The sequence below is a fragment of the Paenibacillus sp. FSL M8-0212 genome (genome assembly GCF_038004645.1).
GTDB lineage: Bacteria > Bacillota > Bacilli > Paenibacillales > Paenibacillaceae > Paenibacillus.
Genome location: NZ_JBBORP010000001.1, coordinates 6,458,821 through 6,516,491, shown reverse-complemented (window position 1 = coordinate 6,516,491; position 57,671 = coordinate 6,458,821). Strand labels below are relative to the sequence as shown.

Below are 57,671 nucleotides of genomic sequence, written 5' to 3'. Positions count from 1 at the left end.
ATTGTATCAGATGATTCAGCAAAACCAGATTACAGAACTGATGCAGAACGAAGGCATTGGTGCCGTTCAAGTCCTGCCTGAGAGTCTGAAAGCAGCCAGCGTTATTTTCTCAACCTTACCGATCTTGCTTGTGTATCCGTGGTTGCAGAGGTACTTTATCAGTGGCGTAATGGTAGGTGCTGTAAAAGGTTAATAGAGGTTGTTCAAAAAGTTCACTTTTGATTACGAATGATGCCTAGTGGCATCATCAGCTTCTTGGTACTGAAAACTGATCTTTTTGAACACGCACCTATAGTCTCGGGAGGGCGCATGACATGACACAACGAATGGTAGAAAAGATGTCGAAAGAGCAGCAGTATCTTGTAAACCAGTCCATGACGATGATGGATAGCTTCTATGATAAGGAACTGGATCTGCTTCGGAGTTTTGAAGAAGAGGATTCATCGCAGCACAGCACACGAGCCAGTGCACATTATGCGCTTGGGTTGTTGATTCGAAATGAGCCTGGTGATGTGGAACGCGCGATACAAGTGTTCCACAAGGTGCTCGATGTTCAATATGACGCTCCGGATGAGATCTATCACGGAACCTTCGCGACCCGGCCAACTGATGTGCATCCACCAGCGGGTCACTATGCTTGGAAATCTTTTGCGCCAGGCACGGCCTATTTCCTGGAACGCACCTTTGAGAAGGTGTCTGCGCAGTTTATCCATAAACTACAGGAAGATGGATCTCTGCTCACAGAGGCGGCAGATTCCAAACAACTGAAACGCCTTTTTCATTCGGCAGTGAATCAGATTCTGCCACCGGTCTGGATCAGCTATGATCCCAACTGGCGCGAGTTTATCGCTTGTGTCTGTGTGGTCGTAACTGCTGAATTCGCTGAACTTATACCGGAGACACTCATGAAACGGATGGACCATGCCATGGCATTGGCTGTTCAAGGGTCAATAGAACGCAGGTTATCTGACGTAATCCCCATGAACACCAATATTGAGTTAATGCATATTTTCATTACCCACTACTACGGCCATCGCTTGAACCGAACAGAATGGATTCAGCATTCGGATGAACAGGCGGAGGGATTGATGAAGGAGTTTGAACAGTACGACGGGACATTCGCTGAATTCAATACAACAACGTATTACGGGGTGGATCTCTCCGTGCTTGGTATGTATCGAAAGTACGGAGTCACCAAACGTTTACTTGAAATTGGACACCGAATTGAACATGGGCTGTGGAATAACATTGCGCTATATTATAATGCCAACCTCGAAAATCTCTCCGGCCCATTCTCTCGGGCGTACGACATGGAGATGCGAGAGCATAGTTCAATCGGTGTATTTATCTATCTCTTGCTTGGAGAAGGGTATGAATATCTGGCAGGAATCAACTGTGAGTCAGGCCATGATCCACTGATTGCGCTCCTTGGGGTAGATGTGCCCGCGGAAGCCGTGCCGTATTTCAAGGCTCATCAAGAGGATCGGCTTGTGCAGAAACAGTTCATGGAACTGTGTGAGCGCAATGATCCAACGTCCAATCGGAATCTATGTACGGCCAAAGCCTGGATTGGTGAGGACCGGATGATTGGTGCCATGTCGGGAAGTGTGAATACCAACGGCCAGATGCATCCAGCCACGATCCACTGGCAGACAGAGATGGGGGAGCGTTATTATCTTCGCTTGATCCGCCGTGAGGTAGGCGAGGGGTGGAACAGTCATCTGCGCGGAGTGACGTTTGACGTGGATCTCACGCCAGATTCGTTAACCATTGATGTGGAGCTGGATACGGCGGAAGAGATCGATGTTTATTTTGAAATCAGAGGGCCATCCCTTCGTCAGCAGGACATTACACCAGCGTTATGGCAGTTCCCTGGACTTACGTGTATCGTGAAGGCTGAAGCGCCTGAACCATCCGTATTAATGTACGTGAATCATGCGGAGATCATCTATCGTTATGTGCCTGGGAAAACTGCGAACAAGATGAGATTTGAATTGACTCTCCGTGAAGACAACGGTATGAGGAATAAATAGGTATATAAGATGAACTGAACATTTACACGAGAACGAAGAGTGCAGAACGGATCTGAAGAAGCGGAGCGTTCGCCTGAAAGCTTTCTGCAAGAAAGCTGCATCGGAAGCATAAGCTATCACCGGATTTTTCCCTTTGGAGAAGGGGATCAAAAAAATCTGGGGATAACAGCGATCGGAAGATGGTACTGCAATTGGAGTGATCTAGTGTAAAGTTTATTCGTTCAACTTATATAGATAGAGATAAATGGAATATGAATGGGCGATAGAATGATAGACAGGAGGACCAATCATGTATACGGACAAACAGGAATATTCGTTTTCAACATGTTGGAATATCAAACGTCATACGACCGGACAAGGCATGATTGAAGAAATCAAGTCTCTTGGGTTCAGACAGGTGGAATTGAATTACAACGTTACGGAAGAGATGCTGCAGACGATAGAACCGATGATTGAACGGGGAGAGATCGGTGTATCCAGTGTGCATAATACATTCCCGCATGTGGCTGATCCAGATTACGGGACGGATTCCGTCCTGCTCGGATTCGATGATGAACCGCGCCGCAAGCGGGCGATTGAACTGTTACTTCGCTCAGCCGAGTACGCACATCGTTATGGGGCCAAGGCTGTTGTTGTACATCCGGGTGAGGTTCCGTTTGAATACAATATAGATGAAGCGTTGAAAAAGATATACCACGATCAAGGACCGGATTCATCGGCATATCAATCTTTATGGCAAGAGATGTTGGAGAAGCGGGAAGATGGCAGCGCACATTACCTGAGCCGGATTCAGGAGAGTCTGGAAAAGGTATGTGACTTGTCTGAGCAGCGAGGATACGGGGTGAATTTCGGTATTGAGACCCGTTCACGCTGTTATCAGATGCCGACTTTGCACGAAGCAGGAACGATTATTGGACAAATGAAGGGCGCGCCGCTTGGTCTTTGGTACGATATTGGTCACGGTATGATGATGGATCGAATGGGGCTGTACGATAATGTACGTGAGGCTAACGCGTTGATTGATCACGTGGTTGGCGTGCATATTCATGAAACCGTAGGGTTGGCAGATCATTGGTGTCCATACATCCATAGTAAAGACATGACCTTTTTTGATTCATTTTTGGATATTATCGACCGTTCTCCGGTGAAAGTATATGAGTTAAAAGCCGCGTGTACACCGGACGAGATCGATGAGAGTCACGGAATAATCACGGCCCGTATTGCTGAACGTCATGCTGCGCGTCAGCGCGGATAGGCAGATTGGTCTATTTTATGCTAAGTGCATGGATAGGTGAATGGTAGGGTGACGGAGGAATGTGAAGTATTCTTCTCGGCAGATATCTGACGTCTAATTGGAGTAGAAGGTATCGTCTATTCTCTGTGTTGTGCGGGGATGTTTAATGGAAAAAGGGATCGGTTTCATCGGCCTGCTAGGCTTGGTGAGACGGATCCCTTTTTTGATTTTGTTAGATATGTGTATATGTGATCGGTGTACAGCTTTCATTCAGATCACATTTGAATAGCATTCAAAAGCATTTTGGCGCACAATTGGCTTCATCGCTAGGCACTCTTTGGAAAACTAACGAACCTGACGCACCTTATTCCAAGCATATGGGTCTGATTGAAATCGTAAGGAATCTGAGACACCTTATCACTTCGTGTATAGCCCATTTTTGCCCATTTTCACTTGTCTGCTCCAGTTTAACATTACTGAGGTTCGTTAGAATTTTCATGTTAGTCTAAACCAATTAATAAGGTGCCTAAGATTCGTTAGAGTGTTCGAAGTGAGTCAGAATTTGGAGAGAGAAGCGTTTATTCTACCTATCACCAAGGTAAGATTGGGCCTGTGATTCTTTTTACTCGTACATCCGTCGTTCAAGTTCAGCATAGGCAATCGCAGGATCATCACTGGAATTATCAATATAAGCGACGGATGAAGCAGGGAGGGGCCAGGCTATTTCTTTACGGACGAGAGAAGCTGTGAAGGCATTCCAGTTGGCTAACTTCCATTCATCTAGTGGGGATTGTCTCGCTGTGATCCGTTTGTGATACAATGCTTCATTCTCAAGATAAATATAGGCAACCCGCACATCCGTATCTTTCAGAGAACGTCCAATCCGTGCGAGTTCCTGCTCGATCCAGTCAGAGGTACCGATTTCCTTGGTAAATGGCCCCACAACGATTGTATCGATACCCAACTGAACGTTATCCAGAGCAGCATCCATCGTAATGCGGTACCCAAGATCACGGCACAACCTTTTGTATTCAGGCGAATCTCGGTCAGATGGGTCAAGTCCCTGAAGGGTCATGATTGCCTCAGCCGCAGGACGAAGCAGAATATCCATATCGAAGAAAGCAGCTTTATGTTTACGGGAAAGGGTTTTGGCAAGTGTGGTCTTGCCACTTCCGGCCCCGCCGAGAAAGAAAATTAGTTTGCTCATGAATGTAATGCCTCCTTAATTGTATTGAAAAAATAGTATCTGTAATTAAAAAATACACGAATATATAGATTCATCATTAGAGTTCATGAATGAAAGGACTTGTTTATTTTAACATAAATAAAGAAGCTTGTTGGCTAGACAGAAAAGGAAGGATAAGGTAATATCATACCTAGTTGTTCTATGCATAGGTTTCCGATGTATATGAAAAGGAAGGAGTGAGCGCGTTGCAGGTTAACAAACAAATGATTAAAGGCAGTACCGAGACATTGATTCTGACCTTGCTTCAGGAACGACCGTTGTACGGTTATGAATTAATTAAGGAACTACATCGTCAATCTGAGGGTGTGTTTAATCTGAAAGAGGGCACGTTATATCCTATTTTGCATGCTATGGAGATTGAAGGTTGGGTAGAGTCGTACTGGATGGAGGTTGAAGGCCGTAAACGTAAATATTATTCGATTCGAGACAAGGGGATGGAGGCCTTAGAAAGTAAAAAAGCAGAGTGGAATTTGTTCCGTAGAGCTGTGGATCGGGTGCTTGGGGAAGGAGGCCTGACATGACAAATCGACATGAGCGAATTCAGCAGTACCTTGATCACATGTGTGTTCAGGTTAAAGCTCGCGAAGTACATAACGACCTGCGTGATGAGTTGGGAAACCACATGGAAGAGATGATTTTGGACAAAGAACAAGAAGGTTATACAGAGGAAGAAGCAATTACATATGCCATTGAACAGATGGGTGATCCTTCAGTAGTGGGCAAAAGCATGCACCGCTTGCATCACCATCGCATGCATTGGGGGTTGCTAACGGGACTTGCCTGTTTGCTAATCATGAGCCTGCTGCTGACATGGATTTATACGACAAATATCTCAGTTGAAAAGTTTCAGTTTTTGTATAAAAGTCATTTGCTCTACACTATTATTGGTTTAGTGCTGATGGTGTTTTTGATGTATTTTGATTATCAAAAATGGAAAAAATCTGCCTGGTGGATCTATATTTTGTTAAGTGGTATGTTGTGGATTAATCCGCTGGTATCACCGGTTGATTATGGTGTACAACGGTTCTGGAGCATATTTGGGTTAACAATTGATCTTACGACGATATCCATGTGGGTATTGCCCCTTGCCATAGGTGCGATTATGATGGATAAGCTGCGTACTAAGTGCGATGTACAATCTGTCTCAACGTATATTCTTCTTGTGGCTTTGCCGTCTTTTAGCCTGTTTCAGGCTTCAGATTGGGTACGATTGTTTCCATTCGGAACGGCAACTATTATCTTGTTTGCCTGGATTACACGAAAATGGTTTTATACGTTTGTGGGTGCTGCAATTACGGGGAGTGTCACTATGATACAGTTGTTTTTGAGTGGTGAACACAGGCGGTTTGAGAGACTCTCTGTTGTGTTGGATCTCCAGAATGATCCGCTAGGAAACGGTTACTATAACCAAACGATTATGAATATTCTTCATTCTGCCGGATGGTGGGGAAACGGTTCTGACACGTCTTTGGACCACTTTACAGGATATTATATGGACTATCCCGGTGTAATGCTTATTGATGTATTTGGTTGGTTAGCAGGCATATTGCTGTTGCTTGGAATCGTATGGTTTCTTACTAGTATGTTGAAAATGCTACCTCGTGTACTCGATGAATTTGGTCGTATGATCGTGTTCAGTATTACAATCATGTTTGCATTGCAAATGCTTTACTCGTTGGCGATGACTACCGGAAAGGTTCCGATTGTCAGCGTTACTTTCCCTTTTATTGGATTTGGTTCTCATGTGATCTTAGAATACGCCATGGTGGGTTTACTGCTTGGAGTATATCGACGTAAAGATACTATTTCATTGAGAAGCAAACAGGGAGAGCCGATCACGACCATGTCAAAATAAAAAAGATACGTGATCGGATGGTATAAGTCATATAATACGATGTTTAATCAGACTGATGTGCTCGTGCGTCAGAAGGAAACCAGATATGACGCAGGTTCACCCAGCCCTGGCTGTTGAAAGATAGACCACGTACCGAAGGCAGATAAGCCGTCTCTACCGGTTTTTCAGATAAATGGAACAGTAGGTTCTGGCTGACCAAAAATTGCTCAATGCGGTCTAATTCACGAGTTCGATCCGCAGCGATGGGAGAGGCGACGATGGTTTGCAAAATCTTATGAATCGCTATGCGAGCAGAATCTTCCAAATGCTCAGACAACGTGGAGTAGAGATCATACCTGCGCAGTTCTTCGTCCCTGTCCCGAATGAGCGAGAAGAGAATCAGATCAGATTCCAGCCGCAGATTTCCTTTGAACTGCTCCATTGTAGCGGTACGGACGGTACAAGAGAAACCGCACTGCTCCAGTATGGACGCCAGATGTTGGGCATCCCTGCGATATTGTGGAATGGTTGCAATGTGCAGGGAGATGGGACTAGGCGAAGTGAGTCGTTTAGTAATATCTCTAAATCCCTCATGCTCAACCATCCCGATATTCACGGCAACAGAGTCAAGAGCGACGACCTCAGAGTCATCTACATGTCCGTCATCTCTATACATTCCAGCAAGGCATAACTGAAGGTGTGCTCTTACTGCCGGATCGTTTAACGGTCCGGTTTTTTGTGTATTACACGTGAGTAATTTATGAACCATCACACCTGCACTAATCTGTGTCCAGTCTGCACCCGCAGACAAAGACGGATTATGAACTAGATGAAAGAACGGAGTTTCGATATCTTGGCTATCGTCCATTTTTGCCGAGGCACTCCACGGAATTTGCAGGATATCTACCCGGTCCATATGTGCTCTACCCTGAAAATACGAGGAAAAGGCTTCAAGTCTGCACAAGTGATCATCCCAGGCAGTGACCTTGAACGGCCCCGTCCCAACAGGTTTTTGCATCCCAGGCAGATCACCCGAATGCTTTATCTTATGTTCGTTTGTTCCTGGTGAGGGTACAATCGCCGCACGACTTGTTGTCAGGAAGGACAAAAACAATTCATGAGGACCTTTCAACTGGAAACACACGGTTAAGGAATCGACCGTTTCAATAGAGAGAATCTGTTTACTTACATCACGGTACAGTGTCCGGCGATCTGTAGATTGCAGCCGTTCAAACGTATGTACAATATCATGGGACGTCAACAACTGACCATCGTGAAAAGTAATACCTTTCCGCAAATAAAAGATCCATGTCTTTCGGTCTGCACTGACATCCCAGGTATGAGCGAGACATGGGAGAATCTCTCCCTGTTCACCCCGCTGAACCAACCCGTCAAAGACATGGCTAGTAACAAAGGATTCAGCTAATAGATTAATGTAAAGCGGATCAAGCGCATGAAGCTGTTGGCGGAGGGGCAACCGAAGTGTATCAATCTGCTCATTATTGGTGCCGGCTTCCGTATGATGTCCTGAATATCCAAGCAACCACTGGTTTAGATGATCCTGCATGATTGTTGAACTGGAGAATGCGCTCACCTGCTCGGCAGCTTGCTGCAACTCCCGGCGATTCATGGCCTGCATCATATATTCTGCGGCGATTTGATCAGCCGGAACAAGCAAAGTCAGTGAAGAACGCCGACCACGGCCACGCTGGGAAACCCAACGAATCCAATCAAGGGCAACCATCTTTTTGACAATCGTTAACGTATTGCGGTGTGTACAATTTAGCAACTCAGCGAGATCGGCGAGTGTAAGTTCATGTTCTGTATGGTGACCGTAATGACGATGCAACAGCAGATATTGCTGATGTAATTTCAAGTGTTGATTCCCTCCTGGAGGTGAACTCTGACGTATTCCTCTAAAATAAGAAGTTTTGTCGATTATAATTTCTATTTATATTCCTATTTTATCATCTAGAATATAGCATAGAAAGGTTAATGGAGGTTTTTCCCATGATTGATAAAATAATGGCTTCACCGCAACGCGCTCTAATCACGCTACTGTCTGCATGGATGCTGGCGATCATTCACCAGTATTTATTCTATGGTAATGAGATTGGCGTATCGTATCCTATCTTTGTAATTCTCTTTTATGTGTTCATGTATCTGTTTGCACGGGACCGCATGAGGTCTTTCAAGTTCATTGATGCTTTTGTGGCGGCTGTAGTGCTATTGTTGTCGCTAACGTTCCTGTTATACGACAATGAACTGCTGTATGTTCTTAATTTTCTGGTTGTACCCGGCGTAGTTATCTTACATATGACGTATCTGATGGGCAGAAAACAGAAGCAGTGGTGGGAGATTGGTTTGATTGGTACGGCTATTGACCACTTGCTGCCTCAAGCCATACGTCATTGGGGGACGGTTGCTGCCATTGCTGTGAGAGCAGGAGGGCGTGGCATCGGCAAATCACAGAAAACAGTTGTTTTTAAAGTACTCATTGGTCTTGTGGCGTCCTTGCCTATCCTCATTGTAGTCGTTGCATTACTGTCCTCTGCTGACGGGGTCTTTGATCAGTATTTAGCCGGTTTTCCGGAGTGGCTGAATCAGCTGGCTTTTACTCCAGGGATACCGAGAATCATCTGGATTGTCATCGCAGGTGTATTGCTGTTCGGTTATGTATGGGGATTCGTCCAGCCAATGCAATATGAGGCAGAGAAGAGAGAGAACGCACATTGGAAAAATGGAGCTGCATCCACGGTTGATAAGCGTGACCACACCTATATATTCTCTCCTGTGGACTCGGCCACTGAAGGTAAGGTTACAAATAAGATTACACCCGAGCCCGAACGCACTCCAGTTCAGCGGGAACCATTCAGATTGGACCCCATCATTGTAGGGACGATGCTGGTTGTCATTAACTGTGTGTACGTTTTGTTTGTACTTGTACAGTTTTCGTATCTGTTTGGTGCAGGAGAGGGGCATCTTCCGGTAGATCTGTCTTACGCAGACTATGCGAGAAGTGGATTCGCAGAGTTAATTCTCGTCACAGGTATTAACTTCTTTATTCTTATTGTTGCTTTGCAGTATACCCGTTCGAGTCGCAAAGCGGGTTCCATCGTGCATCAGGTATTGCTCCTGATTCTGGTCAGTTGTTCAGCAATTATGTTGTATTCCGCGTTTATGCGCCTAAATCTTTATGAGCAGGCATATGGATATACGTACATCCGCTTCCTGGTACACGCATTTATGATCTTCCTTGCACTCCTGTTGCTGATTGCTGGCCTTCGTATACGGTACACGTCAATACCGCTGATTCGCTGGTATATTGTGCTGGCGCTCACAGCTTATGTTGCAGTCAACTATGTGGGCATGGATAAACGGATTGCCGAGCTGAATATTGAACGTTATCATCAGACTGGCAATATTGATGGAACCTATCTGGCGAGTCTATCGGCAGATGCAGTTCCGTTACTTCGAGAGTTTGCTCATGAGGAGTATCCGGATCTCAAGAGGGAAATGCTGGAACGTCAAGCATATCTGGATATGGATACATCAGATCGCTCATGGCCTTCTTATAACGTGGCAAGACACCGAGCTGAGCAAGAGTTGTCCAAATTGAGAACGGAATAGCTGAAGAGTATTTGTTTTCCCGTACGGATTTATGCAAAAACAATATGTAAGTGTTATAATATAAAAACTAACCTATAAAGGGGGTGAATCCCTTGTTTGAACTGCAGGAGTTATTACCATATTTATTCTCGATTGGACTCATCTTCACCGTCAGTTATGCCTATATTGCCCATCTTCACTGTGGCATGACGGAGTACTGGGTGGAAGGTGGCGCCGGTGGTGGACTTGAACCTGTACTTCCCGCCCTGTGTTTGGACAGACAGCATAGACAGGAAGACTGGAGTCGCATGATTAGACGAAGAGAAGCGCCCGATGAAGATGAACCAGATTGTCATTCCTCGTTGAACGATTGGTCAACAAATCAACGAGGAGGATATATATGGAACATAAGACTAACAAGGGATTCACTTTTACTTCGGGCAAGGGACGGATCTATGGCCTGATTGTCATTTTGTTTGCAGTCATGCTGCTTGCCGGATGCAGCAACAACGTGTCGGAGATTACTTCATCGACACCGGGATTTTTTAATCACTACATTGTATTTCCACTCTCGTATCTGATACAGCACATTGCCACGATATTTAACGGAAGCTACGGGGTCGCGATTATCGTGATTACGCTGGTCATTCGTCTAGCACTATTGCCATTGATGATGCGTCAAGCCAAGTCCCAGCAGGGAACACGAGTCATCATGAACGCCATGAAACCCGAGATGGATGCGCTCAAGAAAAAATATGAGGGCAAAAATGACCCTGCTGATAAGCAAAAGCTGTCTCAGGAAACGATGGAGCTGTACAAGAAACATAAGTTCAATCCGCTGAATATTGGTTGCTTGCCAATGCTCATCCAGTTGCCTATACTTTCAGGTATTTACACAGCCATCCGACTTACACCGGAGTTGTCCTCTCACTCGTTCCTGTGGTTCAAACTGGGAGCGCCGGACTACGTACTCGCTGTGGTGGTCGCGGTCATATATCTGATTCAAGCCAAGGTATCACAAGCCAATATGGCGCCTGAGCAGCGAAAACAGTTCGCCATTATGGGATATCTCTCCCCATTGATGATGGCATTCTTTTCTCTTACAGCTCCGGCAGCGATGCCGCTCTACTGGACGGTTGGGGGTTCATTCCTGGTACTACAGACGTTATTATTCCGTAAAATGTACCCGGTGGAACATCCACAGGAGCCAGTGGTTGTGGAAATGAGTAAGAAAAAGAATAAAAAATCTACCTCATCCAAACCTTCTCGGAAACCTGCAAAGTCTTAATAAACTTGGTCCCGGTTGGCTGCGGAAACATGGTGATTACGGAACAGTGTTGAACACGAAAAACATAATGAAGAAGCCTGATCCATATGGATCAGGCTTTTTTTGTACTCTCAGGTGTTCCTTTTTAGTTTTTTTTACGAAAGCGGATGAAAAGCATAACGTCTACTGCCTGTTCCCCAATATCACTTAATGATGATATACTTACCTGATCAGATATGATATTGATAATCAATATCATTTATTGAGTGATGTATACATTGGAAAAAGTGAAACGAGGAGCGCGGATAGATGCAAGAGGAAGAAGCAAGACAGGGATTTACACCGGAGATGATTGATATGATGGCCAGTATCTGGACACGTTCGATCATTACATTAATAGATGTACGCTTTCAGAATGTAGCGTCACAATACCCGTTGGAGCAATATAAAATGCCTAGTAGCATGTTTATCTATGCATATGGGGGAGAAGCGCAAATCCAACTGAATGAAACCACATTTGCAATGGAACGTTTTGGCTTAGTTCACGGTGGGAAGGGGAGCCTGCTCAGTATTACGCCTAAAGAGGAGATTGTGAATACCTTTATGGTTTTCTATAGAGCAGAATCACCTCTCTTTTTCAAGAAACATCTGCAGCAATTACTGGAGCAAGTCAATCCATTTGTTCAACAGTTTGGTTATACGCCAAGTAATCCCATCTTGCTACGCGATTGGTTCCAACGGATGATGAATGGCTGGAAACGTGGCAAAGCGATGGATCAGCTACAGGCAAAAAGTTTTCTATATCAATTGATTCATGAGGTGTATAGGGATTTGGAGGGTGGTGAGATTCGGTATCTCCAGCCAGATCCAGCCTGTTCTGCCAAGATATATCTCGATAAACATTACAGGGAGCCGATTATGTTTCAACAAATTGCCGATATGTTTGGGATCAGTGGTGGACAATTGACGCGGTTGTTCAAAAAAAGGGAAGGGATAAACTTACAGGAGTATCTCATTCAGAGGAGGATTGAAGCTGCCTGTCATGACTTGAAACATACAGAAGCGACGGTTAAAGAAATCGCATCTGGAGCTGGTTTCACAGATGAGAAAAACCTGTTCCGAATGTTTAAGAAGCATTATAAGATGACACCAAGTGATTATCGGAAAATAAACGCACTATCCATGCAGGTTGATGGTATTGATAATGATTCTCATCTCCCTTACGATGAGAGGGAACTAGCGAGTCTAGTCAAGTCTTATAGAGATGGGGAATCAACGATGTTTGGATCATTAAGAAGTAAAGAAATGATTTTGGCGGCGGCGATAAGCATGATGCTCTTATTGACAGCATGTACGTCAGGGACGCCAGCGAATAATGGGGGAACGGCGAATACAACACCTGCACAGACACAGCAGACGACACAACAGGAAGGGTCGGAGACAAAAGCTTCGGAAGCCGTCTCGCAGACCAGAACGATAACCACAGTTAAGGGTGATGTTGAGGTACCTAACAACCCTCAGCGAGTTGTAGTCGATTATTTGGTTGGTGATGTGGTAGCCCTAGGTGTAACTCCTTTAGGTGTGGCTAGAGCTGCACGGGGAGAGACAGAGCCTGTTTATGCTAACCAGATCACAGACTCCGTAAAAGTAGTCATGGAGCCGGAAGATATCATGACGCTTGAGCCTGATCTTATCATTTTGGCATGGAGCGATGAGTCGTATGATGATTTATCCAAAATTGCCCCGACCATTTATGTTCCCTATGGTGATATGACTACAGAAGAGCGGATACAATTTATTAGCGATGTTTTGAACAAACAGGAAGAGGCTAAGGATGTTTTGAATGCTTATACCGGAAAAATTGAAGAAGCAAAGCTAGCTTTTCAGAATGCGGGCCTATCCGATGTAACGATTACGGTTGGAGAATTCAGTGATAAAAGTAACTACATAGCTGGAGCCAAGCATGCCGTTGGCGAGCTTGTTTACGATGAACTTCAATTGCAGGCACCTTCAAAAGTCCAAACGGATATTATCGACGCAGATAAATATTGGGGCGATGTCTCCATGGAAGTATTACCTGCTTACTCTGGGGATTATATGATCTTCTTAGGAGATGGAAACGTTGCTTCTGATAATGCTGTGTGGAATGCTATACCTGCTGTGCAACATGATCGGATCGTAAAGGTGGATTCTTCGCTATCTTGGTCCACCGACGTAATGACTTCCAGTGCATTGATTGATTATATTGTTAGTCAATTGCTGGCATTAGCTAAATAAGAGTTAGAACGAAATTTTAATTGAACACTCCAAATTTTCAAACATGACCAATCGAATATATGGACGTTCATATCCATATTCGTTTGGATTGTCAATAAGTGATGAAAGGGAAACGAGATGAAAAGCAAGCCTGAACAAAAACGCCGTGGGGCGATGAACTTCACCATGTACATGGTAGTAGGGCTTGGATTAACGGTTCTCATGTCGGCGGCATCGATTATGTTTGGTGCTGCTGATATGAGGTTAGCAACGGTATGGGAGGCTATTTTCCGATTTGATCCAATGCGCACTGAACATCAAATTATCCAAACCATGCGTCTTCCGCGTACCGTAGCCGATCTGATCGTTGGGTGCAGCCTTGCGGTATGTGGCGCTATCATGCAGGGGACAACGCGCAATCCGCTGGCCGACTCCGGGCTCATGGGGATTAGCTCTGGCGCAGCATTTGCAATTGCACTTTGCCTGGCCTTTCTGCCGGGTTATTCGTATTGGCAGATGATGTTGTTCGCTTGTCTGGGAGCAGCGATCGCCACCGGTATGACTTACTTTACCGCGTCACTGGGCAATCGCGGAATGACTCCACAGCGGCTTGTACTGGCAGGTCTATCTATTTCAATGTTGTTTGGCGCACTCAGTCAGTACTTGGCGATCAATTATAACCTGGGCCGAGCATTAACATTCTGGACGGCGGGTAGTACAGCGGGGGTCAAATGGGGAGAATTGCTGATTATCTCACCGCTCTTTGTTGGTGGTATACTGCTGGCACTGGCCTTATCCCCTTCCGTTACATTGCTCAGTTTGGGAGATGATGTGGCAAGTGGACTCGGCATTCGTAGCGGACTGGTCAAGATTTTGTCGACAATTATTGTACTCGTGCTGACTGGATTGGCTGTTGTTGTGGTTGGCCCGGTCGGTTTTGTGGGTCTGATTACACCGCATATTGTGCGATATATGGTAGGTGTCGACTATCGATACATTATTCCGGCAGCGGCAATATATGGTGCGTTGCTGACCGTATCGGCCGATTTGGCTGGACGCTTGATCAATAAACCGTTCGAAACGCCGATTGCCATTATATTTTCTATCATTGGTGTGCCGTATTTTCTCTTCTTGGCTCGAAGACAAAGGAGGGAATACGAATGACCAAGCGGCGTTATACGATGAAACGAGGCATTATCATCAATGTAGTGCTTATGGTGCTCATCCTTGTGTTTGCTATCATTAGCATGAATTCTGGCAAAATGAATCTTTCACCGCTAGAAGTGCTGAACGTTCTCGTGGGAAACGGTACCGATAGGCAAAATCTGATTGTGTTTGATTTTCGTTTGCCACGAATTGTCCTTTCGATCTTGGTAGGTCTGGGAATGGGAGCGGCGGGGGTCGTGATGCAGAGTTTGCTGCGCAATGACATGGCTAGTCCGGGAACACTGGGAATTAGTTCGGGATCGGGCTTGTTTGTCCTGTTCTTTGTTGTATTCATTGCACCAACAGGGAAGAGTTCCTTCATTGCTCTGCCTCTGTTGGCTTTTGTTGGCGGACTATTGGCGGCGGGATTGATCTTCTTATTATCGTATCGCCGCGGACGAGATATCTCACCAATCGGTTTAATCTTGACCGGGGTCGCGCTAGGAAGCGGGTATGGGGCGCTGACGACCTTCTTGACACTCAAGCTGGATGATTCGCAGATGAACTTCATGCTGTATTGGCTCGCGGGGAGCCTATGGGGCGATGATTGGGGCTATATTTCCATACTGACACCATGGGTCTTGATCTTACTCGGCTATATTTTTTACAAGGCTCGCATACTGAATTCCCTCCATCTGGGCAATCAGACAGCACAGGGGCTTGGTGTTTCCGTGAAGCGGCAGTTCTTGGGGTTGTCAATCGCTGCTGTTGCTTTATCCTCTGGCAGTGTAGCTGTGGGGGGAAGCTTCTTTTTTGTTGGCTTGATCGCTCCGCATATGGCCAGAAAACTGGTCGGTCCCGATCACAAATTACTCATTCCGGCTGCCAGCTTGGCCGGGGGTCTAGTCGTGGTGGTGGCTGACACGATTACGCGCACCGTTAGCCTGGTAGGAGATGTGCCGACAGGAATCGTAATTACAGTCATTAGTGTTCCGTATTTTCTTTATTTACTAGCAAAAGCCAAATAACACAATTAATGATATAGTCAGAATTTTTTGTGGAAAACGGCTTGGCAGGACTGTGCGCTGCATTTTAAAGCAGAATGAACGATATCAAAAGTTCAAACATCGAAGTTACCCTGTGTTACCGTTATGATTCTTAATCAATAGCATATAGAAAAAGATGCCATTACGAGGAAATCGTATTGGCATCTTTTGATTTTTTCTCATTTGATAGTCAAGTGGATTACTGGGAAATTACTCAGGATTTATATGGCAGGCTCTTCCGACAGCTGAAAACGGGAAACGAAATACCAGATGAGCTCGCGACGTGAGGATACCTTGGTTTTGGCGAAAATGGATTTTAAATGATCCTGAACCGTGTATACAGAAATATGCATCGCAGCAGCAATTTCCTTGGACGAATAACTGCGGAGCACATATCCGAGCAGTTCCCGCTCTCGACTGGATAATCCGTGGCTTTCGGCGAGCAAGGGCAGCAAATCCTGTGGCATCGCCTGCTCCAAACGGATAGCAATCTGATCCGGTCCCGTAAGCTGTTGCATGAGACTGGCATGAAGTATGAGGTAACGCCCATCCGGAAGTTGGATGCAAACTTTGGAGGGTGAGTCGGTTGCAATCTGAATACCCTCGACCAGTTCTGCCCGATTCTTGCGCTGCAAGTGGGAACTCACTGCACGTACCGGACGGGGCAGAACATCCGGCCCTACATGTTCCAGCGTGCGTAATTGGGACAGCCAATATTGAGCTGGGGCGTTCAGCGATAAGAGCTGGAACGTGTCCGAGGTGATCAAAATTCCGGGTTCCTCGGGACTGCCACTCGTGATCTCATCCACAAGTGTCAGACTTGTGGACCGCAGCATCAATGCAATAGAAGCGGTCCAGGACTGAATCATCAACCGCTCCTCCTCTGTAAAGACAGTACTTTCAGTCTTGCGGTACAGCGTCAGGTATCCCCAACAAGCGTCTCCACTGACCAATACAGCACGCAATTCATCACCAAACCCCGCTGGCTGAAGAATGTTGATATAACGTGGGCTTAGTGCAAGCTGTGAGTTCATGGACGTATGAAGTGTAGCTGTATGCTCACCGCTGCGAATTAATTCAGCGTATTTATGTATATCTTCTTCCATGTATTCATTAATGAATAACCGATCATGAATGGCCTCAATGCCATCTTCTGTCACAGCTCCTGTGGAGAGAAGAGTCAGAGGATCAACGGTGGTAAAGCAGTATGCGTCGTAAGGTACAACCGTATGGATCTGCTTGAGAACAGCTTCCCGATAGGTACGTGAGGTCCAGGTTCCTTTTTCAAGAGAAGTGATAAGTCTATGGTTCCGATCAATACGTGATGTCAACAAGATATCTCCTCTCGCTAAGCGCATATCCCAGTGTTCTGGGATTGTAGGCTCGCCGTATCCTTCTATAATGAAATTAGACGAACAACGAGTCAAGTCTAACTTCAATTCAAGAGGAGTGCGGTGTCCATGAATCACAATCCATCACCGATGAGCTGGGAAACGGCAGATGTTCATCGTTACGAACAATCGATAGCCCTGAAAATTCCGGGTTATTCTCATATGCATGATCTAATGGAACGGCTGCTTTCAGCATCTTTTGCAAATAACAACGATATTCATATCCTTGTTGCCGGAGCGGGAGGGGGAAAAGAGATTGCTCTGCTCGGATCACGTCATGCCGGTTGGACATTGACTGGAGTAGATCCATCACAGCCTATGCTGCAACTTGCTGAGAAACGAGTCGAGGAAGAAGGCATCGGTTCCAGAGTGAAGTTGCAACCTGTCACGGTTGAAGAATTGCCGGAGGATATCGTATATGATGGGGCGACAAGCATGCTCATGTTACATTTCCTTCAGGGGATGGAGGCCAAGAGAACGTTTCTGACCAGCCTCGCAGCGAGACTTAAACCGGGTGCACCACTGATCATTGCGGCTGTAAATGCCGATCTTGATTCACCTGCATATCCAGTGATGATGCAAGCTTGGAAGGATCACATGTTGAGTGCAGGTGTTCTTCCTGAAGAGTGGGAGCGTTTTGCTGCTTCCCTGGGTCGTGAATCCGATCCCATATGCTCTGAAGAGATGACTCAGCTACTGACCGAATGCGGTTTCTCACATATTACACGTTACTTCGGGGCGTTCTGGGTGGAGGGGTATTATGCAATTCGAAACTAACGTGAAACCTATGAAAGATCAGATCTGGGTGGTTGGTGGTTATGGTCAAGTGGGGCAGATGATATGTACTCAACTGGGGAAATTGTTCCCGGGTAAAGTATGGGCTGCGGGTACACGCATGAACCGTGCGGAAGAATTCAGCAGGTCTACAGGTGGAGCTGTACTACCGCTTCAACTGGATGTAACACGACCTGTAGAACCATCCATGTTAAGGCCTGTGAAGCTGGTTATCATGTGTGTTGACCAGAGCGATCCCCGGTTTGTTGAAGCCTGTGCACAAGCCGGAATCGACTATATTGATATTTCTGCAAAATATGATTTTCTCGCTCAGGTTGAACAGCTGCACACCAAAATGCAACGTTCCAAATCAACCGCGATCCTCAGCGTCGGACTATCACCGGGAGTGACTAATCTGCTTGTACGTGAAGCAACCATGCATATGGATCAGGTGGAAGAAGCGGATATTACCGTGATGCTGGGACTTGGCGAGAAACATGGGAAAGCTGCCGTGGAGTGGACCGTTGATCAGATGAATGCCACCTACCAAGTGATGCAAAAGGGCAAACCTGCTGAGGTCCAAAGTTTCGGAGATGGCAAATTAATTGATTTTGGAGCAAAACTGGGGCAGCGGAAGGCGTATCGATTTAACTTTTCGGATCAGCATGTGGTTGCTCGAACGTTACGTATTCCAACCGTATCTACCAGACTCTGTCTGGACTCCCGCTGGATCACAAGATCCATGGCAATCTCCAAACGTGCAGGGTTGTTCTCGTTGCTGCGTATCCCGTCTATTCGGAATGGAACGGTTAAGGCATTTGGTCTTATTCCCGGAGGAGAGCCAATGTATGCGGTCAAGGTTGATGCCGTAGGATGGGAAAATGGTGAACAAATCCGCGTCGAACAACTACTGGTCGGCGCTAAGGAAGCAGATGCAACAGCAGCGGTAGCTGCAGCCGTAGCAGAACGTGTGTACAAAACAGCATTGCCACATGGTGTATTTCATATTGAACAGGTTCTTTCTTTGCAGGACATTCAGGATGCACTTCATACACCATTGAAGGTGACGACGAAGATCACCTAATTTCATATTCTTTTGTTGGTGCCCTCCGATCTGCTATGATGTAACAATAATCACGGCATGAATGGAGGGAGATCATGAACTGCGTTGCTGTATTACCTTATTACAAAGTACAGAGAGAAGTGACGGGTCTCGCCCAAGAGATTGAGATGAATGCCCGTTCCATGATTCTGTATTCAGATAAAATCGTAACCAAATACCGCGAGTTCAACATTACGGAAGTGTTTGACATGTCTTTTCGCCGTATGGGTGATGAAGGTGGATTTTTCTATCTGCACACAAGCACAGGAGTATATCCATATATGGTCGAAATCGACCCCAAACCCTTTATACAAAGTTTCAGAAAGATGACGATTCACAAATTAAAATGACTTGACCTTGCCGTTACGTGAAGGCTTACCCTCGAATATGGAAAGAACCACAACCAATTCAGAGGAGCTGTGAATGTAATGAGTATACTGATTCAGCAAGCTACGATCCTAACGATGAAAGATGCCGATGCCCCCTTCACGGGGGATATTCGTGTTGAGGGTGATCGAATTACACAGATTGCTGACCACATTGTGCCTCAACCGCAAGATGAGATTATCGATGGACGCAATAAGATCGCCATGCCAGGACTGATTAATGCCCACCAACATACACCGATGAGTCTGCTCCGGGGATTCTCGGATGATCTGAAGCTGATGGACTGGCTCGAACGCAAAATGTTGCCTGCCGAAGCGAGGATGAACCCTGAAGACATCTATTGGGGGGCCAAGTTATCCATCGCCGAGATGATCCGTTCGGGTACCACTGCGTTTGCGGATATGTATATCCATATGAATGAGATTGCAGAAGCGGTTAAGCAAACGGGTATGCGGGCATCGCTTACACGTGGGATGGTATTCATGGAGGATGATGGGGGACGCAGGTTGCAGGAGGCGATCGATCTTGTACAACGCTGGTCTGGAGCGGCCGATGGGCGGATTACAACGATGTATGGACCCCACTCACCCTATACATGTCCTTTAGAGCCGCTTCGTGAAGTCATTGCTCTGGCTGTCACGGAGGATATTCCTCTGCATATTCATCTGGCTGAGACAAAGGAAGAAGTTGTGAAGATTCGTGAGCGCTATGGTATGACACCGACAGAGTATCTGGAAGAGGCGGGGACGTTCGAACAGGCACATGTACTGCTTGCGCACGGTGTACACCTCAATCGCAGGGACATCGGCAGATTGAAGGGCATGCGCGGCGGTGTAGCACACAATCCGGTCAGCAATCTGAAGCTGGGATGTGGAATTGCACCAATTACCGAGATGTTGGCCCAGGGAATTAACGTGGGCATCGGAACGGATGGAGCGGGAAGTGCCACAACCGTAGATATGTTCGAGGAGATCAAAGCTGCCACCTGGCTGCAAAAGCTCGACTATGGCGATCCCACTCGCTTGCCAGCCAAGGATGTACTAAGCATGGCTACACGTGGAAGTGCTAGTCTGCTTGGTCTACAGGATGAAGTAGGTATGCTTGAGGTGGGGCACAAAGCGGATCTGATCCTGATTGATCTGGCGAAACCACATCTTCAACCGGTACATGAGGTAGAATCGTTACTGGCTTACAGCGTAAATGGAGCGGACGTGGACACCACGATAGTGAATGGTCAGATTCTCATGCGAGGCAGAAAACTGCTGACGATTGATGAGGATGAACTTTACCGCGAGGTGAAGGTTAGAGCCAAAAGGATTGTTGAGGGAATTTAATTTTAGGTGAATATGATCCAAACTGGAAAATGATTTATGTTCAAAACGCTATGGAGGCTTACTCCATGGCGTTTTTTGTCGAATTGATACTGGGAATAGTTCCATGGTCCTGTTCAGAATCGGTTCAGAATGACTCGTTATACTGAGCATGTAGTTGTTCAAATTTGAGATGTACACGAGGAGGAACATGAATTGAAGGGGAAACAAAACAAAAAACGGCTTAAGCCAATATTGAAAAAAAGCATGTTGACTGCGCTCGGATTGGGCATCGCATTGCCTATAGGTGGAACGCTCCCGCAGGCTAACGCAGGAGCCATTGGTCCGGAGATCAAGATTTCGCGACCTGTGCTCAACGAGGATATTCGATGGTTGAGTCGTTCATCGGAAGATTCCAATCAGCATTCTCTCGTGTCGTATACACCAATCGAGGCACTGGATAAGACAGTTATCATTGATTTAAATACCCAGTTCCCACTGAACACATACGATTCGGTCGGCGCCAGTTCAGATGATGATAGTGTGGCTCACGTATACGTAAACAATGAAAATAAATTGGTGGTTATTCCCTATACAAGGGGTAAGGTCAATATTGAATTGAAAGCCAATTATACTTTATCTGGAGAACCTGTTAAGGATAATTTCGAACTTTATATTAGTAAACAAGGTGATGTGAATAATGATGGCAAAGTGAATTCCTCGGATGCAGCAGCGCTATTGAAACATCTTCGTAACGAATTGAACCGTAGCTCCTATTCCGCTGTTGAGATGAATCGGATGGATGTCGACCGTGACGGTGAAGTTTTTTGGTCTGATTCTCAGGCTTTGCTGGAAGGCTATGCCGTTACAGAGCTTGGTGCCAAGGATAACCGTTATGTATTGACATTCAAGCAAGTGGATGATGCGCCTTATGCATTGAATGCTCAGTTGACTGGGGTGATGAAATACAGAGAAACCATTACCAGTTCGTTTGAAGCATTGGATGTTGATGGAGATGAGATTATTGAAACTTCTTATCAGTGGTACCGCTCAACAGATTCCTTAGGAGAGAATAGAGTGCCAATTGAAGGAGCAACAACGAAGGACTACACCATTAATTCAGTCAGTGACGTCAATAGATACCTTGTGCTCGAAATTACACAACTGTCTAATCCGAATGAACAACCACGGGGCATGTCAGTAATTATTGTTGGAGAGAAAATGGTTGATCCGCCTGCGTGATCCCTTTATTTTCCACTTATCTACAACAACGGTGTGCGCCATACAATATATCTACTGAATATAGACACGGAGGTTATCACATGTTTCAACCGAAAAAGAAACGTCCAAGAATCAGAAAAACAATGTCAGGTCTGATCGCACTGACGTTACTCTCGTCACTTGTACTGCCGAGTGTAGCAGGAGCCGAGCCGATGGAACCTTCGCGGGTACAGTTTACGGATGTCAGTGTACAAGCTGGTCAAAGCGTTCATGTTCCAGTTACGTTAAAACAACCCGATTACAGCGCAGTTACCGCGTATAATATGCAGATTGATTATGACTCATCTGTATTGGAGATCGTTCGTATCACTCCTAAATATGTCGGCGGCAATTTTCCATCCATAGTAGAAAACAATGAATCAAATTTTCATTATAAGATTGATAATGAAGCTGGCTGGGTACGGATCATCTGGGCTGATTTGACTGCAGGTGAACATCCAGTACCTATGGAACAGCAACTGTTTGATATTGAGGTCAAAGCCAAAAATAATGCGGCTCCAGGAACGAAAAAACTCACGGTTAATCGGGAAGATGCAGAGCACTGGAGTTTCACAAACGTAGATTATGAAAATTACACTGAATTATCCGGTGGAACAATCACAATTACAGCAGCAAACTCAGGTGGTGGCAATTCGGGTTCTCCAGGTTCCTCTTCGGGAGGAAGTGTATCACCTACTACACCCGTGGTTACCCCGGTTCCATCTACTCCGGCGGTAACCAAAGGCGTAGACATCTATGTGAACGGACAGAAACAGGAACAATCTGCGACGGCTACCACATCAACGGTAAACAATCTGGTTACCACCACGGTTCATGTGGATAATGACAAAGTCATTAATCAGATTGGAAGTGGACTAAGAACACTTCTGCTGCCGATTACAGGTACAGGTAAGGGCGCGGTCGTTGGTGAACTGAACGGCAAGCTGATCAAAACGATGGAAGGAAGTAATGCCGAAGTTGTCATTCAGACGGACAATGGTACATACACCCTCCCAGCTAATCAGATTCAGGTAGATCAGATTCTGAACCAATTCGGAAGCACGGTTCCATTGGAAGATATCACAATCCAAATTGCTATTGTGCCTAGTGCTACATCCAAACAAACAGCTATTCAGGCGGCAGCGGACAAACTGAAGAACACTACAGTGATCGCAGCTCCGGTTGATTTTGAAGTGAAAGCGATTTGGAATGGGCAGCAGGTTAATGTAGATCGTTTCAACTCTTATGTAGAGCGCTCCATCACATTGCCAGAGGGTGTCGATGGTTCAAAGATCACGACAGGAGTTGTACTTCAGCCAGATGGCAGCCTTCTGCATGTACCGACCAAGGTTATCAAAGGTAACGTGCAAGATTCTGCTATTATTAACAGCTTGACGAACAGTACTTACGCCCTGATCTATCATCCGGCAACATTCAGCGATGTAACAAGTCACTGGAGTCGTGATGACGTACAGGATCTGGCATCCCGTCTGATCGTACAAGGTACCGGTGAGAACGTGTTTGCGCCAGACCGGAGTATTACACGAGCAGAGTTTACGGCTGTTCTGTTAAGAGGTTTGGGACTGCACGCACCGCGCAGTACAGAAGCGGCATCGTTCACAGATGTGAAGACTGGCAGCTGGTATGAGGATGAGGTTCAGACGGCTGTATCCTACGGCCTGATCTCAGGTTATGCTGACGACAGCTTCCGTCCGAACAGCGAAATTACTCGTGCTGAAGCGCTGACCATTGTGTCACGTGCGATGAAACTGGTCGGTCTGGCACAGGCCGATGCTTCTGAGACAACAAGTCTGCTGAGCGCATACAGCGATAGCGCTAAAGTACAAGCATGGGCAGCAGAGCCGGTTGCATCGGCAATAAAACAAGAGCTGGTACAAGGTGCGGATGGCAAACTGATGTCAGATGCAGACATTAGTCGTGCACAATCTGCGGCCATTGTGAAAAGGCTGCTGGCAAAAGCCGGATTAATCTAAACTTTATAAGTTGAACTAAAGATTATTTACACTGACACTACGATGACAGAATAACCTTCCAATCGCTGTTATCCCCAGATTTTTTGATTCCCTTTTCCAAAGGGGAAAATCCGGGGATAAAGGCGAACGCTTCGCTTTTTCAGGTTTTTTCTGTCCTCTCCGTTATGTGTAAATGATTAGTTTAACTTATATTATCAAATGCAGTATCGAAATAAGACAACCCGAGTCCTTATATCTAAGGATTCGGGTTGTTTTGCACCTACACTTACTTGAAATGATTTATTTCAAGCAAGCTGTAGGTGTTTTTTTTGCATATCGTTTTTCTCGAACCTCTTATAGATGCAATGGTCCAGTTCATTATCAGTTCATACTGATTTGTTACGATATGAACATCAAATAGATAGATATTGTGCATGATCAGGAGAGGAAGAGATCCATATGAAAATACTAGAAGTTAAAAATGTGAAGAAATCATACACCTTATATGGAAAAGAAAAAGTTCCCGTACTCCACGGTTTGAACCTGAGTTTTGAGACAGGGGAATTTGTCTCCATCCTTGGCGAATCTGGCTGCGGTAAGTCGACACTGATGAATATCATCGGTGGCATGGACTCCGATTATGAAGGGGACGTCGTTGTTCGTGGCAAGAACTTAAGTGCCATGACAGAGAAGGAAATGGATGATTATCGGAAGAATAATATCGGCTTTGTCTTTCAAAATTTCAATCTGATCCCGCATTTGTCAGTCCTAGAAAATGTGACGATTGCAATGCAAATGACGGATACAAACGAGAAGGATCGGAACCAACGTGCCGTTGATATTTTGACAGAGGTTGGACTGAAAGATCATCTGAACAAACGTCCCAACCAATTATCCGGGGGACAGAAGCAACGGGTTTCCATCGCACGTGCGTTGTCCAACAATCCCGATATTATTTTGGCGGATGAACCAACCGGGGCTCTGGATAAGGAAAACGGAGATCAAATCCTCACTCTGCTCGACAGTATAGCCAAAAAGGGAATGCTGGTGATTGCCGTAACTCACTCGCAGAAAGTCGCTGACTCGGGTACACGTATCGTGAAGGTTGAAGAGGGCCGCATTAGTGACGATATTCACCTGAAAGATCCTTCTATGGCTGTTTACGAGAGTGGTCAGGATTCTTCCCGCAGCCTAAGCCTGCTTGCTTCATTCAAGATGGCACTCAAAAATATGAAACTTAACGGCAAACGTAATGTATTGGTAGCATTGGGAGGATCTATTGGTATATTAAGTGTACTCCTGATGCTCTCCTTGGGGAATGGTATAACGACTTATATGAATGACGAAATCAATTCAAGTATGGACCCTTTGCTCGTGGATATAACAAAGCCGAGTGAAGAAGCCAAGGATATGCAAGGCCCCGAGGCTTTGATGGCTGCGGGTGAACCGTTCACCGAAGCTGATATCGAGACGATCCGAAATTTCCCTAATGTAGATCACGTAGAGACAATTACGACCATTACAGGCCAATCGACTATGGTGAATGAAAAACAAAGTGTGGGACTCACGCAATTAACAACGTTAACGGATGCTTTTGATCCAGCATTGATAACAACGGGTGTTCTGCCGGTAGAAAATGAGATGTTGTTACCCCTCGATACGGCGAAACAATTAAGTGGAAATGATCAAGCTGAAACCATGATCGGCAAGTCTGTGTTTCTATATATCAACGAGATGGATGGCAATAATAAACCGGTAACTTTGGAGAAAGAAGTAACGATCTCAGGTATCTATGAAGCCGCAGATCAACGATCTCCAATGCAACAATCCCCGGGATACATTTCATCAGGGACGCTAGAGCAAATGTATACGGACAAAGGAATAACAATCGGACCGATTCAGGTTAACGCCTATGCAACCGATATGAAATATGTAAATGATATCAATGAAGCTGCTGTTGATGCTGGCTTCGCAGGCTCCCAGATGGCCAAAGTTATGGAGAATATCACGACATATGTAAGTATGGCTTCCATTGTGCTCGCGGGTATTGCAGGCATTTCGTTGATCGTATCTGGTATTATGATATTGGTTGTACTCTATATTAGTGTCGTGGAACGGACAAAAGAGATCGGCATTCTTCGGGCCATTGGAGCTAGAAAGAAAGATATCAAGCGAATATTCTTCTCCGAATCTGCCTTATTAGGCGTATTTAGTGGTATTATTGCGGTGGTCTTTGCAGTGATCATTAGTTATGTATTGAATATTCTACTGGATCATGCGTTTGGAGCAAAACTCATTAATCTCTCGGGATATTATATCTTGTTTGGTATTGTGGTAAGTACAGGAATTAGTATCGTGGCCGGTTTGATGCCATCATCAAAAGCGGCGAAGCTGGACCCGATGGAATCGTTGCGATACGAATAAATATCAATTTTGGAAAGGATAATGGCTACATGAACACAATTCTGGTGGTGGACGATGATTCCCATATCCGCAAATTAATCCGAATCTATCTTGAAAAAAATCAATTCTCCGTGCTGGAAGCACCAGACGGTCAAGAGGCGTTAGATATCCTCTCGCATACGAAAGTTGATCTGGCGATTGTGGATGTGATGATGCCGCGAATAGACGGTATTGAACTGACGGAAGATATTCGCTCTTATCTGGATATTCCAATCCTGATGGTGACTGCCAAGGGAGAATCCAAGGACAAAGTCAGAGGATTTAATGCCGGGTCAGACGATTACCTGGTTAAACCGTTTGATCCTGTGGAGTTAATCTTGCGTGTAAAATCGTTACTGAAACGATATAACAAAAGTTCATCAAACATGATTCAGATCACCGGTGTAACAATTGATTTGGGCAATCTGATGGTCATTGCGGACGGACAAACTATCGAATTAAAAAAGAAGGAATGTGAATTGTTATTTTCTCTGGCGAGTTCGCCAGGGAAAATATTCACACGTACACAGCTTATAGATGACATATGGGGCATCGACTACGAAGGAGATGAGCGTACGGTTGACGTACATATCAAACGGTTAAGGGAACGGCTTGAACCTGTACCTGAGCTAGTGATCTCAACGATAAGAGGACTCGGTTATCGGCTGGAGCGGGCATGAAAATGTTTAGGAAAAGCCTGCGACTTCGCATCGTAGCTACTTTTATCGGGATTGTTCTGGTGAGTTTAATTCTCTCCTTTATGATAAATAACGGGTCTCAGGAAAAGACACCGAATCGTTTTATGGTTACTTTTGCTCAAGATCTCGCTACACTGATTAACCTGATCGATGATCCGGAAAAAGTGAAATCAAGCTTGGATATTTTTGCTCGCTACGGCTTGAATATCACTCCTGTGAATGAACAAAGTGAAGTGTTATCTTCCTTGCCAGAGGACAAAGTTCATTCGTTATTTGAGGAAGGTACAACCGATGCAATGTTTATATCCAGTATAGATGGAATTGCAACCATAGGTGTTCCCGGAACAAACGAGGGAATTGGCACATTTCTGATTCAAAGTGATTTTTCCTCTCTTTTTCATACACTGCGAAACACGCTCTTAACCTCACTGTTAACGGTTCTGGTGATTGGTAGTTTATTAATCCTGTTCATGTCCGGGTACATTGTGAAACCGATTAAGAGATTAACGGTTGCAGCGAAGGAGATGTCATCAGGTGATCTGTCAGTCCGCTTGAAACATAATAATCAGGATGAGTTTGGCGAACTGATGGAGAGCTTTAATCATATGGCGAGTGAGTTGCAAAAAATCGATTCGGTTCGTGATGACTTTGTCAGCAACGTCTCTCATGAAATGCAGTCTCCGCTCACTTCAATCAGGGGATTTACCAGAGCACTACAAGATGGTGTTATTCCATTAGAAGAGCAGAAAGAGCATTTGGATATTATCTATGAGGAAACGCTGCGCTTATCGAGGCTCAGTGATAATCTGCTTCGGCTAGCCTCGCTGGATTCAGAGCATCATCCGGTTCATTTCACCACGTTCCAGGTAGATGAACAATTAAGAAGGGCGATTTTACTGGCAGAGCCGCAGTGGGCGCAGAAGGATATACAGATCGAACTGGACTTGTTGCCCTGTGAGATCACAGTGGACAAAGATTTGTTTGATCAGGTCTGGCAGAATTTAATAAACAATGCGATCAAATACACCGGTCCACAAGGTACCATTCATGTCGAAATTGAGACGTCATCTTCATTTGTGAAGGTATTGATTAGAGATTCTGGACAAGGAATACCTGAGGAAGCTCTACCGTATATTTTTGATCGATTCTACATGGTGGACAAAGCGCGGAGCAGCTCGCTTCGAGGGAATGGATTGGGTTTGTCCATTGTGATTAAAATATTGAAATTGCATCAATGTACAATTGATGTGGAGAGCGAAATGGGTAAAGGCACACAGTTTATTGTCACGATCCCCAGATCAACCATTACACCTTAAGGCAAGCCAGAACAGAGAGAGCAGCAATATGGTAACAATCGGTTCCTGTGCGTTCAGGATTCAGATTGCTGCCATATTGCTTTTTTTATATCTGTATTCGCGACAAAATTTCACATATAGTTTTGTTTAGCAGTGGATCATTTGATAAAATAGAAGAGACGTTATGTGAATCTATGAACTTAATTAATTTAATCATACAGAGAATGGAGCCATCCAATGAAATATCGCAATATGGAAGATTGTATTAACGATCTGGAGCAGCACGGTCATTTGATTCGGGTCAAAGAAGAGGTTGATCCGCATCTGGAGATGGCAGCGATCCATATGAAAGTGCACGAGGCTAAAGGCCCGGCGTTATTATTCGAAAATGTAAAAGGCTCAAAGTTCCAGACTGTATCCAATCTGTTCGGCACGGTGGAACGAAGCAAATTCATGTTCCGCGGTACGCTGGAAGGTGTACAACGGGTTATGGCTGTTCGTGACGATCCCATGAAGGCGCTTAAGACGCCATTTCAGCATGTCCAAACAGGTCTTGCTGCCTGGAAGGCGCTGCCAAAACAGAAATCTATAAGCCTGCCGGTGTCCGCGCAAGAGATTCAAATCTCGGATCTGCCGCTCATCAAACACTGGCCTATGGACGGTGGGGCATTTGTAACGTTGCCACAGGTGTATTCCGAAGATCCAGATAAGCCAGGCATCATGAATTCAAACTTGGGGATGTACCGGGTTCAACTGGATGGCAATGATTTTGAAATGAACAAGGAAATAGGGTTACACTATCAAATTCATCGCGGAATTGGTATACATCAAGCCAAAGCTGTCAAAAAGGGAGAACCGCTTAAAGTGAGTATTTTCATTGGTGGTCCACCTGCACATACACTTTCAGCGGTTATGCCTTTGCCTGAAGGACTAAGTGAGATGACATTTGCCGGTTTGCTCGCTGGACGTCGCTTCCGGTATAGTTACAAGGACGGATATTGCATCAGTAATGATGCTGATTTTGTCATCACAGGTGATATCTACCCAGGTGAGACAAAACCCGAAGGTCCGTTCGGAGATCATCTGGGTTATTACAGTCTGACGCATGAATTCCCGCTAATGCGTGTGCATAAAGTCTATGCCAAACCTAATGCCATCTGGCCGTTTACGGTTGTTGGTCGTCCACCGCAAGAGGATACGGCGTTTGGCGATTTGATTCATGAGATTACTGGAGACGCGATCAAACAGGAGATTCCGGGCGTCAAAGAAGTGCATGCGGTCGATGCGGCAGGGGTCCATCCATTACTGTTTGCAATCGGCAGTGAACGTTACACGCCTTACCAGGCGGTGAAGCAACCGACAGAGTTGCTCACGATTGCCAATCGCATTTTGGGTACGGGTCAGCTCAGTTTAGCGAAGTACCTGTTTATTACTGCTGAGGATCAGCAACCTCTGGATACCCACAAGGAAGTTGAATTCCTGACCTATATCTTGGAGCGTATGAATATGCAGCGGGATATTCATTTCCACACCCATACAACAATTGATACACTGGATTATTCGGGTACAGGGCTGAACAGCGGCAGCAAGGTCGTTTTTGCAGCGTATGGCGACAAGGTTCGAGAGTTGTGCACGGAAGTTCCGGAGTCTTTGAAAAACATTCGCGGTTATGAGAATCCGCAGCTCATCATGCCGGGTATCGTTTCGATCCAGACATCGGCCTTCACGAGTTATGCGGATACAGCACAAGAGATGCAAGCATTCACGTCTCTATTGAAAGAACAGGGAGGTCTGGACTCGTGTCCGCTGATCATTCTATGTGACGACAGTTCATTCCTGAGTGCTAACCTCAGCAACTTCTTATGGGCCACCTTTACTCGCAGCAACCCTTCACATGACATGTACGGGGTTAATAGCGGATATGACCACAAGCATTGGGGGTGTGATCAGGTGATTATTGATGCGCGTACCAAACCTCACCAGGCACCGCCGCTGATTCCCGATGCTTCGGTGGAGAAGAGCATTGAACGTTTATTTGTTAAAGGGGCAAGTCTGGCTTCGATCAAAATCTAATGTGAGATGTCTTGAAGAAGTTCAAACGGAGCGTTTGAACTTCTTTGGCTTACTCTGATACGGGGATGGATACAAAAGTGTGTAAAAGTTTAAAACCGGGACTAATTTGGATATTGGGGTGAGGATAAAGTCTTATACGTTCGTATTTACCTTTTCGATTAAGGTCGTTTGAACTATGTATGAAATGAAGAATTATAACGATATAAAGAGTATAGGTATTTTTGTGGCCCCGTTCCGTTGGGTGCTGTTACTATAATGAATTGTTCAGGGGGAATACCGATTTGAGAATCCATATTATGAACCTGCAAGACGGAGACCGTCTAACTGCGGATACATTCAGCGATGCAGGATTACACGTTCTCGGGAAGGGAACTGTGATCAAAGGTGAGGATATCTCCTTGCTTATGCAGCACCGTGTAGATTATGTAGATATTGAATCACGCGAAGAGGAAATCACTGAAGCAGAATTTTTTGCTGCAGCCGCCAAGCATGCTTCGGGGTTAAATACAAGCACGAAGGAAGAGCCGCCTGAAGAAGAGATGAAGTCCCAATTTATTCAGACTGTACATAATTATCAAAATGCTTTTCTCGAAGCTCTGACCGTTGGCAAGTTCAACGCCACCATGGTGGATGATGCACTGCAACCGATGGTTGAGGGGCTGGATGAGCAGAAAGATGTCGTTCATCTCCTGATGATGCTGGAGCGGGATGATGTCAATAACTATACACATTCAATCCAGGTAGGATTGTTGTCCTTCTACCTTGCGAATTGGCTTGGGTATTCTCAGAAGGAGAGTTATCAGATTAGTCGCGGTGGTTATCTGCATGACATTGGAAAGTGCAAAGTATCCCACCGGATTCGGAACAAAACAGAACCGTTGACGGCGGACGAGCAGCTTGAAATGCAGCGTCACACCATATATGGCCATGAAATCATCAAAAATTCGATGACGGATGAAGCGACAGCACTGGTTGCTCTGCAACATCACGAGCGGGAAGATGGATCGGGTTATCCGATGCAACTTGAGAAAAGTGAAATTCATCCATATACCCAGATTGTATCTGTAGCTGATATCTATATAGGCATGAGATCCGGGAACCACGGAGGCAGCAATCCAAATCTGATCAACAACCTTAGAGATATCTATGGAATGGGATTTGGTAAACTGAATGAAAAACCGGTTCAGGCATTGATGCAGCATTTGCTTCCTAATTTCATCGGAAAACAGGTACTGCTCAGCAATGGAGAAAAAGGTGTAATTGTTATGAACAATACGTCTGATATTTTCAAACCGCTCATCAAAGTGGAGTCTGAAGAATATCGCGATCTCTCCAAAGAGCGTACGCTTGCCATTGATGAATTGCTTATTTAATCTGAATATGATCTGTATTCCTTACTTATATTGAGAACGGGCCTCCTGTACTAAGACAGGGGACCCGTTTTTTGTTATATCATCCACGATGTGTTGTTCGACCAAGGAAGCAAGCGTATACTTGCAAAGACCTTATTTTTCCTGCCAAGGAGCGATTGCCATGATTGCAGTGACAACCGAGATTACGATACATGCCTCGATTGAACGATGCTTTGACTATGCCCGGGATATTGATGTACATACTCAGACCGTCTGGCAACATACGAGAGAGCGAGCAGTCGCAGGAGTAACCACAGGAAGAATTGGAGCAGGGGATACAGTTACATTTCAGGCTACTCATTTTGGTGTCAGACAGAAGCTGAAGTCCCGAATTGTGCAGTTTGAACGACCGTTTCTATTTGTGGATCAAATGGAGAAAGGGGCTTTCAAGAGCATGCGACATGAACATCATTTCAGTGTAATTGGGGATCAGATGACTTGCATGAGAGACACACTTCGATTCGAAGCTCCACTTGGATTGCTGGGATGGGCAACCGAGCGACTTGTGTTGAAGAGGTACATGCAGGCATTTCTAGAGGATCGTAATCGTAAGCTCAAAGATATGCTTGAGCAGTAGTCATTATTGAAGGGATAGAGGAGAGAAGACGTTTGATGGATAATGAATATTTTGTAGGTTGGGGCACCCTTGCATTGATTAATGCCGGACTGGCACAGGGAAAAAACAGAAGTGGTCGGAACTGGTTTCTGATTTCCCTGTTATTTGGTCCGTTGGCAACCCTATTTATTGTGGTGTGGAATAAACTGGACTAATTCAACGATCGAGATTCCGATGCATATAACGATCGATCATCCAGAACAGAAGTGCGGCTGCACTAACACCCGCGCCTAACCAGCAAACGGCTGTCCAGCCCGCCCATGCATACACTTGGGTAGAAACGATGGAGCCGGTTGCACTGCCGATGGAATAAAAGATCATATAAGCTGCCGTCAGGCGGCTTTGTGCTTCGGGGCGAACTTCGTAGATCAGGCTCTGGTTGGTAACATGTACGGCCTGCACGGCGAGATCGAGCAGGATAACGCCCAGGATCAGAAACCAGAGAGAATGATGGACATAACCGATGGGTAGCCAGGACAAGAGCAGAATGACAAGGGCGATACCGGTTGTTTTCTGCCCAAGGCCCCGGTCTGCAAGTTTACCTGCACGGGCAGCAGCCAATGCTCCCGCCGCTCCTGCGAGACCGAATGCACCTATGACCGTATGAGACAGGGACAGTGGAGGGCTACTTAGTGGCAGAACCATAGAAGTCCACAAGATGCTGAAGGCTGTAAAAATCAGCATGGCCAGTACACCTCGTACTCGTAACACACGCAACTCACGGTACAATTGCAAGACGGATCCGAGTAATTGGATATAGCTTTGTTTTACTTGTGGTGATTGTTGCCTTGGGAGAACGAAAAATAAGGCGGCAATTCCGAGTAATGTAAGGCTGGCAGAGAACAGATATACCGATCTCCACCCGAGCCAATCGTTCAGCGTACCAGCAACCGTTCGGGCAAGTAAAATGCCAATGACGATTCCGCTGGTTACCTGACCGACAATGCGACCACGTTCGGAAGGGGCTGCCAAGTGTGCAGCAAAGGCAACGAGTGTTTGCGTAATGACGGCTAATAAACCAACGACAGCCATGCCCGTGAATAAAAGTGAGCTGGATTGTGCGGTTCCTACGAGAACCAGTGCAAGCACGGATAAGAGCATTTGATTGATGATCAACTTGCGACGATTTAAGAGATCCCCAAGCGGAACAAGAAGGAACAGCCCCAAGGCATAACATATTTGAGTCACTGTGATGACAATCCCTATGGATGATGGAGAGAGGCTGAATTCTTGAGCGATGGAGTCCAGCAAAGGCTGAGCATAATAAATATTGGCGACCGCAAGTCCGCTGCACACGGCAAAGAGTAGAGCAACTAACCGTGGCATGGCAGGACGATCCTTAGTGGATAATTCTGCATCTGGAGAAGAAGTTTGCATGAGTCGTTGTCACCTTTCTATTATGTACTGATCGGTATGTTATGTTTCGGGATAACCATACTTTATTTGCGTGAATTCTGTCAACAGAGAATTGGATGAGATTTTCAACTTGGTTAAAACACTTTAGGGAGGAGTTTATTTAATTTTCAATCATTTTAAGTGAGTGATCTTTGACTTATCCATTGGTATGAAGTTAAAATATATAAACATACTGATCGATACATAAAGAGGTGAATTGTATGGTTAGACAACGGGAATTTGATACGGATAAAGCACTCGATGCAGCGATGCATACATTTTGGGACAAGGGGTTCGAAGCATCATCTTTAAGTGATTTGACGACTGCAATGGGCATTCAACGTCCCAGTCTATACGCGGCTTTTGGTGATAAAAAGGAATTATTCGAAACAGCACTTCGCAGGTATACCACTCAGCATGCGGCTCAAGTCAGAGCTAGACTTCAACAGAGCTCCTCCGTGCGAGAAGCCTTTCGTGGGCTGTTTGAACATATTGGAGCAGAGGGGAGTGTGACCGAGCCTAGTCACGGCTGTTTTTGCATTAATACGATGGTTGAGCTGGCTCCACATGATCCCAAATTTGCTGTCCTTACACGGGAGCATCAGATGTACCTGGGTGTTCTTTTCAAGGAAAGGATAGAACGAGGGCAACAGAGCGGGGAGTTGTCTACTGACATGAACGCGAGTGCGGTCGCACAGTCTCTGGTTGTATCCATGATTGGACTGACTGTACTGATGAAATCAGGACCGGACCGTTTGTTTGTAGAGCAGAGCATCCAGGTTACGTTGTCTTTGCTGCAGTAATCGGAATGATACTTTTTAAAGTGATGTGGAGTTGCTACAATATATATAAATTGAACATAACATTTATACAAAACGGAGAGGACAGAAATAAGCTGAGGAAGCGGAGCGTTCGCCTAAAAGCTTTCTGGAAGAAAGCTACATCGGAAGCATAAGCTTATCCCCGGATTTTTCCTTTATAAAAAGGAATCGAAGAAAATCTGGGGATAACAGCGATCAGAAGGTTGTTCTGTCATTGTAGTGACAAGTGTAAATATTCTTTAGTGTAATTTATATATTTAAGAATTGAGCAGATATAGGAGGAGATCAGAAATGAATACAAAGTTGCGCTGTGCCGTTTTGGATGACTATCAGAATGTTGCGCTGACGTCGGCGGATTGGGGTCCGTTGATGGATCAGGTAGAGATTCAGACATTCAACAACTATATGGGCTCGGAAGAAAAAGTCATTCAGGAATTGCAGGATTTCGATATTGTGGTTCTGATGCGGGAACGTACACCGTTTCCGGAGAAGGTCATTTCTCAGCTCCCTAAGCTAAAACTTCTGATTACAAGTGGTATGCGCAACGCGTCGATAGATCTCAAGGCTGCAGAGAAGAACGGGATTATTGTGTGTGGAACCGAGGGAAGCTCTAATCCGCCGACGGAGCTTACATGGGCACTGATTCTGGGGCTGTCCAGACAACTGGTTACGGAAAATAATGCACTTCGCTCCAATCGAAACTGGCAGAGCACGGTCGGGTTGGATTTGCATGGGAGAACACTTGGATTGCTTGGTTTGGGCAAAATAGGCACTCGCATGGCTGAGATCGCACAAGCATTTGGTATGAATGTGATGGCCTGGAGTGAGAATCTGACACAAGAGAAGGCCGAAAAACATGGTGTGATCTGGTCCGAGACCAAGGAGCAACTGCTTGCACAGAGTGACATCGTATCCATACATCTAGTATTAAGTGATCGTACGCAGAATCTGATCGGACAAGCCGAATTTCAACAAATGAAATCGAGTGCACTATTGATTAATACGTCGCGAGCGGGCATTGTTGATCAGGAAGCTATGGTGGAGGCATTGCAGAGTGGTGTGATTGCTGGTGCAGGTCTGGATGTATATGTGCAGGAACCGCTACCAGTTAACCATGTGATGCGAACATTACCCAACGTCTTGGCCACACCGCATTTGGGTTATGTGACTCGTGGCAATTATGAGATCTATTATAATCATACCGTAGAGAATATAGCGATGTTCCTGAAGGGAACTCCAATCAGGAAACTGCTTTGTTAGAATGAACGTATGCGGAGTATGACTCTGCTATAGTTATATATAATCATAGACAAAAAAGGTGTTGTCAGGAAAGAGTTAGACCTGAGCAACGCCTTTTTTTGTCTATCTGTGTAGCAAAACAAATGAAGGGATAGCCGTAAAATATATTCTATCCTAATGCCCCATCCCCCTCACCAAATTTAACGGTGTGGCCCTCGCTGGGAAGAATGAATCATGGCTACGCTTGATTCACGAACAATTAAGCGTGGTTCAAATTGGATGTGTTCGTAATCGGTCGTATTCATCTCCCGAATTCGTTTTAACAACAGCTCGGTAGCAAGTCTGGCGACTTCTTCGCCCATAATGGACACGGAACTAATCTGAGGAGACGTGACGGTCGTCCATTGATTGTTATCCACACCCACAACAGCCACATCTTCCGGTACACGGACCCCTAACTCCTTGAACCGATTAACCAATCCGATGGCAACCATATCATTAATGGCATAGACAGCATCTGGCATATGCGTAAGTCCATAGAAATAATCTGCAGCATTGGCACCTGTATTTAATGAAAAGTCCTCACCAAAATAGACGAGCGAGATGTCCACGTGACCTACGGCTTGCTCATACGCACGAAAGCGTTCTTCAATAATGTCCTTCGGTGCTCCTGCATAAGCGATTCGAGTCCGGCCGATTTTGAACAGATGCTCCATCACCAATTTGCCTTCGGGTTGAGAAAGAGAGACGATATCTGCCTTCATACCCGGTTCCAGTTTTTTGCCGTAATTAATCATGGAGATAGGGAGCGGCGTTTTATCAATCAGTCCGGGTAACGTTTTGGGGTACGCTAGAGGCATGAAGATCAGTCCGTCCACATGCAATTTTTTTACATTACGAATGGTTTCCAGCTCGGTTCTGGCATTGCCTGCCGTATTGATCTGCACGACATGGTACCCGTGCTGCTTCGCCGTTTGCTCTACAGACCAGGAGATTTCCGGAATGATGGCGTTACGAATGTCGGGTACCACGAGCGCGATCTGGTGCGTTTGCCGGATTTTTAGACTCTGTGCCGAGGTGTTGGGTACAAATCCCAGTTCTTCAATGGCCTGCATCACTTTATCCCGTGTTTTACTGCTGATGCCTTCTGAATTGTTGATGGCCCGGGATACGGTAGCGATGCCCACGCCGGCACGCTCTGCAACATCCTTGATCGTAAGTTTCTGTTCTTTCCTCAATGTACGGTTACCTCACTTTATCGGAAACGATTCCGAATTATTAGGAATATGTATGTGCTTCACGATAGTTATATAACCTGATTATAACATTTGAACAATGAAGTATCCCGTGAAAGGGCCAGATTTATGGCGAGGCCTGATTAAATTTCAATGGGTCTACAATAATATTTGCCATAATATATGTTAATAACAAGGATTACATCGTTTGTAATACCACTAAGATCACTTGAATTAAAGTATAAGCATTCTAAAATGAACTCGATATGATCACGAAATAGACATATTAATGGAGAAATATGTTTGACAGCGTATCTAAAATGTGACATATTTAATTTACGGAAACGTTTCCGATTATATCACAAATTATGATCTGGGAGATGAAATGAATGAAAGCATTACGTTGGCATGGAGTCAAAGATTTACGTCTCGAAAATATTAATGAACCTCAGCCTGAAGAAGGAAAGGTCAAAATAAAAGTGGAATGGTGCGGTATCTGCGGCAGTGATTTGCACGAGTACACAGCAGGTCCAATCTTCATTCCAGCTCAAGCACCGCATCCGTTAACAGGGGAACAAGCGCCTATAGTTATGGGGCATGAATTCTCAGGACAGGTCGTTGAAGTAGGGGAAGGTGTTACACGTTTCAAGGCGGGTGATCGTGTAGTCGTAGAACCGATCTATGCATGTGGACACTGCGAAGCTTGTAAACAAGGCAAATACAATCTTTGCGATAAAATGGGTTTCCTTGGACTCGCTGGAGGCGGAGGTGGATTCTCCGAATATGTAACGGCTGAAGAATACATGGTCCATGCCATACCGGATTCAATCTCGTATGAGCAAGGTGCATTGGTTGAACCTTCGGCTGTAGCACTTCACGCCGTGCGCCAAAGCAAGCTGAAAGTAGGCGATACCGCAGCAGTGTTTGGTGCAGGTCCGATTGGATTATTGGTTATCGAAGCACTTAAAGCTTCGGGAGCTTCTGATATTTATGTCGTGGAGTTATCAGACGAACGGAAAGCCAAAGCGGAAGAACTGGGTGCGATTGTCATTGACCCAACACAGTTCAATGTGGTGGAAGAGATCCATCAGCGGACACAAGGTGGCGTTAACGTAGCCTATGAAGTAACCGGTGTTCCACGTGTTCTGCAACAAGCCATCGATTCGACACGTATTGGTGGAGAGTTGATGATCGTCAGTATTTTTGAACAGGAAGCACCGATCCACCCGAACTCAATTGTCATGAAAGAACGTACAGTTAATGGCATTATTGGTTATCGCGATGTGTTCCCGGCGGTGATCAGTCTGATGGATAAAGGTTTCTTCCCGGCTGACAAGCTGGTGACCAAACGAATTTCGTTGGATGAAGTGGTAGAGCATGGATTTGAAGCACTGTTGAAAGAGAAAAATCAGGTTAAGATTTTGGTAAAAGCTGAATAGAAATCACAGACAGTAAGAACAAGTAGACAGCACATCAACAGATGTGATTGTCTACTTTTTTTGTATAAATAGGGCGGAATTTGTTGCATGTGCGGGTGGTTTTACATAGTATAAAAAGATACAATTTGTATCATCTTGGTGTGAAGGTAATGATGATGAAAAAATGAAGGAGGAAGCGGACATGCAGAGACATACGAAATGGACAGCTGTAATTTTGACCATTGTCGCAGGAATGAGCTGGATGCTTATGGGGAACTCCAAGCCGAAAAACACTACGTCAACGAGTCAACCCCCTGCGACGGAACGTGGGCTTGCCAAGGTGTCGAATGCACCGATCAGTTCAGCCGATGTAACATCGAAGATCGAACTGTTAGGCAGACCTTTTACCAAAACACCATATGCTAATAACGTCTGGGACATGCAACTGTACAACGGCAAAATATATTTGGGCCACGGGAACAGTAGTAATCTGGGTGTAGCGCCGAATTCAGGTCCTATTCCAGTCATTTATTATGATACAGCAAATGCGAAATTCAAGACCCAGTCGGTAACCAACAGCAATCCGAGTATTATGCCATTGACGAAGATGTATGTGGATGAGGAACAGATTGACATTTACAGAGTGCTGAACGACAAGTTATATATCCCTGGCAATGATTCGGATAGTGAGAAGTGGGAACTGGGCAACTTCTATCGTTTGGATGGAGAGGTGTGGACCAAATATCGTAATCTTCCACTTGGTGTACACGTATACGATTTGGCTTCTTATCAGGGCAAGATGTTTGCCGCGCTGGGCACGGAGTCCAAACCAACCATATTAATCTCTCATGATGAAGGTGAAACTTGGCAGAAATATGCGACGATTAATACGTTTGGTTTCCGGGCCTATACCATGTTCCATCTTAATGGAAAATTATATGCATCTGGCATGATGTATCCTGCCAATAAAATATGGAATGACAAAACTAATATCCTGGAGATTAATGAAAAGCTTGAGAAACGGGATGTTGTCATCTATGGCAGCAAAATGCTGCCTGGACTAACCTATCAAACGGGCACGATTCCTTATAATAAAATAGGCAAAAATGTTAACTTTAATAACAAGTTGCTCTATATAGCCGGAGGTGTATTTAATGATGGGCAGCTGCTGCCCAAATCCTTGAATGTCATGACCGATATTAATCAGGCAAGACGAGTTAATCTGCCAGATGCCAAGGCGCTTCCTACAGATGTGCTGTTGCGTGATGGCAAGGTGTATGTGCTTACGTACACTCGCCAAAGTGCCAATCTGTATATTAATCGGGTCTACCAATCAACGGATCTGACAACATGGAATGAGATTTTACGTTTTAACCAGGACACGTATGCCAAGTCTTTCGAAGAGAACGAGGGTGACTTCTACTTTGGTCTGGGTACCGATCCGGATGTGTTATCAACTTCATCAGGGAAATTGCTTCGAGTGAATCGGAGTGATATCCCCGTGAATGCTAATTAAATCGGAAGGAAGATTATGGATTATATACTATGCTACATCCACATTATTGGTGACCGGGAAAATACCTGTTGTATCGTAGATCGCAGGACGGATTGCTGTGGTAGTGTGTTCAAACAGAGGCTGCCACAAGGTAGCTCTCTTTTTTTGTTCATAAGATGAACATGACTGCCTAACTTCGAAAATTTGAAAATAAAATTAAGAAACTATAAAATGGATAGAGAAATAATCCTAAACCATTCAACTGGATTACACGTGTTACAATATACAAAAGCATGTCGCATTTCATGTGGATGCGGAGTTCCACACTTCCAATTGCAAAGGAGCAATGTACTATGAATGTACCTTCAGCATTATTCAAACCTTTCACCTCGGACAAGCTAACATTGTCTAATCGAATCGTTATGGCACCCATGACTCGCGGATTCTCACCAGAGGGTGTACCTGGACCAGAAGTTGCTGAATACTATCGTCGCAGAGCAGCAGGTGGAGTGGGGCTCATCATAACGGAAGGTACAGGCATTAATCATCCATCTTCGGTTAGTGGAGCGAGTATTCCATTATTCCATGGTGAAGATTCGTTGCAGGGATGGGCTAATGTAGTGAAAGCAGTACATGAAGCGGGTGGCAAAATTATGCCACAATTGTGGCATGTGGGTACAGCACGTCGTTCCGGTGACTTGCCTAACGCAGAAGCTGATCCTGTAAGTCCGTCAGGGGTTAGCATGGCAGGTGAACCATCACGTGAACCATTAACGGAAGAGGAGATTCAAGGTCTTGTACAGGCATTTGCCCAAGCGGCAGCGGATGCACAGCGAATCGGTTTTGACGGCATTGAACTGCACGGAGCCCATGGATACCTGATTGACCAATTCTTCTGGGAGCAGACGAATCGACGGACCGACCAATATGGTGGTGATTTGGTACGTCGAACTCAATTTGCGGTTGAAGTGATTGAAGCTTGTCGTGCGGCGGTTGGTCCTGATTTCCCAATTGTGCTCCGGTTCTCCCAATGGAAGATGGGGAATTATGAGGCACGTCTGGTGGAGACGCCAGAACAATTGGAGCAATTCCTGGCCCCGCTCAGTGCTGCTGGCGTGGATATATTCCATTGTTCTACACGCCGGTTCTGGTTACCGGAATTCGAAGGATCTGAACTGAATCTTGCGGGTTGGACACAAAAAATCACTGGCAAACCTGCCATTTCGGTTGGATCGGTAGGGCTTGAAGCTGAATTTGTGGACAGAGCAACCGAGAATCAGGGAACAGGGGATGCCCATTTGGATCTTTTAAATGAGAAGCTGGAGAACAATGAATTTGACTTGATCGCCTTGGGTCGTGTTCTGCTTAGTGATCCCGAATGGCCTGCCAAAGTTCGTGAAGGTCGCATATCCGAAATCATTCCTTTTACAACGGAAGTGTTGCAAACACTACATTAATCGAAGACTAAGAACGTTTGGTGAAAGGTGAACTAACGCTGAACGGCAACGATTTACAACGAAAAGTAAAACAAAAACGAACAAAAAGGCCGCCTTTGGGCGGTCTTTTAATTTACCTATACTAATAATTTCAACATATGAAAAATTCACAATAGTAAAACACTTTCCTGCACCGTTGCTCCTATTCATTATCCCCACACGCCCCACACGCGCTAGTCACAACACCATTTAGTTCCATATTTCAGGCTCTATAGCAACCATTTTTTTCGCTGCATATATGTCAGCACAACGATTCAATCCTCAGAAGCGCTCATTTTGAAAATCATTCACCTTGTGATAAGGTTAGGCCTGAACCTTTGGATTACCAAGATGACATTACATAAGGAGGATGAATATCCTTGTACAACTATAGTTACACCTCGAACAGTAAATGGAGAAAACCACTGCATATGATATGTCTTCTGCTGGGGATCGTTCTGCTTATCTCGGCATGTGGCCAAGCACAGAAACCTTCCTCCGCAACGGACTCGAATACCGGCTCGAACGCTGGCTCTAACTCAGGGCAATCTTCCTCATCGCCGGAGCAGAATACCGCTCCACCGCAGGAAGAAGTACCAGAGGAACCGCAAGAAGAAGTCGATCCGGTGCAGGAGCAACTCAGTTCGTTAACGTTAGAAGAGAAGATTGGACAGATGATACTGGCCGGTGTTCAAGGGACAACGTTGGATGATCAAGCCAAACAGATGATTACGGATCAGAAGGTAGGGGGCATTATTTTCTATGCCAACAATGTATCGACACTCGATGGAACAGCCAAGTTTGTGCAATCCATCAAGGAAGCGAATCAGTCCAACCCGGTACCGATCTTCATGAGTGTGGACCAGGAGGGCGGCAAAGTCAGTCGTATGCCGGAGACGGTGGAATCCATTCCTTCCAGTAGAAAAGTAGGCGAGACAAAAGATAGCGCGCTTGCTGAAACGATGGGGGAATTGCTGGCGAGACAGGTTCAACTTGCAGGTTTTAATGTGGACTTTGCTCCTGTGTTGGATGTGAACAGTAACCCGAAGAACCCGGTCATTGGAGATCGTTCATTCGGCAGCTCGGCAGAACTGGTGTCACGTATGGGGATTGCTGAGATGAAAGGTCTACGAAGTGAAGGCATTATTCCGGTAGTGAAACATTTCCCGGGGCATGGGGATACGTCCGTGGACTCCCATCTTGACCTTCCTGTCGTGAACAAAACGGAAAAACAACTGGCTGAGCTGGAATGGATTCCGTTCCAGGCCGCGGTGAAGGAACAAGTTGAAGCAGTCATGGTTGCACACATTTTGTTCCCGAAGCTTGATCCGGATCATCCGGCTTCCTTATCGGATGTCATTATTGGTGAACATTTGCGCGGCAAATTTAAGTATGACGGTGTCGTCATCACAGATGACCTGAGTATGGGAGCAATAGCGAAGAACTTCAAGTTGGATGAAGCTGCCCTAGCAACGGTTAAAGCAGGAAGTGACATTCTCTTGGTAGCTCATAGTTATGAAAGTGCCAAGACGATTTTTGATACACTAATAAGTGCAGTGAAGTCAGGCAAAATCACCGAGTCCCGAATTGATGAAAGTGTATATCGTATCCTGGCATTGAAGCAGCAATACAAATTATCGGATGATCAGAAAGCTTCCGGAGACCTGAAGCAATTGAATGCAGATATTGTGGATTGGCGTAAGCAAATCGATGCTAGATAATAAATCCTGTGTTATGATTTTGCCAGAGGTGAGATCCAATAATGTATACCATTATGATAATAGAGGACGATCCCAAGATTGCGGGATTATTGAAATCACATATTGAACGCTACGGGGACCGGGCCGTTCTGGTCGAGGATTTTGAGATGATTGTGCAACAGTTTGAGCAGGTACAGCCACATGTGGTACTTCTGGATATCAACTTGCCGAGTTACGATGGTTTCTATTGGTGCCGCCAGATTCGTACGCTGTCCACATGCCCCATTTTGTTTATCTCCGCGCGGAGTGGGAAGATGGATCAGGTCATGGCACTGGAGAACGGGGCGGATGATTATATCACGAAGCCATTTGAGCATGAGATTGTTATAGCGAAAATTCGAAGTCAGCTGCGCCGGGTATATGGAGACTATGCTGCACGTGACGAAGAACGCAAGGTGGAACTGGACGGCTTGGTCGTGTACTTGGAAAGACTGGAGATTCAGCTTGGTGATCGCAAAGTGCAGCTGACGAAGAAGGAAACGATTCTGCTGGAAACGTTACTGCGCCGCAGTCCAAAGCTGGTAAGCAGAGAGACAATCCTGGAGAAACTGTGGGATGACTCTTTTGTGGATGACAATACACTCAGCGTTAACGTTACTCGGGTGCGTAAGCGATTAGCCGAGCTTGGTATTACGGATGCACTGGAGACGGTCAGAGGTTCGGGTTACCGATTGAACAATAACTGGAAAGCTTCTTCTCCATCATGAGATTGTTTATACGAGAACATCTCGCTTTAACTTGCTGGGTTGTTGCCATCTTGTTCACCGTTGTTGCAGTGTTCTGGTATGACGGTTACAACGATTGGGTCACGGCTACTTATGCCGTAACGCTGGGATTATTTTTGTACATTGGATATTTGGTGTATCGTTATTATTCACATCGCTCCTTTTATACCCGGATGTCACGGTCGATGGATTCGCTGAAGGAATTTGTACCATTGAACGAAACAAGTCCATTATCACTGGCGCTGGAAAAGTTATTGGATTCACAATACGGCCAGTATCACACACATCTGCATCGGTTGGAACAGCGACAGCAAGAATATCTGACATTCATGAACCAGTGGGTCCATCAGATGAAGACACCGTTATCCGTCATTGAGTTGACCGTGGAAGATCAGGAGGATGATGATCCTCGGCTCATAAGCATTCGGGAGGAAGCGGACCAGATGAGGCGAGGTTTGGAGACTGTGCTGTATGTGGCCCGGTTGGATACCTTCGAGCAGGATTTCAGTGTGGAACCTGTGATACTGAAGACCGCTGGGGAAGAAGCGATCCATGAGCTCAAGCGATTCTTTATTCGCAATCACGTCTATCCAGAGATGCATATAGATTCTGCGCTGGTTGTACAATCCGATGCTAAGTGGATTCGTTTTGTCTTGGTACAGTTACTGTCGAACGCAATCAAGTACTCTGCGGGCAACGGACAAAAGATTCATCTGCGTGCGTATGAAGCCGAACGCTCCATCATACTGGAAGTGCAGGATCAGGGCATCGGGATTCCGAAGTCTGATCTGAACCGGGTATTCCAGCCTTTCTTCACTGGGGAGAACGGGCGGCATTTCAAAGAGTCCACAGGCATGGGGTTGTATATTGCCAAAGAAGTGTTAACGCGAATGAATCATCGGATCGATCTGGAATCGGTGTACGGCGAAGGAACGACTGTCCGAATTACATTCAACTCCTGAAGTGACAGGTTGAAGATAAGATTGGAATGTGAGGGCTGTATTTTTGTTGAAAAAGTGTGAGTGGGGTATGAATTACAGTGTAAGTGTAAGTATAGACGTCTATTGCCTGATCGGGGCGAAGGCGTCTTTTTGATTTTCATGATGCAACCTTACAACATTGTCATGTTGATGAAAGGTTAAACCATAGGAGAATGGCCGAAACTTCGATAGACTATAGTCATAAGAGTACAGGAAAGGCCACGCACAATACACATGCACACAGCATGAAAGTAACTTAATTTTGAATTCATACATCACTAAGGAGTTGTAACCATGGAGATTTGTTCTGTGAAACAGATCAGTAAAATCTACAAAGGCATCGTATCTTATGAAGCGTTATCAGGTATTGACCTCAGTATTCAGGAAGGTGAGTTTGTTGGCATTATGGGACCATCAGGTAGTGGCAAAACAACACTGCTGAACATGATCTCAACCATTGATCATCCAACATCAGGCGAACTGCGGATTGCAGGGAAGAATCCGTTTGAATTGAATCAGGACGAACTCGCGCTGTTCCGGCGTAAAGAGCTTGGATTTGTTTTTCAATCGTTCAATCTGTTAAATACACTGACAGTTAAGGAAAACATTGTGCTGCCACTCACTCTTGACGGTGTTTCGCTAGCAGAGATGAACACTCGTGTTGAACAGCTGGCAAGCAAGTTGGGGATCGAGGGTATTCTGAACAAACGGACATATGAGATATCAGGAGGACAGGCACAGCGTACGGCCATTGCCAGAGCGCTGATCCATTCCCCGAAGTTGATTCTGGCAGATGAGCCAACAGGCAACCTGGATTCGAAGGCGGCAAGAGATGTCATGGAGATTCTCGAAACTCGCAATCAGGAGGATCAGGCTACGATGCTGCTGGTCACTCATGATGCAGTAGCTGCAAGTTATTGCAGTCGGGTTGTCTTTATCAAGGATGGCAAACTCTACAACGAAATTCACTACGGCGATAATCGTGCAGCCTTTTACCAGAAGATTATTAATGTATTATCCCTAATTGGAGGGTCAGGACATGAATTTTCGCCAGTTCGCCATTAATAACGTTGTTCGTAATAAACGAATTTATCTGGCTCATTTTCTGAGCAGTACGTTTTCCGTCATGATCTTTTTTACTTATGCATTGCTATTGTTCCATCCCGATTTGAAAGCGGGGTTAAAGGGATCAAGTGGTACGGTTACTTTGCTTGCGAATCAGGGGTTTATGATTGCGGAGATCATTATATTCATCTTTTCGTTCCTGTTCCTGCTCTACTCGGTAGGTTCATTTCTGAAGACGCGTAAGAAGGAATTTGGTATCTTCCTGATTCTTGGCATGACACGCAAACAGATGAATCGGCTTCTGTTTATGGAGAATATGTGTATTGGATTAGCTTCGATCATTACGGGCATCGGACTCGGGCTCATTTTCGGCAAATTGATTCTGCTCATCTGTGGCTCCATGCTGGCTGTTGAGAACAGTCTTCGGTTCTATTTTCCGCTGAAAGGCATCGCCTTGACGGTTGGAGCATTTCTGCTATTGTTCGTTGTCATCGCGATGTCGTCATCCTTGCTCATACGGAAGGGTTCACTCATTGACCTTGTGAAATCAGAGGAAAAACCGAAACCGGAACCCAAAGCATCACGCTTACTCGCCTTGCTGTCGGTGCTGTTCATTGGCGGGGGCTATGCAGGAGTATTCACTTTTGTATGGGTAAGCTTCTCCTTTCCATTATTACTTGCAAGTGTCGTGGTTGTTATAGTAGGTACTTACTTTCTGTTCACACAGCTCAGTGTATACATCATTCGGGCACTGAAAAGAAATCCAAGGTTGTTTTTCCGTAAAACCAATCTGCTCTTCTTATCTGAACTTACCTACCGAATGAAAGATAACGCCATCATGTTTTTCATGGTAAGTATCATTTCAGCTTCTTCATTTACGGGAATTGGCACCATGCTTGCTATTGCTGACCCGGGGTTGTCGTCCATGTCGAATCCGTACGCATTCAGTTATATGAATAACTGGTATACTCCAAACTCCGAGCGACATATTCGGCAGATTGAAGAAACGTTGATTGATAATCAAGTTCCCTACGTGAAGGGCAGTTATGCTCCTATAGGTGAAAATAATAATGGGAATATTATCAAACTGAGTGATTATAACCGTCTTGCGAAGGCACTGGGGTATGAAGAACGTACGTTGAAACAAATCGATGAGTCATTTATGACACCAAGCAATTTGGCGATGCGCAAGGAGTACCGTGAACAGGTTGAACAAGGAGCCTCGGGAGGAAAGATCAATCTGGAGGTTGATAATCAGCGCGTACCTGTCCAGCTATCGACACCTAGTACCGATATTGTGATTCCTTTTCAATATGAAATTTATCTCTACGTCGTAACCGACGAATTGTTTAATAAGATGAGACCTGCGTACAACGAGGAAGTTGGCATGCCTGAAGGTTTCTATTCGAGTCGAACGATACAATTTATCGTGAAAGATTGGATGGGTACACGCAGCTTTGCTCCTGAATTGATCAAATCCATTCAAGATGATCATTCCGAAAAAGGTTATTACGAGGTCAGCGCGCTTGTGGTGGATTGGCTTAATTCCAAGCAGACCAATGGCATCATTCTAATTTTGAGCGGCCTGATCGGCATTGTTTTCTTCACCTTTGCAGCAAGTTTCACGTATTTCAGACTTTACGCAGATTTAGAACGGGATGAAGCGCAGTATCGCATGATTGGCAAAATGGGACTGAGTCGTCCCGAACTCCGTAAGATCGTAACAAGGCAGCTATTGCTTATGTTCTTCCTGCCGATTCTGGTGGCGGTCATCCACAGTTCGGTTGCCTTTGTGGCGTTGCAGCAACTGGTTGATTTCTCGGTCTTTGGATACAGCCTGCGCATCTTCTTGGTGTTTGCTTCCATGCAGATTTTGTATTTTGCACTCGTTCGCTGGCGTTATCTGCGTCACATGTATTCCAAATTAGTATAAAATAGCATGGCCCAACAGACACCGGACTCTTCGCTCGGTGTCTGTTGACTTTTCTATCTCTGGCACAGTACTATTTTGTTAGATACAGAATGTATCATTACATAGTTTCTCAAGCAGTTAGAAGGATGGAGTTACAGAAATGTCAGGCCGGTGCCTGAGAGGGAGGACATATCATGAGTATCACGATGTCTCGTGGACAAGCTTACATTCAGCGTCTGAATGATGAGCGGAATGTATGGCTGGACGGAGAGCGTATCCAGGTAACTGGGCATCAGGCCTTTCAGGGAACACTTCAAACCATAGAAGGATTGTTCAATCTGGTGGATGACCCGGAGACAAGGGAAATCGTGGCCTATTGGGACGAACAGACGGGAAGTTACGTGCATCGCTCTTTTCTTGTGCCTCGTTCACTTCCTGACGTGAACAGCAGGGCGGATGCTTTTCGGCTGTGGGCCGATCGGACGTATGGGGTGATGAGCCGATTGTCTGATTATGCCCGATCCAGGCTGACCGGTTGGTATGCAACACGACATGAGATGACAGCGCATGACCCGGCATTTGCAGACAAAATATCGGATTATTTTGCACAAGCCAAACGAAAAGATGCATTCCTGACAATTGTCCAGCGGGACCCACAGATTAATCGTTCCTTGCCTGTTGGAGAAGATGAGGATGCCATGCTGCGTATTGTCAAAAGGAATACAGAGGGCGTTGTGATCCGCGGGGCCAAAATGGTGGCAACAGCAGCGCCTTATGCCGATGATATCATTGCTTATCCCGTTCAACGAATTCCAGGCCACCTGCCAGAGCTGGCCCATATGGTAATTGTAGCCGCGGACAGTCCGGGCTTGCACATGATGTGTCGTGAATCTTTTGCCACAAAAGATACAGATAAATCACATCCACTCAGTGCGCAGTATGATGAGATGGATGCTGTATTATTTTTTGACGATGTATTTGTGCCCTGGGAACGTGTATTACTGCACAATAACCCTGAAGCCGTATGGCAGATTCGCTGCAATACAGCTTCGGCCAGTCTGGCCTACCATCAGAGTGTCATTCGTTTACACTCGAAACTGGAGTTTATTACAGCCGTGACCTCATCCATTGCCAAGGAGATTGGGGTGGACTCTTTCCTGAATGTGCAGGAACAACTTGGAGAGCTGATCAGTCAGATGCAGACTATCGAGGGACTGATTATTGCTGCTGAAGCACAGTCCAAACCAGACACATTTGGCAACTGGTTGCCGGAATTCAAATATATTGAAACCGCACGTAATCTGGGCAATCGCTATTATCCCCGCTCGGTGGAGATTTTGAAGACCATTGCTGCGGGTGGTCTGATTCAGATTCCTTCAGGTACGTTTGAAATAAATGAAATGATGGGTTCTATGGTAGGCAAATATCTTGGTGGAGTAACGATGCAAGCCCCGGAGAAGATTCGTCTCTTTCAACTCGCATGGGAGCTGACTGGAAGTCCACTCGGAGCAAGGCATGATCTATATGAACGTTTCTACGCGGGTGATCCCGTGCGCAATCGGGCGAACCAATATGTGCAGTATGACAAGGAACGTTTATTGGGAAAAGTTGAACCGTGGCTTCGTTCGCTGAAGGATTGATCTGATAATCTAATACAAATGGTCCGAATGAAGATTGAAAAGCCTGAATGGAGAATGAAAAGCTTGAATGTAGGCTGAAAACAGCCCTATTTTAGTTGATGCCTTGGCTTGCGCCAGGGCTCTATTTCTATTTATTTAGATTATCTTTAGAAATGATTTAGGTTGAATTAAGAGACGTAGTATATAGTATTAATGTAGAGATAGGCATAGAGTATAGGAAATGAGAGGAATAACATGAGATACACCGTATTAATAGCAGATGACGAACCAGAGATTGTGGAACTGCTTCAACTCTATCTGGAGAAGGACTATACCATTAAAACAGCGGTGAATGGAGCCGAGGCGCTACAAACCATACGTTCAACACAGATCGATCTGGTCATACTGGACATTATGATGCCTGTAATGGATGGATTGCAGTTGATCAAACAGATCAGGGCTACACATCACATGCCTGTACTGTTCCTGTCCGCCAAAAGTCAGGATCACGATAAAATCCTTGGGCTTGGACTTGGGGCAGACGATTATATAGCGAAGCCGTTCAACCCGCTTGAGATTGTCGCCAGAGTAGAGGCGTTGCTCAGAAGAGTTAATCAATTTGATGCAGCGGAGATCCCCGCAGCGAAAGAACAGAATCTGGTATTAGGTGATCTGACCCTGGATCGATCCCAATGTATCCTTTTTCGTTCAGGAAATCCTGTAACATTGACCTCTACAGAGTATAAAATCATGGAATTGTTGCTCGATCAACCTGGCCGAGTGTTCACCCGTAAAAAAATATACGAAGCGGTCTGGGGCGATTATTATGCGCACGAGGACAGCACGATTATGGTACATATCAGCAACATTCGGGAGAAGATCGAGCGTGACTCCAGACAACCGGAATATCTCAAAACGATAAGGGGACTGGGATACAAAATTGAAGCGCCCATGGAAAGCTAGAGAAAAGCGACTGTTGCAGACATCCCTGACACTGGACTTCTTGCTGTTCAACTTCTTTTTGCTATTACTGGTATTGATTGTGTACCTTATGGTTTCACTTGATGTCGTGGATTTTCGCATTTCGGATCAGGTGGTTGATCCGGATCTGAATGTTGAAGCCCACGTATATGTGGAAGAGCTGGAGAATGAATTTTACTCCGGTGGAGGTTCGGTTTCTCAAGGTAAAGACACAGAGATTCAACGTCTCAAGGACAGCGGCGGCTGGATTGAAATTCTGGATGCGAATCGCAACGTCATTCATCATGTGGGAGACAAACAAGATTCGTTCACCCAATACAGTGAAGCCGATCTGTATGCTGGACTGGAGAACCGAAGCGACCAGCCGTACTATTACTCCATCACTCCGTTTTCGACAGAAGGACCGACAACGTATGTGTTGCTGAAGATCCCGCGTGATCTGGTCAGCGTAAGGATTAATGATAATCAGTTGATTACCAATCTGAAACACCCATTATCCTTTTACATTATGATTGGCATCGGTTTGGTTTTATTGTTGATCTTTGTATATAGCTATTGGGTCGCACGGAGAATCAAAAAACCACTCAGTATCCTCTCCTCGGGTCTTACGCAGATGATACAAGGAAATTATAGTACACGAATGTCGATCTCAGCCGAGAGGGAATTTGTCCAGATTGGTGAGACCTTTAACTACATGGCGGATGTCATTGAGAACACCTCTGCGGAGAAACGTTACGCTGAAGAGAGCAAACAGCGACTGATTGTAGACTTATCACATGATCTGAAGACACCGATAACATCTATACAGGGATATGCGCAGGCATTGGTGGAAGGACGTGGGGAGGACAAGGACAGGCAGCAAAGATATCTGGGATATATCTATAACAAGTCCGTTCAAGTTGCACGCATGATACAGAATATGCTGGAGCTGCTCAAGGTGGATTCGCCCGATTTTCGCATGCATATTCAGAGAAGAGAAATTGGAGAATTCGTGCGCGAGATTATGGCAGATACCTATGGGGAGATTGAACAGAAACAGTTTGTCCTCCATGTACTTGTTCCTGATCAGGAGATCTACGCGAGGTATGATCCGGAGCTGTTATCCAGAGTCATTCAGAATCTGATCACCAATGCTCTGTCTTATAATCCACTCGGGACAGAACTGCGCGTCGAACTCATTCCGCTTCATACCCATGTGGTGATAGAGGTGGCAGATAACGGAGTGGGCATACCTCAAGAACTATGGTCAACGATCTTTGACCCGTTTGTACGAGGGGATGAGGCGCGGACAGCGACCGGAGGCACCGGACTTGGTTTGTCCATCGCACGGCGTAATACGGAAAAAATGGGTGGACGGCTGATCCTTTCCCGACGTGGGCGAGAAACCACCGTGTTTAGCATTGAGATCCCAAATTAAATAAGAGAAGAAATGTCCATGTGGAGGGAAATATTTTGTTCAAAGTAAATACGTTTGTCCGGTTCAGTATTGCACTGGCGCTGATATTGGTTAATATCTATTTATTATCACGTGTAAGCTTCATCTTTCAGCCGCTCGTCACCATGATCACGGTCATTACCGTGCCGATGATGTTGTCGGTGTTCTTTTATTATCTGCTCCGACCGCTTGTGAATTATATGGAGAAAAAGAAAATAAATCGCACGTTAAGTATTTTGCTAATCTATCTGGTTATTGCTATTCTGGGAGTGTTCTTCATCATTGGTTTATGGCCATCGTTACGTGAGCAACTAATCAATCTGGTTGATAACGCACCAAGTCTAATTAATTCGTTAAGTGACCAGCTGAGAGAGCTGGAGCAAAATGGTGCCATTCAGGCCTTGTTCCCTGAGGGCTCGACACCGTTCTCCCAGATCACGGAGTATATCAACAAAGGATTTAACTTTGTAACCAACTATGTAAGTGGATTTTTCTCGCTTGTTTCCAGTTTTGCGATCATCTTGTTTACATTACCCATCCTTTTGTTCTATATGCTGTTACAAGGCGAGAAATTTGGTCGTAAACTGGCACATATCGCTCCAAAACGTTTCCAAAATGACAGCCGTGAAGTTGTACTTGAGATTGATCAGGCGCTGAGTGGTTTTATTGTAGGTCGAGTCTTGGTAAATCTGGCGCTGGGTGTACTGATGTATATCGGTTTCCTGATCATTGGACTGCCGTACGCATTACTGCTCACGGTAATCGCGGTCATCATGAACTTTGTTCCATTTATCGGAGCGATTGTGTCGTCCGTGCCTATTGTGATCATGGGTCTCGTGGTATCACCATCGGTTGCCATCTGGTCTCTGATTATTATTCTCGTCGCTCAGCAGATTCAGGACAACCTGGTTGCACCGTACGTATTCGGCAAAAAGCTGGATATTCACCCGTTAACGACGATTATTCTGGTCTTGGGTGCAGGGGACCTGGGTGGAATTATTGCCATCCTGATTATTATCCCAGTTTATATGATCGTTAAAATTCTTCTGGTTCGAATCTATAACATGTTCTTCAAGGACAAATGGCAGAATGCATAGAATTTAAATTATTCGAAGGAGTGGAGCACATGTCTGAAATTATCGAAAAGCAATACAATGAACCTGAATATATCGCACCTCAATCTGTTCAAATGGGTACCATTCACATCTCGAACGATGTGTTATCCAAGATCGTGGGGATGGCCGCTCAATCAACGGCTGGTGTATCCTCCATGTCCGTTGGACTGACTGAAGGGATTGCCAAGAGTATCAGCGGCAAGAGTCTGCAAAAAGGGATTGACGTACACGTCAAAGACGATCAGGCAACCATCCAGCTGCGCATCAACATTCAATATGGCAACAAGATGCACGAGGTCTGCCGTGAACTTCAACATAATGTTCAACAGGCTGTAGAACAATTAGCCGGCGTTATGGTCAATGAAATCAAAGTGCAAGTTGTTGGCATATCCATGCCGGAGACGGTATAAACCAATGAAAAGAATGTAAGGATAAACGATTAACAAAAACAGCACCTTCCCAATTAGCAGCTTAACTGGGAGGGTGCTGTTTTATGTTTGCGGTAGTAGGTGGGCGCTTCACCCATCACTTTTTTGAACATTTTGGAGAAAAGCAATTGATCGGTGTAGCCCACAGAACGGGCAATATCACCAATGGTCAAACCGGGATCAAGGGTCAATTCGGCTGCCCTTCGCATTCGGTAATGGACCAGATACGATTGGATGCTGCTTCCCATCTGATCCTTGAAGAGAGAGCAGAGGTAACTGCGCTGCAAGCCGACATGAGCCGCGATGGATTGAACGGTAATGGCATTGGCATAGTTCATTTCAATGAAGTCGATTACCTGCGTTACGTACGTTTCCTTCGAATAATCCGGCATGGGTTGAAGATGATCTGAATTAGCCTGATCAATTAAAATGGAGAAGAATTGATACAGCAAACCAGTCATGCTAATCTCCCAGCCTTTGTGGGTATTGCGAGAATTGATCATTCGGTGCAGGCAGGATCGCATCTCGTCATCCTCATTACCCAGCTCAAAAATCGGGTGATGCTCGGACAGACAGGCCTGCTGTAAAAAGGAAGAACTATTGCTGCCTTGAAAAGCAACCCAGCTGTATTCCCATGGATCATCCTGATCTGCTTCGTAATGCACGACGGAATGCGGAACAATCAGAAAACCTTGACCTTTGTGCAGGGTATGCGTTTTGCCACCAACTTCGAAGGTGCCTTTGCCATTCAAAATATAATGAATTTTATAATAGTCTCGCATGGCAGGGCCAAAGTGGTGACCAGGTGTACAGGCTTCCGTGCCATAATGAAGGAGCTGAAGCTCCTGAAAATGATTGTTCTTGAACATATACGTAATCAAGGGTATTCACTCCTGTACGATTTCGTCTCATCTTGCATTTTAACATATTAATTAGTGTGAAAGATGAATAATTTAGGACTAGTTTATATAGATAACAATCATTATTACATATGTTTAAAGTGAAATGCCATATCGTTTTTCCAGGAAAATGTCTAAGATGAAAAGGAATTCAACAAACCTTACAGGAAAGTGAGAATAACGATGCCCTATACTGCGAGTGAACAACGATATGATGAGATGAAATATGTACGTTCCGGCAAATCCGGAATCAGACTGCCGCAAATTGCGCTGGGTTTATGGCAGAACTTTGGTGGCAACCGCACATTGGATATTCAGGAAGAAATGATTTTACGTGCCTTTGACCTCGGAATTAATCATTTCGATCTGGCGAATAACTATGGTCCACCTCCAGGATCAGCGGAAGAGAACTTTGGTGTGATTTACAAAAAACATCTGCGTCCTTACCGGGATGAACTGCTCATTTCGTCGAAGGCAGGTTACCATATGTGGAGTGGACCTTACGGCGAATGGGGTTCCCGCAAAAACCTGATTGCCAGTCTGGATCAAAGTCTTGGTCGGATGGGGCTGGACTATGTGGACATTTTCTATCATCACCGTCCAGATCCGGATACACCGTTGGAAGAAACGATGACGGCACTGGATCACATCGTGCGGCAAGGTAAAGCTCTGTATGTGGGCTTGTCCAATTATAATGCAGAACAGACGCAAGAAGCGGTAACCATTCTCCGTCGACTGGGAACGCCGTGTTTGGTTCATCAGCCAAACTACTCGATGCTGAATCGCTGGATTGAAGACGGTTTGCAAGACGTACTGGATGAGCAGGGAGTAGGTTCCATTGCATTCTGTCCACTTGGCCGCGGTCAGTTGACGAATAAATATGTCGACAAGATCAAGGAAGAACGAGCCAATCCAACAGGTAATTTGAAAAAAGAAGCATACACAGACGAACGGATTGCCAAGTTCGATGCACTTCAGGCGGTTGCAGAAAGAAGAGGACAGACGATCTCTCAACTGGCTCTGAACTGGATTTTGCGTGGTAACCGTGTTACCTCCGCACTGATTGGTGCAAGCCGTGTGTCCCAGATTGAAGAAAACGTAGCTGCCCTCCAGGCACCGGATCTGACAACGGAAGAGTTGAATGAGATCGAAAGCATTTTGGACGGAATGGGTAATTATCCGTGGTAACATACACAGTATAGCTGTGTGAAAATTATAGTTAGGTAAAACTAATGTAATATAAATGAAAAATGAAATGGCGCCTATCTGATCAATCAGGAAGGCGCCATTTTGTATATGTCATTTTCTTTATAGGATAAGATCTATTATAATAGTTCATTAATTGACCTATGTTTATTTTTTCGGAATGAGCCTAGTTCATAGCACCTGGTCCTAGGATTTAGGGTATAATATATAGAAGCTATACATTTGAACTACGAAGGAGAGGCTCCATTTGAACTTTGAACAGTGGATTTCGCCTGAAAGCTATAACCTGACATCCGAGATGGAGAATCATCCATCAGACCGGATTGCACTTAGATGGCTCAGCGATCAACGAGAATTGGAAGAGATCACGTATGGTGATTTGTTCAAGCAGGCGAATCGTCTTGCTGGAGGTTTGCGTGAACTTGGACTAGAGAAGGGTGATCGGGTGTTGGTCATGGTACCACGCCGTATTATTGCCTATGTCATTTATATTGCTTGTCTGAAATTGGGGATTGCCGTTATTCCTTCCTCCGAGATGTTACGGGCAAAAGATCTGGAATATCGTCTGCGTCACTCTGAGGCGCGGGCTGTTATTGTATGGTCCGAGACGACCTCGGAAGTGGAAAAGATGGACGCGGATCTGCCATCACTGTCACATCGCATCGTGGCATCACCGAATGGAGAAGTTAGCGTACCTGCTGAAGGTTGGGTCAATGTGCATGAGTTAATGCAGAATCAACCCGATGAGATGGCTGCGGTGGAAACACACCGTGATGATACGGCTATCCTTGCTTATACTTCGGGCACAACAGGTAATCCCAAAGGAGTTGTACATAGCCACGGTTGGGGATATGCCCACCTGCGGATCGCTTCTTCATTATGGCTGGATATTCAACCTTCAGATACCGTATGGGCAACGGCTGCACCTGGCTGGCAAAAATGGATCTGGAGCCCGTTCCTGTCGGTACTCGGAAGAGGCGCGACTGGACTGGTCTACAACGGATCATTCCAGCCCAAGCGTTACCTGGAACTGATGCAGGAACATCAGATTAATGTCCTTTGCTGTACACCGACCGAATATCGGTTGATGGCCAAAGCCGATGATCTTGGACATTATGACCTGTCCCATCTGCGCAGTGCAGTTTCAGCGGGGGAACCGCTCAACCAGGAAGTTATTGAAATCTTCCAGCGTCACTTCGACCTGACTATTCGAGACGGATATGGACAGACCGAGAGCACGTTGTTAATCGGCAGTCTCAAAGATGCACCTGTACGTATTGGCTCCATGGGTCAGTCGATTACACCTGGATTGATTGAAATTATTGATGAAGAGGGACAACCTGTGCCTGCGGGTGAAGTGGGAGATATCGCGGTACACAAAGAGATGCCAGCTTTGTTCAAGTCCTATTATCAGGATGAGGGACGGAAGGAAGCGAGTCAGCGTGGCGATTATTTTGTAACAGGGGACCGTGCACGTAAAGACGAAGAAGGTTACTTCTGGTTTGAAGGCCGCAGTGACGATATCATCATCAGTTCGGGTTACACCATTGGACCATTCGAAGTGGAAGAAGCACTCATGAAACACGCCAGTGTGAAGGAATGCGCGGTGGTTGCAAGTCCGGATGAGATCCGTGGCAATGTGGTGAAAGCATTTGTCGTACTGCGAGATGTTTCGCTGGCTTCACCAGAACTGATGCGTGAATTGCAGCACCACGTCAAAGAAATCACAGCACCTTATAAATATCCACGTAAGATCGAATTTGTTACGGATCTGCCGAAGACAAACTCAGGTAAAATCCGCCGGATCGAGTTGCGCGAACAAGAAAAACGAAATAGTTAAATCATTTTGTATAGAATTTTGGAAATTAAGCCTGCGTAGTGGAAGAGAAGGAATCGATTCTGAAGAAGCGATAGCGTTCGTATTTGTCTCCTAATTTTAACCTTTGAAAATACGATGAAGAAAATTTGGAGACAACGACGATCTAAAGAACGATCCTTCGCTGTAACGGCCACTCAGCAGATTCCGAGTCATCTTAAAATTTGAAACAGGAGTGAACACAACCA

General features: G+C 45.4%; 48 protein-coding genes (2 of these 48 only partly in view). 42 read left to right on the top strand and 6 right to left on the bottom strand.

Translation table 11 applies throughout. The features are described from left to right. The 3 genes from MKX68_RS28310 to MKX68_RS28300 form a co-directional block, all read left to right on the top strand. Positions 1–193, top strand: the 3' portion of a protein-coding gene (locus tag MKX68_RS28310; protein ID WP_062834079.1) for a carbohydrate ABC transporter permease. It extends 680 nt beyond the left edge of the window; only the last 193 of its 873 coding nucleotides appear in the window; its start codon lies beyond the left edge, outside the window; its stop codon occupies positions 191–193. A gap of 121 nt (positions 194–314) precedes the next feature. Then, entirely contained in the window at positions 315–2,033 is a 1,719-nt protein-coding gene (locus tag MKX68_RS28305; RefSeq protein WP_340915149.1) for a hypothetical protein, read from the top strand. 289 nt (positions 2,034–2,322) lie between these two features. After that, positions 2,323–3,288 (top strand): sugar phosphate isomerase/epimerase family protein, encoded by a 966-nt coding sequence (locus tag MKX68_RS28300; RefSeq protein WP_338594255.1) that lies wholly within the window; start codon positions 2,323–2,325, stop codon positions 3,286–3,288. Between the two features lie 601 nt (positions 3,289–3,889). Here MKX68_RS28300 and MKX68_RS28295 read toward each other — a convergent pair. After that, positions 3,890–4,474, bottom strand: a complete 585-nt coding sequence (locus tag MKX68_RS28295) for an AAA family ATPase (RefSeq protein WP_338594257.1) — start codon at positions 4,472–4,474, stop codon at positions 3,890–3,892. Between the two features lie 224 nt (positions 4,475–4,698). Here MKX68_RS28295 and MKX68_RS28290 point away from each other — a divergent pair, with 224 nt between their 5' ends. Both MKX68_RS28290 and MKX68_RS28285 read left to right on the top strand, forming a co-directional pair. Beyond that, the gene (locus MKX68_RS28290) at positions 4,699–5,034 is read left to right on the top strand and encodes a PadR family transcriptional regulator (RefSeq protein WP_253434636.1); all 336 of its coding nucleotides are present in this window, start codon (positions 4,699–4,701) and stop codon (positions 5,032–5,034) included. Beyond that, positions 5,031–6,368: an FtsW/RodA/SpoVE family cell cycle protein gene (locus MKX68_RS28285; RefSeq protein WP_340915143.1), complete on the top strand. Its 1,338-nt coding sequence runs from the start codon at positions 5,031–5,033 to the stop codon at positions 6,366–6,368. Before MKX68_RS28290 ends, MKX68_RS28285 begins: the two co-directional genes overlap by 4 nt. A 43-nt stretch (positions 6,369–6,411) precedes the next feature. Here MKX68_RS28285 and MKX68_RS28280 read toward each other — a convergent pair whose 3' ends face one another. Further along, the gene (locus MKX68_RS28280; RefSeq protein WP_340915141.1) at positions 6,412–8,223 is read right to left on the bottom strand and encodes an ABC transporter substrate-binding protein; all 1,812 of its coding nucleotides are present in this window, start codon (positions 8,221–8,223) and stop codon (positions 6,412–6,414) included. Positions 8,224–8,357: 134 nt separating this feature from the next. On the opposite strand from MKX68_RS28280, the gene MKX68_RS28275 reads away from it, so the two are divergent. From MKX68_RS28275 to MKX68_RS28250, 6 genes are all read left to right on the top strand, one after another. After that, complete coding sequence (locus tag MKX68_RS28275) at positions 8,358–9,977, top strand: DUF4153 domain-containing protein (RefSeq protein ID WP_340915139.1); 1,620 nt, start codon at positions 8,358–8,360, stop codon at positions 9,975–9,977. 92 nt (positions 9,978–10,069) lie between these two features. Beyond that, positions 10,070–10,420 carry a hypothetical protein gene (locus MKX68_RS28270; RefSeq protein ID WP_256704410.1) on the top strand — a complete coding sequence of 117 codons (351 nt, stop codon included), beginning with the start codon at positions 10,070–10,072 and terminating at the stop codon, positions 10,418–10,420. Then, the gene (gene yidC / locus MKX68_RS28265) at positions 10,357–11,244 is read left to right on the top strand and encodes a membrane protein insertase YidC (protein WP_340915136.1); all 888 of its coding nucleotides are present in this window, start codon (positions 10,357–10,359) and stop codon (positions 11,242–11,244) included. Before MKX68_RS28270 ends, yidC begins: the two co-directional genes overlap by 64 nt. Positions 11,245–11,532: 288 nt before the next feature. Beyond that, positions 11,533–13,500 (top strand): AraC family transcriptional regulator, encoded by a 1,968-nt coding sequence (locus tag MKX68_RS28260; protein ID WP_340915134.1) that lies wholly within the window; start codon positions 11,533–11,535, stop codon positions 13,498–13,500. A 117-nt stretch (positions 13,501–13,617) separates the two neighbouring features. Next, complete coding sequence (locus MKX68_RS28255) at positions 13,618–14,643, top strand: FecCD family ABC transporter permease (protein ID WP_091031293.1); 1,026 nt, start codon at positions 13,618–13,620, stop codon at positions 14,641–14,643. Then, a complete protein-coding gene (locus MKX68_RS28250) occupies positions 14,640–15,653 on the top strand; it encodes a FecCD family ABC transporter permease (RefSeq protein ID WP_340915130.1) in 1,014 nt (337 codons plus the stop codon). Before MKX68_RS28255 ends, MKX68_RS28250 begins: the two co-directional genes overlap by 4 nt. Positions 15,654–15,892: 239 nt before the next feature. Here the strand turns inward: MKX68_RS28250 and MKX68_RS28245 are convergent, their stop codons facing one another. Beyond that, complete coding sequence (locus tag MKX68_RS28245; protein WP_340915128.1) at positions 15,893–17,002, bottom strand: helix-turn-helix transcriptional regulator; 1,110 nt, start codon at positions 17,000–17,002, stop codon at positions 15,893–15,895. Positions 17,003–17,131: 129 nt separating this feature from the next. Here MKX68_RS28245 and MKX68_RS28240 point away from each other — a divergent pair, with 129 nt between their 5' ends. From MKX68_RS28240 to MKX68_RS28180, 13 genes are all read left to right on the top strand, one after another. Further along, complete coding sequence (locus MKX68_RS28240; RefSeq protein WP_340915127.1) at positions 17,132–17,839, top strand: class I SAM-dependent methyltransferase; 708 nt, start codon at positions 17,132–17,134, stop codon at positions 17,837–17,839. Further along, on the top strand, positions 17,823–18,920 hold the full coding sequence (locus MKX68_RS28235) for a saccharopine dehydrogenase family protein (RefSeq protein ID WP_338594271.1): 1,098 nt from the start codon (positions 17,823–17,825) through the stop codon (positions 18,918–18,920). Before MKX68_RS28240 ends, MKX68_RS28235 begins: the two co-directional genes overlap by 17 nt. A gap of 74 nt (positions 18,921–18,994) precedes the next feature. After that, complete coding sequence (locus tag MKX68_RS28230; RefSeq protein ID WP_338594273.1) at positions 18,995–19,288, top strand: hypothetical protein; 294 nt, start codon at positions 18,995–18,997, stop codon at positions 19,286–19,288. Positions 19,289–19,366: 78 nt separating this feature from the next. Next, entirely contained in the window at positions 19,367–20,659 is a 1,293-nt protein-coding gene (locus MKX68_RS28225) for an amidohydrolase (RefSeq protein WP_340915125.1), read from the top strand. A 192-nt stretch (positions 20,660–20,851) separates the two neighbouring features. Continuing rightward, a complete protein-coding gene (locus MKX68_RS28220; RefSeq protein ID WP_340915123.1) occupies positions 20,852–21,877 on the top strand; it encodes a dockerin type I repeat-containing protein in 1,026 nt (341 codons plus the stop codon). 80 nt (positions 21,878–21,957) lie between these two features. Then, entirely contained in the window at positions 21,958–23,889 is a 1,932-nt protein-coding gene (locus tag MKX68_RS28215; protein ID WP_340915121.1) for an S-layer homology domain-containing protein, read from the top strand. A 438-nt stretch (positions 23,890–24,327) separates the two neighbouring features. After that, positions 24,328–26,292, top strand: coding sequence for an ABC transporter ATP-binding protein/permease (locus MKX68_RS28210; RefSeq protein WP_340915119.1), 1,965 nt, complete (start codon positions 24,328–24,330; stop codon positions 26,290–26,292). Between the two features lie 29 nt (positions 26,293–26,321). After that, positions 26,322–26,990, top strand: coding sequence for a response regulator transcription factor (locus MKX68_RS28205; RefSeq protein ID WP_340915117.1), 669 nt, complete (start codon positions 26,322–26,324; stop codon positions 26,988–26,990). Between the two features lie 2 nt (positions 26,991–26,992). After that, positions 26,993–28,324: a sensor histidine kinase gene (locus tag MKX68_RS28200; protein ID WP_340915115.1), complete on the top strand. Its 1,332-nt coding sequence runs from the start codon at positions 26,993–26,995 to the stop codon at positions 28,322–28,324. A 216-nt stretch (positions 28,325–28,540) separates the two neighbouring features. Further along, on the top strand, positions 28,541–30,376 hold the full coding sequence (locus tag MKX68_RS28195) for a UbiD family decarboxylase (protein ID WP_340915113.1): 1,836 nt from the start codon (positions 28,541–28,543) through the stop codon (positions 30,374–30,376). A 281-nt stretch (positions 30,377–30,657) separates the two neighbouring features. Beyond that, a complete protein-coding gene (locus MKX68_RS28190) occupies positions 30,658–31,749 on the top strand; it encodes an HD-GYP domain-containing protein (RefSeq protein WP_338594287.1) in 1,092 nt (363 codons plus the stop codon). A gap of 160 nt (positions 31,750–31,909) precedes the next feature. Beyond that, positions 31,910–32,365 carry an SRPBCC family protein gene (locus MKX68_RS28185; RefSeq protein ID WP_338594288.1) on the top strand — a complete coding sequence of 152 codons (456 nt, stop codon included), beginning with the start codon at positions 31,910–31,912 and terminating at the stop codon, positions 32,363–32,365. 32 nt (positions 32,366–32,397) lie between these two features. Continuing rightward, a complete protein-coding gene (locus tag MKX68_RS28180) occupies positions 32,398–32,559 on the top strand; it encodes a hypothetical protein (RefSeq protein ID WP_155985038.1) in 162 nt (53 codons plus the stop codon). 1 nt (position 32,560) lies between these two features. Here the strand turns inward: MKX68_RS28180 and MKX68_RS28175 are convergent, their stop codons facing one another. Further along, entirely contained in the window at positions 32,561–33,781 is a 1,221-nt protein-coding gene (locus tag MKX68_RS28175) for an MFS transporter (protein WP_340915110.1), read from the bottom strand. A 239-nt stretch (positions 33,782–34,020) separates the two neighbouring features. Between MKX68_RS28175 and MKX68_RS28170 the strand changes: the two genes are divergently transcribed. Beyond that, on the top strand, positions 34,021–34,602 hold the full coding sequence (locus tag MKX68_RS28170; protein WP_340915108.1) for a TetR/AcrR family transcriptional regulator: 582 nt from the start codon (positions 34,021–34,023) through the stop codon (positions 34,600–34,602). A 309-nt stretch (positions 34,603–34,911) separates the two neighbouring features. Next, positions 34,912–35,880, top strand: a complete 969-nt coding sequence (locus MKX68_RS28165) for a D-2-hydroxyacid dehydrogenase family protein (RefSeq protein WP_340915106.1) — start codon at positions 34,912–34,914, stop codon at positions 35,878–35,880. A 179-nt stretch (positions 35,881–36,059) separates the two neighbouring features. On the opposite strand, the gene MKX68_RS28160 is transcribed toward MKX68_RS28165, so the two are convergent. Further along, positions 36,060–37,097 (bottom strand): LacI family DNA-binding transcriptional regulator, encoded by a 1,038-nt coding sequence (locus MKX68_RS28160; RefSeq protein ID WP_340915104.1) that lies wholly within the window; start codon positions 37,095–37,097, stop codon positions 36,060–36,062. A 386-nt stretch (positions 37,098–37,483) separates the two neighbouring features. On the opposite strand from MKX68_RS28160, the gene MKX68_RS28155 reads away from it, so the two are divergent. From MKX68_RS28155 to MKX68_RS28095, 13 genes are all read left to right on the top strand, one after another. Continuing rightward, positions 37,484–38,533 (top strand): 2,3-butanediol dehydrogenase, encoded by a 1,050-nt coding sequence (locus tag MKX68_RS28155; RefSeq protein WP_315935118.1) that lies wholly within the window; start codon positions 37,484–37,486, stop codon positions 38,531–38,533. 181 nt (positions 38,534–38,714) lie between these two features. Further along, complete coding sequence (locus MKX68_RS28150; RefSeq protein ID WP_340915099.1) at positions 38,715–40,028, top strand: hypothetical protein; 1,314 nt, start codon at positions 38,715–38,717, stop codon at positions 40,026–40,028. A gap of 332 nt (positions 40,029–40,360) precedes the next feature. Next, the gene (locus MKX68_RS28145; RefSeq protein WP_340915097.1) at positions 40,361–41,464 is read left to right on the top strand and encodes an NADH:flavin oxidoreductase; all 1,104 of its coding nucleotides are present in this window, start codon (positions 40,361–40,363) and stop codon (positions 41,462–41,464) included. Positions 41,465–41,862: 398 nt separating this feature from the next. Further along, positions 41,863–43,203 carry a beta-N-acetylhexosaminidase gene (gene nagZ, locus MKX68_RS28140; protein WP_340915096.1) on the top strand — a complete coding sequence of 447 codons (1,341 nt, stop codon included), beginning with the start codon at positions 41,863–41,865 and terminating at the stop codon, positions 43,201–43,203. A gap of 41 nt (positions 43,204–43,244) precedes the next feature. Next, on the top strand, positions 43,245–43,949 hold the full coding sequence (locus MKX68_RS28135; protein ID WP_091031246.1) for a response regulator transcription factor: 705 nt from the start codon (positions 43,245–43,247) through the stop codon (positions 43,947–43,949). Continuing rightward, positions 43,946–44,929, top strand: a complete 984-nt coding sequence (locus MKX68_RS28130; RefSeq protein ID WP_340915094.1) for a sensor histidine kinase — start codon at positions 43,946–43,948, stop codon at positions 44,927–44,929. Before MKX68_RS28135 ends, MKX68_RS28130 begins: the two co-directional genes overlap by 4 nt. A gap of 312 nt (positions 44,930–45,241) precedes the next feature. Beyond that, positions 45,242–46,012, top strand: a complete 771-nt coding sequence (locus MKX68_RS28125; protein ID WP_338594299.1) for an ABC transporter ATP-binding protein — start codon at positions 45,242–45,244, stop codon at positions 46,010–46,012. Next, positions 45,987–47,945 carry an ABC transporter permease gene (locus MKX68_RS28120; protein WP_340915091.1) on the top strand — a complete coding sequence of 653 codons (1,959 nt, stop codon included), beginning with the start codon at positions 45,987–45,989 and terminating at the stop codon, positions 47,943–47,945. Before MKX68_RS28125 ends, MKX68_RS28120 begins: the two co-directional genes overlap by 26 nt. A 173-nt stretch (positions 47,946–48,118) precedes the next feature. Continuing rightward, entirely contained in the window at positions 48,119–49,564 is a 1,446-nt protein-coding gene (locus MKX68_RS28115) for a 4-hydroxyphenylacetate 3-hydroxylase family protein (RefSeq protein ID WP_340915089.1), read from the top strand. 234 nt (positions 49,565–49,798) lie between these two features. Further along, positions 49,799–50,506: a response regulator transcription factor gene (locus MKX68_RS28110; protein ID WP_339784138.1), complete on the top strand. Its 708-nt coding sequence runs from the start codon at positions 49,799–49,801 to the stop codon at positions 50,504–50,506. Beyond that, positions 50,484–51,941, top strand: coding sequence for a sensor histidine kinase (locus tag MKX68_RS28105; RefSeq protein ID WP_340915087.1), 1,458 nt, complete (start codon positions 50,484–50,486; stop codon positions 51,939–51,941). Before MKX68_RS28110 ends, MKX68_RS28105 begins: the two co-directional genes overlap by 23 nt. 35 nt (positions 51,942–51,976) lie before the next feature. Continuing rightward, entirely contained in the window at positions 51,977–53,056 is a 1,080-nt protein-coding gene (locus MKX68_RS28100; RefSeq protein WP_340915085.1) for an AI-2E family transporter, read from the top strand. A gap of 29 nt (positions 53,057–53,085) precedes the next feature. Continuing rightward, complete coding sequence (locus tag MKX68_RS28095) at positions 53,086–53,484, top strand: Asp23/Gls24 family envelope stress response protein (RefSeq protein ID WP_074094839.1); 399 nt, start codon at positions 53,086–53,088, stop codon at positions 53,482–53,484. Positions 53,485–53,537: 53 nt separating this feature from the next. On the opposite strand, the gene MKX68_RS28090 is transcribed toward MKX68_RS28095, so the two are convergent. Further along, positions 53,538–54,383: an AraC family transcriptional regulator gene (locus MKX68_RS28090; RefSeq protein WP_062834117.1), complete on the bottom strand. Its 846-nt coding sequence runs from the start codon at positions 54,381–54,383 to the stop codon at positions 53,538–53,540. A 201-nt stretch (positions 54,384–54,584) separates the two neighbouring features. On the opposite strand from MKX68_RS28090, the gene MKX68_RS28085 reads away from it, so the two are divergent. The 3 genes from MKX68_RS28085 to MKX68_RS28075 form a co-directional block, all read left to right on the top strand. Next, positions 54,585–55,589 carry an aldo/keto reductase gene (locus MKX68_RS28085; protein WP_091016774.1) on the top strand — a complete coding sequence of 335 codons (1,005 nt, stop codon included), beginning with the start codon at positions 54,585–54,587 and terminating at the stop codon, positions 55,587–55,589. 265 nt (positions 55,590–55,854) lie between these two features. Beyond that, positions 55,855–57,447 carry an acyl-CoA synthetase MbcS gene (gene mbcS / locus MKX68_RS28080; protein ID WP_445671096.1) on the top strand — a complete coding sequence of 531 codons (1,593 nt, stop codon included), beginning with the start codon at positions 55,855–55,857 and terminating at the stop codon, positions 57,445–57,447. A 223-nt stretch (positions 57,448–57,670) separates the two neighbouring features. Continuing rightward, position 57,671: a 1-nt sliver of an aminopeptidase gene (locus tag MKX68_RS28075; protein WP_340915082.1), read on the top strand. It continues 1,244 nt past the right edge of the window; only 1 of the gene's 1,245 nt is visible here; the start codon is cut by the window's right edge — 1 of its three bases falls inside, at position 57,671; its stop codon lies off the right edge, out of view.

Excerpts from the sequence above, each read along its gene's own strand:
- MKX68_RS28175 (WP_340915110.1), bottom strand. The coding sequence starts at position 33,781 with ATGCAAACTTCTTCTCCAGATGCAGAATTATCCACTAAGGATCGTCCT.
- MKX68_RS28205 (WP_340915117.1), top strand. The coding sequence starts at position 26,322 with ATGAACACAATTCTGGTGGTGGACGATGATTCCCATATCCGCAAATTA.
- MKX68_RS28255 (WP_091031293.1), top strand. The coding sequence starts at position 13,618 with ATGAAAAGCAAGCCTGAACAAAAACGCCGTGGGGCGATGAACTTCACC.
- MKX68_RS28225 (WP_340915125.1), top strand. The coding sequence starts at position 19,367 with ATGAGTATACTGATTCAGCAAGCTACGATCCTAACGATGAAAGATGCC.
- MKX68_RS28135 (WP_091031246.1), top strand. The coding sequence starts at position 43,245 with ATGTATACCATTATGATAATAGAGGACGATCCCAAGATTGCGGGATTA.
- MKX68_RS28285 (WP_340915143.1), top strand. The coding sequence starts at position 5,031 with ATGACAAATCGACATGAGCGAATTCAGCAGTACCTTGATCACATGTGT.
- MKX68_RS28275 (WP_340915139.1), top strand. The coding sequence starts at position 8,358 with ATGATTGATAAAATAATGGCTTCACCGCAACGCGCTCTAATCACGCTA.
- MKX68_RS28235 (WP_338594271.1), top strand. The coding sequence starts at position 17,823 with ATGCAATTCGAAACTAACGTGAAACCTATGAAAGATCAGATCTGGGTG.
- MKX68_RS28095 (WP_074094839.1), top strand. The coding sequence starts at position 53,086 with ATGTCTGAAATTATCGAAAAGCAATACAATGAACCTGAATATATCGCA.
- MKX68_RS28125 (WP_338594299.1), top strand. The coding sequence starts at position 45,242 with ATGGAGATTTGTTCTGTGAAACAGATCAGTAAAATCTACAAAGGCATC.
- MKX68_RS28150 (WP_340915099.1), top strand. The coding sequence starts at position 38,715 with ATGCAGAGACATACGAAATGGACAGCTGTAATTTTGACCATTGTCGCA.
- MKX68_RS28165 (WP_340915106.1), top strand. The coding sequence starts at position 34,912 with ATGAATACAAAGTTGCGCTGTGCCGTTTTGGATGACTATCAGAATGTT.
- MKX68_RS28110 (WP_339784138.1), top strand. The coding sequence starts at position 49,799 with ATGAGATACACCGTATTAATAGCAGATGACGAACCAGAGATTGTGGAA.
- MKX68_RS28240 (WP_340915127.1), top strand. The coding sequence starts at position 17,132 with ATGAATCACAATCCATCACCGATGAGCTGGGAAACGGCAGATGTTCAT.
- MKX68_RS28085 (WP_091016774.1), top strand. The coding sequence starts at position 54,585 with ATGCCCTATACTGCGAGTGAACAACGATATGATGAGATGAAATATGTA.
- MKX68_RS28130 (WP_340915094.1), top strand. The coding sequence starts at position 43,946 with ATGAGATTGTTTATACGAGAACATCTCGCTTTAACTTGCTGGGTTGTT.
- MKX68_RS28185 (WP_338594288.1), top strand. The coding sequence starts at position 31,910 with ATGATTGCAGTGACAACCGAGATTACGATACATGCCTCGATTGAACGA.
- MKX68_RS28295 (WP_338594257.1), bottom strand. The coding sequence starts at position 4,474 with ATGAGCAAACTAATTTTCTTTCTCGGCGGGGCCGGAAGTGGCAAGACC.
- MKX68_RS28215 (WP_340915121.1), top strand. The coding sequence starts at position 21,958 with ATGTTTCAACCGAAAAAGAAACGTCCAAGAATCAGAAAAACAATGTCA.
- MKX68_RS28145 (WP_340915097.1), top strand. The coding sequence starts at position 40,361 with ATGAATGTACCTTCAGCATTATTCAAACCTTTCACCTCGGACAAGCTA.
- yidC (WP_340915136.1), top strand. The coding sequence starts at position 10,357 with ATGGAACATAAGACTAACAAGGGATTCACTTTTACTTCGGGCAAGGGA.
- MKX68_RS28200 (WP_340915115.1), top strand. The coding sequence starts at position 26,993 with ATGTTTAGGAAAAGCCTGCGACTTCGCATCGTAGCTACTTTTATCGGG.
- MKX68_RS28210 (WP_340915119.1), top strand. The coding sequence starts at position 24,328 with ATGAAAATACTAGAAGTTAAAAATGTGAAGAAATCATACACCTTATAT.
- MKX68_RS28305 (WP_340915149.1), top strand. The coding sequence starts at position 315 with ATGACACAACGAATGGTAGAAAAGATGTCGAAAGAGCAGCAGTATCTT.
- MKX68_RS28155 (WP_315935118.1), top strand. The coding sequence starts at position 37,484 with ATGAAAGCATTACGTTGGCATGGAGTCAAAGATTTACGTCTCGAAAAT.
- MKX68_RS28170 (WP_340915108.1), top strand. The coding sequence starts at position 34,021 with ATGGTTAGACAACGGGAATTTGATACGGATAAAGCACTCGATGCAGCG.
- MKX68_RS28120 (WP_340915091.1), top strand. The coding sequence starts at position 45,987 with ATGAATTTTCGCCAGTTCGCCATTAATAACGTTGTTCGTAATAAACGA.
- MKX68_RS28115 (WP_340915089.1), top strand. The coding sequence starts at position 48,119 with ATGAGTATCACGATGTCTCGTGGACAAGCTTACATTCAGCGTCTGAAT.
- MKX68_RS28300 (WP_338594255.1), top strand. The coding sequence starts at position 2,323 with ATGTATACGGACAAACAGGAATATTCGTTTTCAACATGTTGGAATATC.
- MKX68_RS28195 (WP_340915113.1), top strand. The coding sequence starts at position 28,541 with ATGAAATATCGCAATATGGAAGATTGTATTAACGATCTGGAGCAGCAC.
- MKX68_RS28230 (WP_338594273.1), top strand. The coding sequence starts at position 18,995 with ATGAACTGCGTTGCTGTATTACCTTATTACAAAGTACAGAGAGAAGTG.
- MKX68_RS28250 (WP_340915130.1), top strand. The coding sequence starts at position 14,640 with ATGACCAAGCGGCGTTATACGATGAAACGAGGCATTATCATCAATGTA.
- MKX68_RS28260 (WP_340915134.1), top strand. The coding sequence starts at position 11,533 with ATGCAAGAGGAAGAAGCAAGACAGGGATTTACACCGGAGATGATTGAT.